Source organism: Chelativorans intermedius, assembly GCF_025398255.1.
GTDB lineage: Bacteria > Pseudomonadota > Alphaproteobacteria > Rhizobiales > Rhizobiaceae > Chelativorans > Chelativorans intermedius.
Window position 1 is genome coordinate 1 of sequence record NZ_JAODNW010000015.1, and the last position, 53,553, is coordinate 53,553.

Annotated in this window: 61 protein-coding genes, 1 tRNA gene and 1 pseudogene (1 of these 63 only partly in view); 23 read left to right on the forward strand and 40 right to left on the reverse strand. The window is 67.1% G+C overall.

The window, feature by feature from the left end; genetic code table 11:
* Positions 1 to 105: 105 nt before the first annotated feature.
* From NYR58_RS11770 to NYR58_RS11780, 3 genes and pseudogenes are all read left to right on the forward strand, one after another.
* Positions 106 to 1,179, forward strand: a pseudogene (locus NYR58_RS11770) (CpaF family protein); the annotation flags it as partial.
* The gene (locus tag NYR58_RS11775; protein ID WP_261520975.1) at positions 1,179 to 2,192 is read left to right on the forward strand and encodes a type II secretion system F family protein; all 1,014 of its coding nucleotides are present in this window, start codon (positions 1,179 to 1,181) and stop codon (positions 2,190 to 2,192) included. The pseudogene NYR58_RS11770 and the gene NYR58_RS11775, both read left to right, overlap by 1 nt.
* Positions 2,193 to 2,196: 4 nt before the next feature.
* The gene (locus NYR58_RS11780) at positions 2,197 to 3,192 is read left to right on the forward strand and encodes a type II secretion system F family protein (protein WP_261520976.1); all 996 of its coding nucleotides are present in this window, start codon (positions 2,197 to 2,199) and stop codon (positions 3,190 to 3,192) included.
* A 59-nt stretch (positions 3,193 to 3,251) separates the two neighbouring features.
* On the opposite strand, the gene znuA is transcribed toward NYR58_RS11780, so the two are convergent.
* The gene (znuA, locus tag NYR58_RS11785; RefSeq protein ID WP_261521182.1) at positions 3,252 to 4,277 is read right to left on the reverse strand and encodes a zinc ABC transporter substrate-binding protein ZnuA; all 1,026 of its coding nucleotides are present in this window, start codon (positions 4,275 to 4,277) and stop codon (positions 3,252 to 3,254) included.
* A 119-nt stretch (positions 4,278 to 4,396) separates the two neighbouring features.
* Between znuA and NYR58_RS11790 the strand changes: the two genes are divergently transcribed.
* The 4 genes from NYR58_RS11790 to NYR58_RS11805 are packed head-to-tail and all read left to right on the forward strand — an operon-like array spanning position 4,397 to position 7,876.
* Positions 4,397 to 5,224, forward strand: coding sequence for an ATP-binding cassette domain-containing protein (locus tag NYR58_RS11790; RefSeq protein ID WP_261520977.1), 828 nt, complete (start codon positions 4,397 to 4,399; stop codon positions 5,222 to 5,224).
* On the forward strand, positions 5,214 to 6,032 hold the full coding sequence (gene znuB, locus NYR58_RS11795) for a zinc ABC transporter permease subunit ZnuB (protein ID WP_261520978.1): 819 nt from the start codon (positions 5,214 to 5,216) through the stop codon (positions 6,030 to 6,032). The genes NYR58_RS11790 and znuB overlap by 11 nt, the downstream gene beginning before the upstream one ends.
* On the forward strand, positions 6,029 to 6,436 hold the full coding sequence (locus NYR58_RS11800; RefSeq protein WP_261520981.1) for a Fur family transcriptional regulator: 408 nt from the start codon (positions 6,029 to 6,031) through the stop codon (positions 6,434 to 6,436). The genes znuB and NYR58_RS11800 overlap by 4 nt, the downstream gene beginning before the upstream one ends.
* Before the next feature lie 48 nt (positions 6,437 to 6,484).
* Positions 6,485 to 7,876: a cytochrome P450 gene (locus NYR58_RS11805; protein ID WP_261520982.1), complete on the forward strand. Its 1,392-nt coding sequence runs from the start codon at positions 6,485 to 6,487 to the stop codon at positions 7,874 to 7,876.
* A gap of 73 nt (positions 7,877 to 7,949) precedes the next feature.
* Here the strand turns inward: NYR58_RS11805 and nth are convergent, their stop codons facing one another.
* Positions 7,950 to 8,681, reverse strand: coding sequence for an endonuclease III (nth, locus tag NYR58_RS11810; RefSeq protein WP_261520983.1), 732 nt, complete (start codon positions 8,679 to 8,681; stop codon positions 7,950 to 7,952).
* 21 nt (positions 8,682 to 8,702) lie between these two features.
* Here nth and NYR58_RS11815 point away from each other — a divergent pair, with 21 nt between their 5' ends.
* From NYR58_RS11815 to NYR58_RS11825, 3 genes are all read left to right on the forward strand, one after another.
* Positions 8,703 to 9,188 carry a DUF2244 domain-containing protein gene (locus NYR58_RS11815; RefSeq protein ID WP_261520984.1) on the forward strand — a complete coding sequence of 162 codons (486 nt, stop codon included), beginning with the start codon at positions 8,703 to 8,705 and terminating at the stop codon, positions 9,186 to 9,188.
* Between the two features lie 64 nt (positions 9,189 to 9,252).
* Entirely contained in the window at positions 9,253 to 10,155 is a 903-nt protein-coding gene (locus NYR58_RS11820) for a methylated-DNA--[protein]-cysteine S-methyltransferase (RefSeq protein ID WP_261520985.1), read from the forward strand.
* 48 nt (positions 10,156 to 10,203) lie between these two features.
* A complete protein-coding gene (locus NYR58_RS11825) occupies positions 10,204 to 11,112 on the forward strand; it encodes a ribokinase (protein WP_261520986.1) in 909 nt (302 codons plus the stop codon).
* A gap of 247 nt (positions 11,113 to 11,359) precedes the next feature.
* On the opposite strand, the gene NYR58_RS11830 is transcribed toward NYR58_RS11825, so the two are convergent.
* The gene (locus tag NYR58_RS11830) at positions 11,360 to 12,301 is read right to left on the reverse strand and encodes a nucleoside hydrolase (RefSeq protein ID WP_261520987.1); all 942 of its coding nucleotides are present in this window, start codon (positions 12,299 to 12,301) and stop codon (positions 11,360 to 11,362) included.
* Positions 12,302 to 12,414: 113 nt separating this feature from the next.
* Between NYR58_RS11830 and NYR58_RS11835 the strand changes: the two genes are divergently transcribed.
* Both NYR58_RS11835 and NYR58_RS11840 read left to right on the forward strand, forming a co-directional pair.
* Complete coding sequence (locus NYR58_RS11835) at positions 12,415 to 12,840, forward strand: Hsp20 family protein (RefSeq protein WP_261520988.1); 426 nt, start codon at positions 12,415 to 12,417, stop codon at positions 12,838 to 12,840.
* Positions 12,841 to 12,926: 86 nt separating this feature from the next.
* Positions 12,927 to 13,184, forward strand: coding sequence for a BQ00720 family protein (locus tag NYR58_RS11840; RefSeq protein ID WP_261520989.1), 258 nt, complete (start codon positions 12,927 to 12,929; stop codon positions 13,182 to 13,184).
* A gap of 54 nt (positions 13,185 to 13,238) precedes the next feature.
* Here the strand turns inward: NYR58_RS11840 and hemW are convergent, their stop codons facing one another.
* The 4 genes from hemW to rph are packed head-to-tail and all read right to left on the reverse strand — an operon-like array spanning position 13,239 to position 16,172.
* Positions 13,239 to 14,390, reverse strand: a complete 1,152-nt coding sequence (hemW, locus tag NYR58_RS11845) for a radical SAM family heme chaperone HemW (protein WP_261520990.1) — start codon at positions 14,388 to 14,390, stop codon at positions 13,239 to 13,241.
* Positions 14,387 to 15,034 carry a non-canonical purine NTP pyrophosphatase gene (locus NYR58_RS11850; protein WP_261520991.1) on the reverse strand — a complete coding sequence of 216 codons (648 nt, stop codon included), beginning with the start codon at positions 15,032 to 15,034 and terminating at the stop codon, positions 14,387 to 14,389. The genes hemW and NYR58_RS11850 overlap by 4 nt, the downstream gene beginning before the upstream one ends.
* Positions 15,031 to 15,444: a VOC family protein gene (locus NYR58_RS11855; protein ID WP_261520992.1), complete on the reverse strand. Its 414-nt coding sequence runs from the start codon at positions 15,442 to 15,444 to the stop codon at positions 15,031 to 15,033. Before NYR58_RS11855 ends, NYR58_RS11850 begins: the two co-directional genes overlap by 4 nt.
* A gap of 11 nt (positions 15,445 to 15,455) precedes the next feature.
* The gene (gene rph, locus NYR58_RS11860; protein WP_261520993.1) at positions 15,456 to 16,172 is read right to left on the reverse strand and encodes a ribonuclease PH; all 717 of its coding nucleotides are present in this window, start codon (positions 16,170 to 16,172) and stop codon (positions 15,456 to 15,458) included.
* A 154-nt stretch (positions 16,173 to 16,326) separates the two neighbouring features.
* On the opposite strand from rph, the gene hrcA reads away from it, so the two are divergent.
* Positions 16,327 to 17,397: a heat-inducible transcriptional repressor HrcA gene (hrcA, locus tag NYR58_RS11865; protein ID WP_261520995.1), complete on the forward strand. Its 1,071-nt coding sequence runs from the start codon at positions 16,327 to 16,329 to the stop codon at positions 17,395 to 17,397.
* Positions 17,398 to 17,513: 116 nt separating this feature from the next.
* Positions 17,514 to 18,206: a nucleotide exchange factor GrpE gene (gene grpE, locus NYR58_RS11870; protein WP_261520996.1), complete on the forward strand. Its 693-nt coding sequence runs from the start codon at positions 17,514 to 17,516 to the stop codon at positions 18,204 to 18,206.
* Between the two features lie 18 nt (positions 18,207 to 18,224).
* On the opposite strand, the gene NYR58_RS11875 is transcribed toward grpE, so the two are convergent.
* Complete coding sequence (locus NYR58_RS11875) at positions 18,225 to 19,220, reverse strand: adenosine kinase (protein WP_261520998.1); 996 nt, start codon at positions 19,218 to 19,220, stop codon at positions 18,225 to 18,227.
* A 145-nt stretch (positions 19,221 to 19,365) separates the two neighbouring features.
* Between NYR58_RS11875 and NYR58_RS11880 the strand changes: the two genes are divergently transcribed.
* Positions 19,366 to 20,094 (forward strand): sulfate transporter family protein, encoded by a 729-nt coding sequence (locus NYR58_RS11880; protein WP_261521000.1) that lies wholly within the window; start codon positions 19,366 to 19,368, stop codon positions 20,092 to 20,094.
* On the opposite strand, the gene NYR58_RS11885 is transcribed toward NYR58_RS11880, so the two are convergent.
* From NYR58_RS11885 to lptC, 8 genes are all read right to left on the reverse strand, one after another.
* Positions 20,081 to 20,455 (reverse strand): YraN family protein, encoded by a 375-nt coding sequence (locus NYR58_RS11885; protein ID WP_261521002.1) that lies wholly within the window; start codon positions 20,453 to 20,455, stop codon positions 20,081 to 20,083. The genes NYR58_RS11880 and NYR58_RS11885 overlap by 14 nt on opposite strands.
* Positions 20,445 to 21,341 (reverse strand): 16S rRNA (cytidine(1402)-2'-O)-methyltransferase, encoded by an 897-nt coding sequence (gene rsmI, locus NYR58_RS11890; protein ID WP_261521004.1) that lies wholly within the window; start codon positions 21,339 to 21,341, stop codon positions 20,445 to 20,447. The genes NYR58_RS11885 and rsmI overlap by 11 nt, the downstream gene beginning before the upstream one ends.
* Before the next feature lie 89 nt (positions 21,342 to 21,430).
* Complete coding sequence (gene ptsN, locus NYR58_RS11895; protein WP_261521007.1) at positions 21,431 to 21,895, reverse strand: PTS IIA-like nitrogen regulatory protein PtsN; 465 nt, start codon at positions 21,893 to 21,895, stop codon at positions 21,431 to 21,433.
* A 53-nt stretch (positions 21,896 to 21,948) separates the two neighbouring features.
* Entirely contained in the window at positions 21,949 to 22,527 is a 579-nt protein-coding gene (gene hpf, locus NYR58_RS11900; protein WP_261521012.1) for a ribosome hibernation-promoting factor, HPF/YfiA family, read from the reverse strand.
* Between the two features lie 239 nt (positions 22,528 to 22,766).
* Complete coding sequence (gene rpoN, locus NYR58_RS11905) at positions 22,767 to 24,236, reverse strand: RNA polymerase factor sigma-54 (protein WP_261521013.1); 1,470 nt, start codon at positions 24,234 to 24,236, stop codon at positions 22,767 to 22,769.
* 103 nt (positions 24,237 to 24,339) lie between these two features.
* The gene (lptB, locus tag NYR58_RS11910) at positions 24,340 to 25,125 is read right to left on the reverse strand and encodes an LPS export ABC transporter ATP-binding protein (RefSeq protein WP_261521014.1); all 786 of its coding nucleotides are present in this window, start codon (positions 25,123 to 25,125) and stop codon (positions 24,340 to 24,342) included.
* A gap of 8 nt (positions 25,126 to 25,133) precedes the next feature.
* Positions 25,134 to 25,682 carry an LptA/OstA family protein gene (locus NYR58_RS11915; RefSeq protein WP_261521015.1) on the reverse strand — a complete coding sequence of 183 codons (549 nt, stop codon included), beginning with the start codon at positions 25,680 to 25,682 and terminating at the stop codon, positions 25,134 to 25,136.
* A complete protein-coding gene (lptC, locus tag NYR58_RS11920; protein WP_261521016.1) occupies positions 25,675 to 26,391 on the reverse strand; it encodes an LPS export ABC transporter periplasmic protein LptC in 717 nt (238 codons plus the stop codon). The genes NYR58_RS11915 and lptC overlap by 8 nt, the downstream gene beginning before the upstream one ends.
* Positions 26,392 to 26,627: 236 nt before the next feature.
* Here lptC and sppA point away from each other — a divergent pair, with 236 nt between their 5' ends.
* The 4 genes from sppA to NYR58_RS11940 are packed head-to-tail and all read left to right on the forward strand — an operon-like array spanning position 26,628 to position 29,270.
* Positions 26,628 to 27,602, forward strand: coding sequence for a signal peptide peptidase SppA (gene sppA / locus NYR58_RS11925; protein WP_261521018.1), 975 nt, complete (start codon positions 26,628 to 26,630; stop codon positions 27,600 to 27,602).
* Positions 27,603 to 27,657: 55 nt separating this feature from the next.
* On the forward strand, positions 27,658 to 27,942 hold the full coding sequence (locus NYR58_RS11930) for an integration host factor subunit beta (RefSeq protein ID WP_261521019.1): 285 nt from the start codon (positions 27,658 to 27,660) through the stop codon (positions 27,940 to 27,942).
* Positions 27,943 to 27,984: 42 nt separating this feature from the next.
* Positions 27,985 to 28,302, forward strand: coding sequence for a lipopolysaccharide assembly protein LapA domain-containing protein (locus NYR58_RS11935; RefSeq protein WP_261521020.1), 318 nt, complete (start codon positions 27,985 to 27,987; stop codon positions 28,300 to 28,302).
* An 8-nt stretch (positions 28,303 to 28,310) separates the two neighbouring features.
* Positions 28,311 to 29,270 carry an ornithine cyclodeaminase family protein gene (locus NYR58_RS11940; protein ID WP_261521021.1) on the forward strand — a complete coding sequence of 320 codons (960 nt, stop codon included), beginning with the start codon at positions 28,311 to 28,313 and terminating at the stop codon, positions 29,268 to 29,270.
* A 15-nt stretch (positions 29,271 to 29,285) separates the two neighbouring features.
* Here NYR58_RS11940 and NYR58_RS11945 read toward each other — a convergent pair whose 3' ends face one another.
* The gene (locus NYR58_RS11945) at positions 29,286 to 30,035 is read right to left on the reverse strand and encodes an SDR family NAD(P)-dependent oxidoreductase (protein WP_261521025.1); all 750 of its coding nucleotides are present in this window, start codon (positions 30,033 to 30,035) and stop codon (positions 29,286 to 29,288) included.
* 65 nt (positions 30,036 to 30,100) lie between these two features.
* A complete protein-coding gene (locus tag NYR58_RS11950) occupies positions 30,101 to 32,158 on the reverse strand; it encodes a transglycosylase domain-containing protein (RefSeq protein WP_261521026.1) in 2,058 nt (685 codons plus the stop codon).
* A gap of 170 nt (positions 32,159 to 32,328) precedes the next feature.
* Between NYR58_RS11950 and NYR58_RS11955 the strand changes: the two genes are divergently transcribed.
* On the forward strand, positions 32,329 to 33,441 hold the full coding sequence (locus NYR58_RS11955) for an acyltransferase family protein (RefSeq protein WP_261521027.1): 1,113 nt from the start codon (positions 32,329 to 32,331) through the stop codon (positions 33,439 to 33,441).
* 11 nt (positions 33,442 to 33,452) lie between these two features.
* Here the strand turns inward: NYR58_RS11955 and NYR58_RS11960 are convergent, their stop codons facing one another.
* The 5 genes from NYR58_RS11960 to NYR58_RS11980 form a co-directional block, all read right to left on the reverse strand.
* Positions 33,453 to 34,073, reverse strand: a complete 621-nt coding sequence (locus NYR58_RS11960; protein WP_261521029.1) for a ribonuclease D — start codon at positions 34,071 to 34,073, stop codon at positions 33,453 to 33,455.
* Entirely contained in the window at positions 34,070 to 35,461 is a 1,392-nt protein-coding gene (locus NYR58_RS11965) for a M20/M25/M40 family metallo-hydrolase (protein ID WP_261521030.1), read from the reverse strand. The genes NYR58_RS11960 and NYR58_RS11965 overlap by 4 nt, the downstream gene beginning before the upstream one ends.
* A gap of 118 nt (positions 35,462 to 35,579) precedes the next feature.
* A complete protein-coding gene (locus NYR58_RS11970; RefSeq protein ID WP_261521031.1) occupies positions 35,580 to 36,578 on the reverse strand; it encodes a BMP family lipoprotein in 999 nt (332 codons plus the stop codon).
* A 156-nt stretch (positions 36,579 to 36,734) separates the two neighbouring features.
* Complete coding sequence (gene msrA, locus NYR58_RS11975; RefSeq protein ID WP_261521033.1) at positions 36,735 to 37,403, reverse strand: peptide-methionine (S)-S-oxide reductase MsrA; 669 nt, start codon at positions 37,401 to 37,403, stop codon at positions 36,735 to 36,737.
* A gap of 18 nt (positions 37,404 to 37,421) precedes the next feature.
* Entirely contained in the window at positions 37,422 to 37,739 is a 318-nt protein-coding gene (locus tag NYR58_RS11980) for a hypothetical protein (protein WP_261521035.1), read from the reverse strand.
* 204 nt (positions 37,740 to 37,943) lie between these two features.
* Between NYR58_RS11980 and NYR58_RS11985 the strand changes: the two genes are divergently transcribed.
* A tRNA-Ser gene (locus NYR58_RS11985) sits at positions 37,944 to 38,033 on the forward strand.
* A gap of 7 nt (positions 38,034 to 38,040) precedes the next feature.
* Here NYR58_RS11985 and NYR58_RS11990 read toward each other — a convergent pair.
* The 16 genes from NYR58_RS11990 to NYR58_RS12060 all read right to left on the reverse strand — a co-directional run bounded on the left by NYR58_RS11990 (position 38,041) and on the right by NYR58_RS12060 (position 50,743).
* Positions 38,041 to 39,153: a tyrosine-type recombinase/integrase gene (locus tag NYR58_RS11990; protein ID WP_261521036.1), complete on the reverse strand. Its 1,113-nt coding sequence runs from the start codon at positions 39,151 to 39,153 to the stop codon at positions 38,041 to 38,043.
* Complete coding sequence (locus NYR58_RS11995; protein WP_261521038.1) at positions 39,150 to 39,344, reverse strand: hypothetical protein; 195 nt, start codon at positions 39,342 to 39,344, stop codon at positions 39,150 to 39,152. The genes NYR58_RS11990 and NYR58_RS11995 overlap by 4 nt, the downstream gene beginning before the upstream one ends.
* A gap of 3 nt (positions 39,345 to 39,347) precedes the next feature.
* Positions 39,348 to 39,899: a hypothetical protein gene (locus NYR58_RS12000; RefSeq protein WP_261521039.1), complete on the reverse strand. Its 552-nt coding sequence runs from the start codon at positions 39,897 to 39,899 to the stop codon at positions 39,348 to 39,350.
* Positions 39,900 to 40,110: 211 nt separating this feature from the next.
* Positions 40,111 to 41,160, reverse strand: a complete 1,050-nt coding sequence (locus NYR58_RS12005; RefSeq protein ID WP_261521042.1) for a phage portal protein — start codon at positions 41,158 to 41,160, stop codon at positions 40,111 to 40,113.
* Entirely contained in the window at positions 41,160 to 41,696 is a 537-nt protein-coding gene (locus NYR58_RS12010; protein ID WP_261521043.1) for a hypothetical protein, read from the reverse strand. The genes NYR58_RS12005 and NYR58_RS12010 overlap by 1 nt, the downstream gene beginning before the upstream one ends.
* Positions 41,696 to 42,340 carry an HK97 family phage prohead protease gene (locus NYR58_RS12015; RefSeq protein WP_261521046.1) on the reverse strand — a complete coding sequence of 215 codons (645 nt, stop codon included), beginning with the start codon at positions 42,338 to 42,340 and terminating at the stop codon, positions 41,696 to 41,698. Before NYR58_RS12015 ends, NYR58_RS12010 begins: the two co-directional genes overlap by 1 nt.
* Positions 42,340 to 43,605, reverse strand: coding sequence for a phage major capsid protein (locus NYR58_RS12020; RefSeq protein ID WP_261521052.1), 1,266 nt, complete (start codon positions 43,603 to 43,605; stop codon positions 42,340 to 42,342). The genes NYR58_RS12015 and NYR58_RS12020 overlap by 1 nt, the downstream gene beginning before the upstream one ends.
* Positions 43,598 to 43,939: an HNH endonuclease gene (locus NYR58_RS12025; RefSeq protein ID WP_261521054.1), complete on the reverse strand. Its 342-nt coding sequence runs from the start codon at positions 43,937 to 43,939 to the stop codon at positions 43,598 to 43,600. The genes NYR58_RS12020 and NYR58_RS12025 overlap by 8 nt, the downstream gene beginning before the upstream one ends.
* On the reverse strand, positions 43,930 to 45,441 hold the full coding sequence (locus NYR58_RS12030; RefSeq protein ID WP_261521055.1) for a terminase large subunit domain-containing protein: 1,512 nt from the start codon (positions 45,439 to 45,441) through the stop codon (positions 43,930 to 43,932). Before NYR58_RS12030 ends, NYR58_RS12025 begins: the two co-directional genes overlap by 10 nt.
* Before the next feature lie 133 nt (positions 45,442 to 45,574).
* Positions 45,575 to 45,928, reverse strand: a complete 354-nt coding sequence (locus NYR58_RS12035; protein ID WP_261521056.1) for a hypothetical protein — start codon at positions 45,926 to 45,928, stop codon at positions 45,575 to 45,577.
* Positions 45,929 to 46,004: 76 nt separating this feature from the next.
* Entirely contained in the window at positions 46,005 to 47,237 is a 1,233-nt protein-coding gene (locus NYR58_RS12040) for an AAA family ATPase (RefSeq protein WP_261521057.1), read from the reverse strand.
* Positions 47,234 to 47,755, reverse strand: coding sequence for a hypothetical protein (locus NYR58_RS12045; protein WP_261521058.1), 522 nt, complete (start codon positions 47,753 to 47,755; stop codon positions 47,234 to 47,236). Before NYR58_RS12045 ends, NYR58_RS12040 begins: the two co-directional genes overlap by 4 nt.
* A gap of 726 nt (positions 47,756 to 48,481) precedes the next feature.
* Positions 48,482 to 48,595 carry a glutathione binding-like protein gene (locus tag NYR58_RS20575; protein ID WP_378074681.1) on the reverse strand — a complete coding sequence of 38 codons (114 nt, stop codon included), beginning with the start codon at positions 48,593 to 48,595 and terminating at the stop codon, positions 48,482 to 48,484.
* Positions 48,596 to 48,714: 119 nt separating this feature from the next.
* Positions 48,715 to 49,257: a carboxymuconolactone decarboxylase family protein gene (locus NYR58_RS12050; protein WP_261521059.1), complete on the reverse strand. Its 543-nt coding sequence runs from the start codon at positions 49,255 to 49,257 to the stop codon at positions 48,715 to 48,717.
* Between the two features lie 30 nt (positions 49,258 to 49,287).
* Positions 49,288 to 49,650: a hypothetical protein gene (locus NYR58_RS12055; RefSeq protein WP_261521060.1), complete on the reverse strand. Its 363-nt coding sequence runs from the start codon at positions 49,648 to 49,650 to the stop codon at positions 49,288 to 49,290.
* A gap of 136 nt (positions 49,651 to 49,786) precedes the next feature.
* A complete protein-coding gene (locus NYR58_RS12060) occupies positions 49,787 to 50,743 on the reverse strand; it encodes an AraC family transcriptional regulator (protein ID WP_261521062.1) in 957 nt (318 codons plus the stop codon).
* Positions 50,744 to 50,957: 214 nt separating this feature from the next.
* Here NYR58_RS12060 and NYR58_RS12065 point away from each other — a divergent pair, with 214 nt between their 5' ends.
* On the forward strand, positions 50,958 to 51,440 hold the full coding sequence (locus NYR58_RS12065; protein ID WP_261521063.1) for a YHS domain-containing (seleno)protein: 483 nt from the start codon (positions 50,958 to 50,960) through the stop codon (positions 51,438 to 51,440).
* A gap of 546 nt (positions 51,441 to 51,986) precedes the next feature.
* Here NYR58_RS12065 and NYR58_RS12070 read toward each other — a convergent pair.
* A complete protein-coding gene (locus NYR58_RS12070; RefSeq protein ID WP_261521064.1) occupies positions 51,987 to 52,727 on the reverse strand; it encodes a GntR family transcriptional regulator in 741 nt (246 codons plus the stop codon).
* A 181-nt stretch (positions 52,728 to 52,908) separates the two neighbouring features.
* Between NYR58_RS12070 and NYR58_RS12075 the strand changes: the two genes are divergently transcribed.
* Positions 52,909 to 53,553: the 5' portion of an ABC transporter substrate-binding protein gene (locus NYR58_RS12075; protein WP_261521065.1), read on the forward strand. 558 nt of this gene lie beyond the right edge of the window; 645 of the gene's 1,203 nt are visible here — the first part of the coding sequence; the start codon lies at positions 52,909 to 52,911; the stop codon falls past the right edge of the window.

Genomic DNA, 53,553 nt, shown 5'->3' on the forward strand with positions numbered 1-53,553 from the left:
CCGACAATCTGTTCTTCGGTGAAACGTGATTTGCGCATCGTCTGTTCTCCTTGTTGCTTCGAACATTAAGAGAACAAACTCTCCTTTTGAATGGCCCAGTTTCTTGGGGGCAGGTCACCGCTTCTGGCGCGCGACGACATCGCCGACATCATGGTGAACGGCGCGAAGAACGTCTATATCGAGGTCAACGGCAAGGTCGAACAGACCAACATCCGCTTCCGCGACAACCAGCAGCTTCTCAACATCTGCCAGCGCATCGTCAGCCAGGTGGGCCGGCGTGTCGACGAATCGAGCCCCATCTGCGACGCCCGCCTTCCCGACGGCTCGCGCGTCAACGTGATCGCCCCGCCGCTCGCCATCGACGGAGCGTCGCTGACCATCCGCAAGTTCAAGAAGGACAAGCTGACGCTCGACCAGCTCGTGCGCTATGGCTCCATATCGCCGGAAGGCGCAGAGGTGCTGAAGATCATCGGCCGCGTGCGCTGCAACGTCGTCATCTCCGGCGGCACGGGCTCGGGCAAGACGACGCTGCTCAACTGCCTGACCCACTATATCGACCGCGACGAGCGCATCATCACCTGCGAGGATTCGGCCGAGCTGCAACTGCAGCAGCCGCATGTCGTGCGGCTGGAAACGCGCCCGCCCAACCTCGAAGGCGAGGGCGAGGTGACGATGCGCGACCTGGTGAAGAACTGCCTGCGCATGCGGCCCGAACGCATCATCGTCGGCGAGGTGCGCGGCCCGGAGGTGTTCGATCTTCTGCAGGCCATGAACACCGGCCACGACGGTTCCATGGGCACCATCCACGCCAACAGCCCGCGCGAGTGCCTGAACCGCATAGAGTCCATGGTCGCCATGGGCGGCTTCTCCCTGCCGCAGAGGACGGTGCGCGAGATCATCGTCGGCTCCGTGGACGTCATCGTGCAGGCGGCGCGCCTGCGCGACGGCTCTCGCCGCATCACCCACATCACCGAGGTGGTGGGCATGGAAGGCGATGTCATCATCACGCAGGATCTGGTGCGCTACGATATTCAGGGGGAGGATGCGTCCGGGCGCATCGTGGGGCGTCACGTGGCCACCGGCATCGCTCGGCCCGCCTTCTGGGAGCGCGCCCGCTACTATGGCGAGGAGGCGCGCCTGGCCGCTGCCCTCGAGGCCATGGAAAAGGCGACGAGCTGATGTTCGGGCTGGACGCCACCATGCTGGCCTTCATGCTGCTGGCGGGTGGCAGCGCTGCCGCGCTCGCCTATGCTTTCATGTTCAACACCATCGCCAACGAGAAGAAGGCGGGTCGCCGGCTGGAGTCGGTGAAGAAGGCGGAAACCGACCGCAGCGCCGCCAAGGCATCGCGCGACCGCCTGGCAGAAGCCGCCAAGCGGCGCAAGTCGGTGCAGGAGTCGCTGAAGGAGCTGGAAGAGAAGCAGAAGGACCGCGACCGCTACACCACGCGCCCGCCGCTGAAGCTGCGCCTGCGCCAGGCCGGGCTGGAAATGAGCGTTAAGCGCTTCTACCTGCTCTCAGGGCTGAGCGGCGTTGTGCTCACGCTTGGGGCCTTTCTGCTGGGGGCGCCGCTGCTGGCTCTGCCGGGTGCTCTCCTGGCGGGTGTCTTCGGCCTGCCCCGGTGGATCGTCGCCTATCTGCGCAAGCGCCGCGTCAAGGCCTTTCTCAACGAGTTTCCCAACGCGCTCGATGTCATCGTGCGCGCCGTCAAGTCGGGCCTGCCGCTCAACGACGCGGTGCGCATGATCGCGGCGGAGGCCCAGGAGCCGGTGCGCACCGAGTTCCGCCGCATCGTGGAATCGCAGCAGCTCGGCCTGCCCATGGCCGAAGCGGCCATGCGCATGAGCGAAACCATGCCCTGCCCGGAGGCGAGTTTCTTCGGCATCGTCATCCAGATCCAGTCCCAGGCGGGCGGCAACCTTTCGGAGGCGCTGGGCAATCTGTCGCGCGTGCTGCGCAACCGCAGAAAGATGAAGGCAAAGGTGCAGGCGCTGTCCATGGAGGCGAAAGCCTCCGCCGTGATCATCGGCGCGCTGCCCATCATCGTCGCCTTCCTCGTCTATCTGACGAGCCCCAGCTACATCATGCCGCTGTTCACCACCAGCGTCGGCAATCTCATCCTGGGTGTCTCGGCCCTCTGGATGAGCATCGGCATCTTCGTGATGCGCCAGATGATGAATTTCGAGGTATAGGGCGATGGCGGACACACTCGTCGGCACGCTGACCGACCCGGGCTTCGTCCTGGCGCTGCTGGTCTCCATCGCCGTCTTCGCCACGGTCTTCACGCTCCTGCCGGTGACGGGCGGCGACAATCTGCGCGCGCGCATGAAGTCGGTGGCGCTGGAGCGCGAGGAATTGCGCGCCCGCCAGCGCGCCCGGCTGGCGGCGGAAGCAGAGGCGAGACGCCGCGGCAGCCTGCGCCAGAACGATTCCTCTCCCATGCGCAGCATCGTCGAGCGGCTCGACCTGCGCCGCGCGCTTGCCGACGAGGCGACGCTCGCCAAGCTCCGGGCAGCCGGCTATCGCGGCCAGGGACCGCTGACGAAGTTCCTGTTCTTCCGCCTCGTGCTGCCGTTCGCCGGCATGGCGCTTGCCGGTTTCTACATCTTCGTGCTGGGTGCCCTTGCCGGCCAGCCGCTGTTCATCCGGGCCTTCGTGTGCATCCTGGCCGGCTATGCCGGCTTCTATGCGCCGGTGCTCTACGTTTCCAACAAGGCCACCAAGCGCAGGCAGTCCATCCAGATGGCCTGGCCCGACGCGCTCGACCTTCTCCTGATCTGCGTTGAGTCCGGCATGTCGGTGGAAGCCGCCTTCCACCGGGTTTCCCAGGAGATCGGCGGCCAGTCGGTGGCGCTGGCAGAGGAGTTCGTGCTCACCAATGCCGAGCTGTCCTTCCTGCAGGAGCGCAAGCAGGCCTATGAGAATCTGGCCGCGCGAACGGGGCTCGAATCGGTGAAAAGCGTCGCCCAGGCGCTCATCCAGGCCGAACGCTACGGCACGCCCGTGGCCCAGGCCCTGCGCGTGCTGGCGGAGGAAAGCCGCGAGGCGCGCATGACCGCGGCGGAGAAGAAAGCCGCCGCCCTGCCGCCGAAGCTGACGGTGCCGATGATCCTGTTCTTCCTGCCGGTCCTGTTCGCCATCATTCTCGGCCCCGCCGGCATCCAGCTCTCCCAGAACGGGCTCGTCAACTAGCCATGCTCGCTGTCGGGGCGGGGCCCGTCAGGGGGTCGAACGAGCCCCGCGCCCTCGCCTCACGCCCCGGACAGGCAGTCGGAAAGCGCGTCCGCCATGTTGCCGACAAGCGTGAAGTAGAGCTCCGGCCCGTCCTCGATGCCGGCGCCAAGCGGATCGAGCACGCCGGCGCGGGCATCGGTGCCTTCCGTCACCACCTGGACGACCTTCGGCTCGAACTGGGGCTCGCTGAACACGCAGACCGCCCCCAGCTCGACGATCTTGTCGCGGATCTCGCCAAGCCGGCGCGCGCCGGGCTGGGTGTCCGGGTTGACGGTGATGGAACCGGCGGCTGGAATATCGAAGCGGCGCTCGAAATAGTGATAGGCATCGTGGAAGACCACAAAGGGCTTGCCGCTGACGGCCGCCAGCTTCTTCTTCGTCTCGGCGATCAGCGCGTCGAAACGGCGGTCGAGCGCGGCGGCGTTCTGCGCATAGGCCACGGCGTTCTGCGGGTCTGCCTCGGCCAGCGCCTCGGCGATCCGGGCCGTCATGCGCCGCGCATTTTCAGGATCGAGCCACAGATGCATGTCGGCCTCGCCATGGGCGTGATCCTCGTGCCCGTCGTGAGGGGCGCCCTCATGCCCGGTCTCGTGCTCGTGCTCATGGTCATGGTCGTGGTGATCGTGCCCCTCATCCACGCCAGCGTGATGCTCTTCCTCTCCATGGGCGTGTGCCTCGAAGGCGCCGCCCTCGCGCGGGGCGAGCAGGGTGAGGCCGGGCGTTTGCGCAAGCTCCACCACCGTGGCGTCGCCGGCCAGCGATTGCAGCGGCTTCTCGAGGAAGACCTCCAGGCCGGGGCCCACCCAGAAGACGAGCCTTGCCTCCTCCAGCATGCGCGCCTCGGAAGGGCGCATCGAATAGACATGCGGCGAATCGGCGCCCTTCACCAGAAGCTGCGGCTCGCCCACCCCCTGCATCACCGCCGCCACCAGGGAATGGATGGGCTTGATCGAGGCGACGACCCCCTCCTTCGCCGTGGCCGGGGCAGCAAGGGAGATCACGGCCAGCGCCGAGGCGGAAAGGAACAAGCGGAGTTTCTTCATCATGCGGTCTGCCCTCACGGTTCGGTCAACGGAATGCGTCTGAATGTTATGACATTACATGTCGATTGCGTAACGCTATAACGTGTGCCATATGCAATGGCAAGAAGGTGCGAGAGACGATGTTGCAGGCGACGGAAAGAAGCGGCGAGACGCTGGTCGAGATGAGGAATGCCGGTGTGCGCCGCGCCGGGCGCTGGCTGGTGCGCGGGGTGGACCTTGCCGTGCGGCGCGGCGAGATCGTCACGCTCATCGGCCCCAACGGCTCCGGCAAGAGCACCACGGTGAAGACGGCCATCGGCGTGATCGCACCCGACGAGGGCGAGGTGCGGCGGGCACCCGGGCTGAAGGTCGGCTATGTGCCGCAGAAGGTGACGGTGGACTGGACGCTGCCGCTCAGCGTGGAACGGCTGATGCGGCTCACCGGCCCGCTGCCCCGCGCGGAAGTCGCGGCGGCGCTGGAGGCGGTGGGCATTCCGCATCTGGCCGCGGCGGAGGTGCAGACACTTTCGGGCGGCGAGTTCCAGCGCGCCCTGCTTGCCCGCGCCCTGGTGCGAAAGCCGGATCTTCTGGTGCTCGACGAGCCGGTGCAGGGGGTGGACTTTTCCGGCGAGATCGCGCTCTACCAGCTCATCCGCGACATCCGCGAGCGCACGGGCTGCGGCATCCTCCTGATCTCGCACGACCTGCATGTCGTCATGGCCGAGACCGACACGGTGATCTGCCTCAACGGCCATGTTTGCTGCCGCGGCACGCCGGAAAGCGTGCTCAGGAGCCCCGAATATGCGCAGCTCTTCGGCGCGCGGGCGGGCGAGACCCTGGCCATCTACAACCACCATCACGACCACACGCACCTGGCGGACGGGCGGGTGCGGCTGGCCGACGGCACGATCGCCGAGCGCTGCGGGCACGATCACGACCACGCGGGAGAACGCCACGATGCTCGATGATTTCTTCACCCGCGCCATGGTCGCCGGCATCGGCCTGGCGCTGACGGCCGGACCGCTCGGCTGCTTCGTGGTGTGGCGGCGCATGGCCTATTTCGGCGACACCATGGCCCATTCGGCGCTGCTCGGCGTCGCCCTTGCCTTCCTGTTCCAGATCAACCTGATGGCCGGTGTCTTCATCGTCGCCACGCTGGCCTCCCTGGCGCTTCTGTTCCTGCAGAGCCGTGGCTCGCTGTCGACGGATGCGCTGCTCGGAATCCTCTCCCACTCCACATTGGCGCTGGGGCTGGTTATGGTCGCCTTCATGAGCTGGATCAGAATCGACCTCATGGGCTTTCTCTTCGGCGACATCCTTGCCGTGTCGCGCCTCGACATCGCCATGATCTATGGCGGCGGGGCGCTGGTGCTCGCGGTGCTTGCCTGGCTGTGGCGGCCATTGCTGGCGGCCACCGTCAATACCGAGATTGCCGAGGCGGAGGGCCTGCGCCCCGAGCGCGCACGCTTTGTCTTCATGCTTCTGATGGCGGCCGTCATCGCCATCGCGATGAAGATCGTCGGAATCCTCCTCATCACCTCGCTGCTCATCATTCCGGCGGCGGCTGGCCGCCGCTTCGCCGCCACGCCGGAGGGCATGGCCGTGGCCGCCGCGCTGGCCGGCGTGCTGGCGGTGGCAGGCGGACTTTCCGCCTCGCTCAATTTCGACACGCCGTCGGGCCCCTCCATCGTGGTTGTGGCCCTCATCCTGTTTCTCCTGAGCCTCCTGCGCCTTCCCGCACGGCAGGCCGGCCGCGAGGCGGGCAGGACGCCATGACCGCCCATCCCGAACTCACCCGGAACCAGACCCTGGTTCTCAAGGCGCTCGACAGGGCCGAGGGGCCCTTGAGCGCCTATGGCATCCTCGACCGGCTGCGCGACGACGGCTTCCGCGCACCGCTGCAGGTCTATCGCGCGCTGGAGAAGCTCCAGCAGTTCGGCCTCGTCCACCGGCTGGAGAGCATCAACGCCTTCGTCGCCTGCTGCCAGCCGCATGGCCACCGGCACGAAACCATCGCCTTCGCCATCTGCAGCCATTGCGGCCGCGTCGACGAGTTTTCCGATGCGGCGGTCGAGGAGCGGCTCAACGAATGGGTGCGCGCGCACCGCTTCAAGCCGGCCAAGACGACCATCGAGATCAGCGGCGAGTGCGCCGACTGCACGGCCAGGGGCGCCGGCTGAGGCGCGGTGATTGCGCAGCCGCGCAGCAGGGCGTAGCTTTGACAGCCGATGGACACGCCGAGCGACACCGCCACCTCCCCTGCCTCCTTCCGCCCGCCGGCGCCGAGCCCGCGGCAGAAGCCACCCTCGACGCTTGCCATGATGCGCATCGTCTACCGCAATCCGCTGGAACTGTGGGGCGAGCCCTCCTACAACGAACCCTGGATCTCGATCACCGGCGGCATCGGCGGCCCGCTTCTCATCGCCAACGATCCGGGCCTCATCCGGCATGTGCTGGTGGACAATGCGAAGAACTACAAGATGGCACGGGTGCGCCAGAAGATCCTGCGCCCCATCCTGCGCGACGGGTTGCTGACGGCCGAGGGCGAGGTGTGGCGCCGCTCCCGCAAAGCCATGGCGCCGGTCTTCACGCCGCGCCACATTGCCGGCTTCGCCGGGCCGATGCTGCGCCAGGCCAAAGCCTTCGCCGCGCGCTACGAAGACAGGATCGGCGGCGTGACCGACGTGTCGCGCGACATGACGATGCTGACCTTCGACATCCTCGCCGAGACGCTGTTCTCGGGCGAGATCGCCGGCGATCCGGACAGCTTCGCCCATCAGGTGGACCGCCTGTTCGAGACCATGGGCCGCGTCGACCCGCTCGACCTTCTGGGCGCGCCCGACTGGCTGCCGCGCATCACCCGAATCCTGGGCCGCAACTCGCTCGCCTTCTTCCGCGACATCGTCGCGCGCACCATGGAGATGCGCAAGGAGAAGCTGGCACGGGAGGCCGCAGCGCCGGAGGACTTCCTCACCCTGCTTCTCAGGGCCGAGGGGGCGGAGGGACTTTCCCGCCAGGAGATCGAAGACAACATCATCACCTTCATCGGCGCCGGCCACGAGACGACGGCCCGGGCGCTCGGCTGGACCTTCTATTGCCTTGCCAACCTGCCGCAGGAGCGCGCGGAGATCGAGGCGGAGATCGACGCCGTGCTGGCCGGCGAGCCCGACCCGGTGAAATGGCTCGATCTCATGCCGCGCGCCCGCGCCGCCTTCGAGGAGGCGATGCGGCTCTATCCGCCTGCCCCCTCCATCAACCGCGAGGCGATGGCGGACGATTCCTTCGCGGATCTCGAAATTCCGCGCGGCACCCAGGTGCTGGTGATGCCCTGGACGGTGCACCGCCACCGCAAGCTGTGGGACGACCCGGAGGCCTACCGCCCTTCCCGCTTCCACCCGGAAAACCGCGAGAAGATCGGCCGCTTCCAGTACCTGCCCTTTGGCGCCGGTCCGCGCGTGTGCATCGGCGCCAGCTTCGCCATGCAGGAGGCGATGATCGCCATGGCCGTTCTCATGTCGCGCTATCGCTTCGAGCTTCTGCCCGAGACCAGGCCCTGGCCGGTTCAGAAACTGACCACCCAGCCACAGGGCGGGCTGCCCATGCGGGTGGAACGGCGCTGAAGACGGCTCGCGCGTCGAGCGGCGCGCACAGAGGCGCCGCGGCGCCTCTGCCGCATTGCGGGCCCGTCCGTTCTCACGCCTCGACCGGCACCGGCGGGGCGGGCACGTTTGTGGTCTTCTCCGGCGCCTTGCAGATGTCGGCGATCACGCAGGCGGCGCAATCGGGCTTGCGTGCCTTGCACACATAGCGCCCGTGCAGGATGAGCCAATGATGGGCGTGGCGCAGGAACTGCGGCGGGATGACGGCGAGGAGCGCCTTTTCCACCGCCTCCGGCGTCCTGCCGGGGGCAAGCCCCGTGCGGTTGGCGATGCGGAAGATGTGGGTGTCGACCGCCATGGTGGGCTGTCCGAAGGCCATGTTCAGCACCACATTGGCCGTCTTGCGCCCCACGCCGGGCAGCTTCGTCAGCGCCTCGCGGTCGCCCGGAACCTGGCCGCCATGATCGCGGATGAGCGCCTCGCAAAGGGCGATCACGTTCTTCGCCTTGTTGCGCCACAGCCCGATGGTGCGGATATATTGCCCGAGCTTCTCCTCCCCAAGCGCCAGCATCTTCTGTGGCGTGTCCGCGACCTTGAAGAGCGGGCGCGTGGCCCTGTTCACCCCGGCATCCGTGGCCTGTGCGGACAACACCACCGCGACCAGCAGCGTGAAGGGGTTGACGTGTTCGAGCTCTCCCTTCGGCTGCGGCCGCTGGAGGCGGAAACGGCGAAAGATCTCGCCGATTTCCTCCGGGCTGTAGGCGGTCAGGGGTGCGTCCGCTACGGACTTGCGGGCTGCGGCATTTTCGGTCTTGGGCTTTTGCATGCCTTCTCTATAATTCGGGCGATGCAGGAAAAAAATGCCGCCGACCAGCCTTTCTTCAAGGCGCTCCTCGTTCCCCACCGTTCAATGGGGCAGCGGGGCTTTGCCATCCTCATGGCGGCGCTGCTGCTCGTCTGGCTCACCTTCGGCGCCATGTTCCTCAGCATCGGGGCGTGGCCCGTCTTCGGCTTCTTCGGCCTCGACGTGGTGGCCATCTACATCGCCTTCCGCATCAACTACCGCGCGGCGCGGGCCCGCGAGGAAGTGTCGCTGTCGCGGCTCAGCCTCGACATCCGCAAGGTGCCGCCGTCCGGCCGTGCCGAGGAATACAGCTTCAACCCTTTCTGGACTCGCTTTCGCGTCGACCGGCACACCGAGATCGGCATCACCGGCATGATGGTGGAGATGCGCGAGAGGCGCGTCAGCCTCGGCAGCTTCCTCAGCCCCGAGGAGCGGGAAAGCTTTGCCCGGGCCTTCGGTCAGGCGCTTGCCACGGCCAAGGGACGGTGAACGCAAGAATCGGGTGGAGCGGAAGACGCCTTCGCCGCATACAGGCGTTCAAGGAGACAATGCCATGAACGCAGAACCCGCCATCCTTCAACGTGACATCACACCCACCGGATGCGATTACGACATCGTGCGCCGCGTGATCGAGAAGATCAGCCTCGACTACCGCGAGCAGCCCTCGCTGGAGACGCTGGCGGAGGAGGTGGGCGAAACGCCCACCGGGCTGCAGAAGCTGTTCACCCGGTGGGCCGGGCTGTCGCCCAAGACCTTCCTGCAGGCGGTAACGCTCGACCATGCCCGCAGGCTGCTCGATTCCGGCATGCCGCTTCTCGAAACGGCGCTGGAGCTCGGCATGTCCGGCCCTGGCCGGCTGCACGATCTCTTCGTCACCCACGAGGCGATCTCGCCCGGCGAATACAAGGCGCGCGGCGCGGGGCTGACCATCCGCTACGGCTATCACCTCTCTCCCTTCGGCATTGCGCTGGTCATGGTGACGGAGCGGGGACTGGCGGGCCTGGCCTTTGCAGATCCGGGCGAGGAGCAGGCAGCCTTTGCCGACATGCGCTCGCGCTGGCCGAACGCCCTCTATGTGGAGGATGTCTCCGCCACCCAGCCCTATGCGGCGCGCATCTTCGAGCCGGCGCGCTGGCGCGCCGAGGAGCCGCTGCGCATCGTCCTCATCGGCACCGACTTCCAGGTGCGCGTGTGGGAGGCGCTGCTGAAGATCCCCATGGGGCGGGCGCGCGCCTATTGCGACATCGCCGCAGCGATCGGCCGGCCGGAGGCGGCCCGCGCCGTGGGTGCCGCCATCGGCGCCAACCCGCTTTCCTTCGTGGTGCCCTGCCACCGCGCCCTCGGCAAGTCCGGCGCGCTGACGGGTTATCACTGGGGGCTGACGCGCAAGCGCGCCATTCTCGGCTGGGAGGCAGGCCAGCTTCAGGCCCGCGCCCGAGCGGCGATTGACCTTTGAGCCAAAGCGGGTAGCTTCCAGCGCGCAGTCGCCGGAGGCCAGACCCGCATGATCACCATTCTCGGTTCCATCAATCTCGATCTCATCGCGCGCGTGGAGAGGCTGCCGCAACCGGGCGAGACCGTGCCGGGGGACGCCTTCTCCACGGCGCCGGGCGGCAAGGGAGCCAACCAGGCGCTGGCGGCCGCGCGGGCCGGCGGCTGCGTGCGCATGGTGGGCGCGGTGGGCCGCGACGCCTTCGCGCAAGAGGCGCTCGCGCTGCTGCGCGAAGGCGGGGTGAACCTCTCCGCGGTGAAGACCTGCGACACGGCCACCGGCACGGCGATGATTCTGGTCGATGGCAAGGGCGAGAACGTGATCGCCGTCATCCCCGGCGCCAACGGGCAGGTGACGCCGCAGGACGCCGCGCAGGCCGCCTTCAGGGCCGGCGAGTTCGTTCTTCTGCAGCACGAGGTGCCGCTTGCCGCGGTGAAGACCGCGCTTGAGGCGGCGCGTGCGGCGGGGGCCATCTCGCTGCTCAACACGGCGCCCTTTCACCGCGAGGCAGCGACGTTTCTGTCGCTTGCCGACTATGTGATCGCCAACGAGACGGAGTTCGACCGTTATGCCGAAGCGCTGGCGCTCGGCGGGACCGATCGCGAGGCGCGCATGCGCGCCTTTGCCCAGGCAACGGGCCGCACCATCGTCGTGACGCTGGGCGCACGGGGGGTCGTGGCCGCCACGCAGGAACGCTTTCTGCGTGTGCCCTCGCTGGCCATCACCCCGGTTGACACGGTGGGCGCCGGCGACACGTTCTGCGGCTATCTGGCAGCCGGACTTGCCGAGGGGCGGACCCTCGAAGAGGCTTGCGCCATGGCGGCCGCGGCGGGCGCACTTGCCTGCCTGAAGCCCGGTGCCCAGCCGGCCATCCCCGAGCGCGCCGCGGTGGATGCCGCGCTGGCAAAGGCCGCTCCCTGACACCTGCCCGCCTTTCGGCAGGCAGCCCGGGCTCCCGCCTGCCGCAGGCTCACACCTGCCTTCGAGAACCGACCCGAAGGGGGTGGCGGTGCGGGCGGGGAGGAAGATCCTAGACCGGTTCATCTATTTGTTTTTGCCGCATTTGTGCGACGCCAGATGATTCCATCTGGCAGCAAAATGCGCTATGGGCGCCGAATCTGTCCCCGCGCGGTTCCGCCGGTGTTGCGCCAGCCGCGAGGAAGGCGGGTCAGAGCCGGCCCAGCCGCGCGGTCAGCAATGCAAAGAAGCCGTCATCGTCGATGTCGCGCATGACGAGGGCGTTCTTCGGCCGCTCGGTGACGCCCCACCAGTCGACAACCGTCATGCCCATGGTCAGCTCCGAGGCCGTCTCGACGCTCACATTGCAGCGCCGCCCGCCAAAAAGGCCGGGCTCGATGAGATAGGCGATCACGCACGGGTCGTGCAGGGGGCCGCCGTCGGATCCGTATTTCTGCTCGTCGAAACGCTCGAAGAACTCCAGCATCTGCGCCGTGGCAACGGCCACCGGCGTGCCCAGCTTGCGGATGGCGGCCACGCGGACCGCCGTCGTCAGCGCCTTGTGCGTGACGTCGAGCGGCATCACCACGATGGGAATGCCCGAGCGGAAGACGACATCGGCGGCGTGCGGATCGACATAGATGTTGAACTCGGCGGCGGGCGTGACGTTGCCGCCCTCGAAGAAGCCGCCGCCCATCATGACGATCTCCCTGACGCGCGGCGCAATTTCCGGCTCGCGCAGCAGGGCGAGCGCGATGTTGGTGAGCGGACCCAGCGTACACAGGGTGATTTCGCCCGGGGCATGGGCCATCAGCGTCTCGACCAGGAAATCCACCGCGTGACGCCCGTCCAGAGCCATGCGCGGCTCCGGCAGCTCCGGCCCGTCGAGCCCGGTCTTGCCGTGCACATGCTCGGCGGTGACCAGATCGCGCACCAGCGGCCGCTTCGCGCCGGCAAATACCCGAACATCCGGCCGGCAGGCCAGCTCGCATACCTTGCGCGCATTCTTCTCCGTCAGCGCCAGCGGCACATTGCCGGCCACTGCCGTGATGCCCAGCACCTCAAGCTCCGGGCTTGCCAGCGCCAGAAGAATGGCCACCGCATCGTCCTGGCCGGGATCGGTGTCGATGATGATCTTTCGCGCCTGTGCCACGGAGCCTCCGCTGCTTCTTGATTCTTCCATTACGATCAACCATATCAGGGGCATCGGCAAAAACGCCATTCGGGTTTTTGCTTGTCCACGTCGCTCTTTGAGGACAGGAACAGATGACGCGCATGACGCCCTTTTCGAGCCCGCTTCTCCTGGGGTTCGACAGCATGGAAAAGACGCTCGAGCGGATCGCCAAGTCGAGCGACAGCTATCCACCCTACAACATCGAGCGTATTCGCAATGCTGAGGGGCGCAGCGAGCGTCTGCGCATCACGCTGGCCGTGGCCGGCTTTGCAGAGCAGGACCTCGAAGTGACCACCGAGGAAAACCAGCTCGTGGTGCGCGGCCGCCAGAACGACGAGGCGGAGCGCGAGTATCTGCATCGCGGCATTGCTGCCAGGCAGTTCCAGCGCGTTTTCGTGCTGGCCGACGGCATGCGGGTGCTGGGTGCCGAGCTCAAGAACGGGCTTCTGTCCATCGACCTGGACAGGCCCGAGCCGGAGCGGCTGGTGCAGAAAATCAACATCACGGTGAAGGACTGAGGCCTTGAGGAATGGCCGGCTTTCACCGGAATAAAGGCTCTTGGGCGTGGTCGGCCGCAGGGCGGCCCGCCGGATAGGAGGCTGACATGACTGCAAACGACAACAAGATCACCATTACCCCGCAGCAGCTGGCCCATATCGGACAGGGTGCCGTTGCCTATATGCGCGAGATGGACGCCGCCGAGCTGAAGGCGAAGTTTCCCGGCGTGCCCGAGATGGCGCCTGGCCTGAGGCTTTGGGCGCTGTTTGCCGCCAATGGCCAGCCCATCCTGCTGGCCGAGGGGCGCGACGCGGCGCTGGCCGGGGCCTTCCAGAACGACCTTCAGACGGTCAGCCTGCACTGAAGGCGCAGAGCCGGCAGCGCCCGGCGTTTCCCGGACAGCGGGAGGAACGCCGCATCAGCGCGCCAGGTCGGCCACCAGCGCATCGAGCACCACCATGCCGGCCGGCGTGGCGCGCAGGCGGGTTTCGCCAACCGGGGCGACCAGCCCCTCCTCCCTCAGGATCCGCACCCTTTCGGGCGCCAGCGGGCGCCCGGAAAGGCGCGCATAACGCTCAAGATCGATCCCCTCGACCAGCCGCAGGCCCATGAGCAGAAACTCGTCGGCCTCCTCGGCGCGCGTCAGCGTCTCGCCGCCGACGATGCCACTGCCGCTCTCCTCCACCATCTCCAGCCACCGCTCGGGCAGCCGCTCGGTGAAGGTGACGACGCGCCGGCCATCCTCCACGAAACGGCCATGGGCGCCGGGGCCGACACCGACATATTCGCCGTAGCGCCAGTAGATGAGGTTGTGGCGGCTTTCCGCGCCCGGTACGGCGTGGTTTGAAATCTCGTAGGCCGGCAGGCCGTGCGCCGCCGTCACCTCCTGGGTGGCCTCGTAAAGGTCTGCGGCCTCCTCCGCATCGGGCACGGCGATCTTGCCGGCGCGATGGAGCGCGAAAAAGGGCGTGCCCTCCTCGATGGTGAGCTGATAGAGCGACAGATGATCGGCGGCGTGGGCGATGGCGGCCTCAAGCTCTGCCCGCCAGGCCGCAACCGTTTGCCCCGGGCGGGCATAGATCAGGTCGAAGGAGAGGCGCGGAAAGATCTCGCGCGCCAGGCGGATGGCAGCCAGCGCCTCCTCCACCGTATGCAGCCGGCCGAGAAAGCGCAGGTCCTTCTCATCGAGCGCCTGAACGCCGAGCGAGACACGGTTGACGCCGGCGGCCCGGTAGCCGCGGAAGCGCTCCGCCTCCACCGAGGAGGGGTTGGCCTCCAGCGTGATCTCGACATCGGAGGGGACGGTCCATTCCGCCGCCACCGCCTCCAGCACCGCGCCCACGGTGGCCGGGTCCATCAGCGACGGCGTGCCGCCGCCCAGAAAGATGCTGGAGACGGTGCGCGGGCCGGTGCGCGCGCGCATGGCGGCCATCTCCCGCCGGAAGGCGGCGGCGAAACGCGACTGGTCCACACCGCCATGGCGCACATGGCTGTTGAAGTCGCAATAGGGGCACTTGGCCGCGCAGAAAGGCCAGTGCACATAGACCCCGAAGCCCGGATCGCCGCTCATGCTGCCACCAGGCGCGCCTCTGCGAAGCTCTTGAAGGCGCGCGCCCTGTGGGAGAGCGCATGGGCATCGCCCGGCTTCCAGCCGTGCTTCTGCTGCGCCGTCATCTCGCCGAAGGTCGTCTCGAAACCGTCCGGCTGGAACACCGGGTCATAACCGAAGCCGAGCGTACCGCGTGGTGGCCAGACGAGCTGGCCTTCCACCTCTCCCCGATAGTATTCCGCCGCGCCGTCTGGGAAGCACAGGCACAGCACGGCAACGAAGCGGGCGCGGCGCGCCGACGCGCCGAAGGCACCCTTCTCGCGCAGGAGCCGCTCCACCTTCTCCATGGCGACGCGGAAATCGCGGCGCCCGTCGGGCAGTGTCGCCCAGTCGGCGGTGTAGACGCCGGGGGCGCCGGCAAGCGCATCGGCACACATGCCCGAATCGTCGGCAAGCGCCGGCAGGCCGGTGGCGCACGCCGCCGCATGGGCCTTGATATAGGCGTTCTCCTCGAAGGTGGTGCCGGTTTCTTCCGGCTCGGGCAGGCCAAGCTCGGCGGCCGAGCGCACGCGATAGCCGAACGGCGCCAGAAGATCGGCGAACTCCCTGAGCTTTCCCGCGTTGTGACTGGCAAGGACGAACTGCCTGTTTTCGATCTCTCTCACGAAAACCCCCAGATGCGCGGTTCGGCGAACTCCATCGAGTTGCCGAAGGGATCACGGAAATAGATGGACCGGCCGCCCTGCGGCCACTCGAAGTCCGCCTCGATGGCAACGCCTGCCGCTTCCAGGTGCTGCTTCCAGGCGGCGATCTCATCGGCGCCTGCGGCAAAGCACAAATGGCCGGCGCCGCGCGCCCCGTGCGGGGGAACGGGCAGAGCGGCATCCGGCGGCGGGGGCGCCTGCGTGGCATCGGGATCGAACAAAAGAAGCACCGCGCGCCCGCAGCGGAAGAAGACGTGACGGCCCTCTACCCGGGCGATGCGCTCAAGGCCCAGCACCCCGCCATAGAAACGCTCCGCCTCGGCGAGATCGTCCACATAGAGCGCGGCTTCGAGGATGGCCGCAGGCTGCATGGCCGGCTCCCTCAGGCGACCGCCATCTTCTGCAGCTCGACCAGCCGGGAGATGCCCCGGCGGGCGAGCGCCAGAAGGGCGTTGAACTGTTCCTCGGAGAAGGGCGCGCCCTCCGCCGTTCCCTGGATCTCGACGATGCCGCCGCTGCCCGTCATGACGAAATTGGCATCGGTCTCGGCGGCCGAATCCTCGGCATAGTCGAGATCGAGCACCGGGGTGCCCTCGTAGATGCCGCAGGAGATGGCGGCCACGTGATCCTTCAGCACCCGCTCGATGGCGATCATGTGGCGCGCCTGCATCCAGGCCAGGCAGTCGTGGAGCGCCACGAAGCCGCCGGTAATCGCCGCCGTACGCGTGCCGCCATCGGCCTGCAGAACGTCGCAATCCACGGTGATCTGCACCTCGCCCAGCGCCTTGAGGTCGATCACGGCGCGCAGGCTGCGGCCGATCAGGCGCTGGATCTCCAAGGTGCGTCCGCCCTGCCGGCCGGAAGACGCCTCGCGGCGCATGCGCTCGCCCGTGGCGCGCGGCAGCATGCCATATTCGGCGGTCACCCAGCCCTTGCCGGAATTGCGCAGCCATGTCGGCACCTTTTCCTCCAGGCTGGCCGTGCACAGCACCTGGGTATCGCCGAAGCGCACGAGACAGGAGCCCTCGGCATGTTTCGAGATGCCGCGCTCGAAGCTGACGGCGCGCATTTCGTCCGGTTGCCGTTTCGATGGTCGCATGGGGTTGCTTCTCCGGCTTCTGGCTGCTGCAAATCGTGCGCGCTTGTAGCTTTTGAGACGGCGCGAGGCAAAGGAAAACCGCCATGGCGGCATCCCGAAGGCCGTTGTGTTCCGCCGCCGCACCCTTATATTTCCGGCAGGAGGCACACGACGCATGACCAAGCCTATCGTGGACCAGACATTGCAGGTGCTCGACCAGCGCTCGCGCGACATCTTTCGTCTCATCGTCGAATCCTACCTGCGCGACGGCGAACCGCTCGGCTCGCGCAACCTGTCGCGCCTTCTGCCCACCCAGCTTTCGCCGGCCACGGTGCGCAACGTGATGAGCGACCTGGAGAGCCTCGGCCTCATCTATTCGCCGCATGTCTCCGCCGGCCGGCTGCCCACGCAGCAGGGGCTGCGCTTCTTCGTGGACGCCTTCATGGAGATCGGCGACCTTTCGGAAGATGAGCGCCAGGTGATCGAGGCGCAGGTGAAGGCGGCGGGGCGAAGCCAGTCGCTGGAGCACCTGCTGACCGAGGCGAGCCAGATGCTTTCCGGCCTGTCGCGCGGGGCGGGCCTTGTGGTGGCGGCCAAGACCGAGGCGCCCCTGAAGCACATCGAGTTCATCCAGCTCGAACCGCAGAAGGCGCTTGCCGTGCTCGTCTCGCAGAACGGCGACGTGGAAAACCGCGTCATCGACCTTCCGGCGGGCGTGACCGCCTCGCAGCTCATCGAGGCATCCAACTATCTCAACGCGCATATCCGCGGCCGCACACTGGCCGAGGCGCGCGCCGAGATGGAACGGCTGAAGGAGGAGACGCGCGCCGCGCTCGACACGCTCTCCCAGTCGCTGGTCGAACAGGGGCTGGCCGTCTGGGCCGGGCAGGACAGCGACGTGCCGGCGCGCCTCATCGTGCGTGGGCGCGCCAACCTGCTCGAAAATGTGCGGGCGCAGGCCGACATCGAGATGCTGCGCCACCTGTTCCAGGATCTGGAGACCAAGGAGGCGCTCATCCAGCTTCTGGCGCTGGCCGAGGAAGGGCCGGGCGTGCGTATCTTCATCGGCTCGGAGAACAAGCTGTTCTCGCTGTCCGGCTCCTCGCTGGTGGTGGCGCCCTATCACGACCAGGAGTCGCGCATCATCGGCGCGCTGGGCATCATCGGCCCGACACGGCTCAACTATGCCCGCATCGTGCCGATGGTGGACTATACGGCGCAGCTCATCGGGCGGCTGCTGCGCTGAGGCGCGGGAGAGGCCGACAAGACCGGCCCGCGGCGGGCAAAAGCCGCCCACCCCTTGATTTTGCTCTCTCGAACCTCGATATCCGGCCCGACTTACGAAACCAAGACGGACAGGCAATGAGCACGCAACCCAAGGACGAGAACACACCGGAAAACGTCGAGCCCATGGCGCAGGCAGCGGAGGCCGGGACGGCCGCGCCGGCTGGCGAAAACGGGGAAAACGAAGCCGGCGTGACCGAGGCGGACGTTCTCCAGCGCCTGAACGAGGAGAACGAAATGCTCAAGGAGCGTGCACTCCGGCTCGCCGCCGAGATGGAGAACCTGCGCAAGCGCACCCAGCGCGACGTGGCCGAGGCGCGCAGCTTCGGCATCGCCAACTTCGCCCGCGACATGCTGACCGTGTCCGACAACCTGCAGCGGGCGCTGGAGGCCGTGCCGGCCGAAGCGCGCGAGAAGGCCGAGCCGGGCCTGAAGGCGCTCATCGAGGGCGTGGAGATGACGGAACGCGCCATGCTGTCGGCGCTGGAGCGCCACGGCGTCAAGCGCCTCGACCCCAAGGGCGAGAAGTTCGACCCCCACTACCACCAGGCCATGTTCGAGGTGGAGAATGCCGAGGTGCCGGCCAACACCGTCGTCCAGGTGGTGCAGACGGGCTATGTGATCGGCGAGCGCGTGCTGCGCCCGGCCATGGTGGGTGTGGCCAAGGGCGGATCGAAGGCAGAGGCCGCCCCCTCCAGGGCGCCGGAAGGGGAAAGGACCCCGCAGGAAGACAGCACGGCCGAAGCCGGCCCGCGGGATGCGGCCTCCTGAGCCGGTCGGCGCGCGAAATCAGCCGATGAGCCCGGCCTGACGGGCCTTGTCCTCGAGGCTGGTCTGAAGGCGCGGGCCGATCTGGCGGATCACCTGGGCGGCGGCCAGCGAGCCGAGCCTGGCGCAGTCGCCGAGGCTGCGCCCATGGGTGTAGCCGTAAAGAAAGCCGGCGGCATAGAGATCGCCGGCGCCGGTGGTGTCCACCACCTCGTCAACCGGCTCGGCCGCCACCGCCACCTGCTCCCCGCCGCGCATGGCGATGGAACCGTGCTCGGAGCGCGTGACGACGGCCAGCCGGCAATCGCCGCGGAGCGCGGCGATTGCCGTCTCCAGCGAAGCGGTCTGATAGAGCGACATGGCCTCGTGCTCGTTGGCGAAGACGATGTTGACCGTGCCCGAGCGCATCAGCTCCAGGAACTCGTCGCGATAGCGGTCGACGCAGAAGGGATCGGACAGTGACATGGCCACCTCGCGGCCCGCCGCATGGGCAATCTCCGCCGTCCTGCGGATCGCCTCCTTGGCGCGCGGCGGGTCCCACAGATAGCCCTCGAAGTAGGTGACCTTCGCACCGCGCGCCTTGTCCTCCTCCACATCCTCGGGCCCAAGCTCCAGGCAGGCACCGAGATAGGTGTTCATGGAGCGCTCGCCATCCGGGGTGACGAAGATCATCGATCGGGCAGTGGGCGGATGGCCGGAAAGCGGCCGCGTGTCGAACGCCACGCCCTGGGCGCGGATGTCATGGGTGTAGATCTCGCCGAGCTGGTCGCTCGACACCTTGCCGAAGAAGGCCGCCCGGCCGCCCAGCCCCGCCACGCCAGCCGCCGTGTTGCCGGCGCTGCCGCCCGAGGTCTCGATCGCCGGCCCCATACGCTCATAGAGCAGGGCCGAGCGGTCCACGTCGATCAGGTTCATCGCGCCCTTGATGATGCCATTGTCGACCAGGAAGCGCTCGTCGCACCGGGCAATGATGTCCACGATGGCATTGCCGATGCACAAAACGTCGAATTCGCTCATGAAGATCTCCGAAAGGGCGTGGTCCAGGCGGGTTTACCGCCTCGGGACGGATTTGCAAGACCGCCCGCCCTGCCGCCCGCTTGCGGGAGGGGCCGCGGCTGCCTATCTGGCGGGATGACCCTGACGCAGCGATGAAGGCCGTTTCATGATTCTCGACGCCGCGCGCGCCGCCGCAAGCCAACTCTTCACCCCGCCCTTCCGCCGCGCCTTCTTCAAATCGCTGGGGTTGACGCTTCTCCTGCTCGCCGCCCTCTGGCTGGCGCTGCGGCAGCTGTTCGAGACCTTCGCCATGCCGTGGCTGGATGCGCTGCTGCCGGGCCTTCCCTCCTGGGCGGGGTGGCTGGGCGCGCTGGCGGCGGTGGCGGCCGGCCTCGGCCTGGCGCTGGCGCTGGCGCTTCTGATCGCGCCGATTGCGGCGATCGTCGCCGGCGTCTTCCTCGACGACGTGGCCGAGGCGGTGGAACGGGAGAGCTACCCCGCCGACCCGCCCGGACAGGCGGTGCCGCTGCTGCCGGGAATCTGGCTTTCCCTGAAATTCTTCGGCGTGGTGGTTCTGGCCAATCTGGTGGCGCTGGCGCTGCTTCTGGTGCCGGGGGTGAACCTTGCCATCTTCTTCATCGTCAACGCCTATCTGCTGGGTCGCGAGTTCTTCGAGTTTGCCGCCATGCGCTTTCGCAGCGAGCCAGAGGCCAAGGAGCTTCGCCGGCGCCACGCCGGCACGGTGTTCCTGGCGGGGTTCGTGATCGCCGCCTTCCTGGCGGTGCCGTTGCTCAACCTCCTCACCCCGCTGTTTGCCGCGGCGATGATGGTGCATCTGCACAAGATGATCTCCGCCCGGGAAGAGACCGCGCCGGCGCGCGCTAGCGCGGGCTGAAGACGTTCTCCACATGCACCGGCCAGCGCCGGGGCAGAACGGCGACGAGATCGTAGCGCACGCTGAGACGGGCGTGATCGGGCCGCCGCGCGAGCCACAGGGAGGCGGCTGCGTCGATGCGCCGCTGGGCGTCGTGGCCCACGGCCTCCATCGCCTCGCGCAGCGTGGGGCGCACCTTCACCTCGACAATGGCGACGAGATCGCCGCGCCGCGCGATGAGGTCCACCTCGCCGAGCGGCGTGCGGAAACGGCGTGCCAGAATGCGATAGCCCTTGAGCGTGAGGGCGAGAGCGGCCAGCCACTCGCCGCGATGGCCCCGGCGATAGGCGCGCCGGCGCCCGGCCCGCCCGTCAGCGGCCATCGCCACCCTCCTTGAGGTCGAGAAGCCGGCGGTAGAGATCGGACTTCCTGCCGCCTGTCATGCGGGCGGCCTCGCCGGCGGCTCTGGCGGCAGGCATCTCCGCGGCAAGCGCCAGAAGCAGCCTGTCCACCGCGCCCTCATCCTCGGCGACCGCCGCGCCCGGCGGCGCGACGCAGACCACCACCTCGCCCTTCGGCGCCCCGGCCGCGGCATAGTGGGCGGCGAGCGCGTCGAGGGGGGCGGCGCGCACCTCCTCGAATGCCTTGGTAAGCTCACGGGCGACCACCGCATCGCGCGCGCCCAGCACCTCGGCCATCGCCTGCAGGCTGGCGGCAAGACGGCGCGGCGACTCGAAGAAGACGAGCGTGGCCGGCACGCCGGCCAGCGCCTGAAGCCGGCTGCGGCGCGCGCCCGCCCGGGCCGGCAGGAAGCCGGCGAAAAGGAAGGAGTCCGTGGCAAGCCCGGAGGCCGTCAACGCCGCCAGAACCGCCGACGGGCCGGGCACCGGCACGACGCGCACGCCCGCCTGGCGCGCAGCGCGCACGAGGCGGAAACCCGGATCGGAGACCAGCGGCGTGCCGGCATCGCTTGCCAGCGCCACGCTGTTGCCGGCCTGAAGGGCCGCCACCAGGCGCGGGGCTGCCTCGGTCTCGTTGTGCTCGTGATAGGCCACCATGCGCCGACGGATGCCGTAGCGCTCCAGAAGCACGCGCGTGACGCGGGTGTCCTCGCACGCCAGAACATCGGCGCCAGCCAGCACCTGAAGCGCCCGGATCGTGATGTCGGACAGGTTGCCGATGGGGGTGGCGACGAGATAGAGCGCCGGCTCGAGCCGCGGGGCGGGAACCTGCGCCCCGCCGATGATGAAATGCGCCGCGCCTTCCATGCCCTTCAAAGCATCCCCCGGCCCCTGCGCCCCGCGCCGGCGGCGCGCGGCGTTTTCCTCATCCTGCCCGCAGCGCGCTTTCCGCGGCCTCAGGCCGCGTTCGACGCCGGCGCCTCGGCCAGGAAGGTGTGAATGGCGGCGGCATCCTTGGTGCCGCGGATCTTCGCCGTGGTCTCGGGGTCGCGCAGCACGCGGGCGATGCGCGACAGCGCCTTGAGGTGATCCGCCCCCGCCCCCTCCGGCGCCAGAAGCAGGAACACCAGGTCGACCGGCAAATCGTCCAGCGCGTCGAAATCCACCGGCGTTTCCAGCCGCGCGAAGACGCCCGTGATCTGCTTGATGCCCGGCAGCTTGCCGTGCGGGATGGCAATGCCGTTGCCAACACCCGTCGAGCCCAGCCGCTCGCGCTGCAGGATGGTGTCGAAGATCTCGCGCTCGGCAAGGCCGGTCTTCTTTGCCGCCTTCTCGGCCAGAAGCTGCAAGACCTGCTTCTTTGAGTTCGCCTTCAGGGCGGGTATGACCGCCGAAACCTCGATCAGATCGCTGAGATCCATCTTTCGCTTCCTCTGCTTCGGCCGCGCTGCGGCAGGCAGGCCCGCGCCCGGGACTAGTTGTCCGAGATCGCCGAGGGGTCGATCCAGCCGATATTGCCGTCCGCCCGGCGGTAGACGATGTTGACCTCGTTGCTGCCGGCATTGCGGAAGACGAAGACGGGGCTGTCCTTCATGTCGAGCTCCATGACCGCGGAGGCAACGCTCATGGACCTGAGCGGCAGGCGCGACTCCGCCACCACGGTGGGGGCGTAGTCCTCGGGCACCTCGTCCTCTTCGTCGCCCACCGCCGCCACGATGCGATATGCCATGTCGGCCAGCCCGTTGCCGCTCTGGGCGGTGCTGTGGGACTTGAGCTTGCGCTTGTAGCGGCGCAGCCGCTTCTCGATGCGCTCGGCGGCGGCATCGAAGGCAAGCTGCGGATCCTGCGCCTGGCCCGTGGCCTGCAGCACCGCTCCGGTGTCGAGGTGGATGGTGCAGTCGGCCGAGAAGCGCGAACCCGACTTCTCCATCGTCACGCGGCCGGAGAAGCCGCCATCGAAATATTTGTCGACGGCTTCGCCGATGCGTCCCTCGATGCGGGTGCGGAAAGCGTCGCCGATGTCCATATGTTTGCCGGAAATGCGAAGGCTCATGAGAGAAATGACCTTTCCTGGTCGGGATTCCAACGCTTGAGAGTTTATACCTCTGGCCCGCGCATACAAGGTTTGCGGCCGCAAAGTGAAGCCGGTTCGGGCAGCAATCCCACCATTCTTTCAGCCGCGTGCGGCAGGCGCGAAGAGCCGCCGCCCGCCCCGTCTCATGCCGGCGGGCTTCTAGAGGCTTCCCCGTGGGTTGTCAATCGGCGCCCGGGCCGCCAGGCCATGTCCGCCGCTCAGGCGCCGAGCCCGGCGAGCGCCTTCTTCTCGCGCCGCCGCTGCACGGAGGAAGGGATGTTCATCGCCTCGCGATACTTGGCCACGGTGCGGCGCGCCACCTCGATGCCGTCCTCGCGCAGGGCGGCGACAAGGGCATCGTCCGAGAGCACGTTGCCGGCATCCTCGGCCTCGATCAGCCGGCGGATGCGCTCGCGCACGGCCTCGGCCGAATGGGCCTCTCCGCCGTCGGCGGCAGCAAGGGCGGCGGTGAAGAAATAGCGCAGCTCGAACAGGCCGCGCGGCGTCATCATGTACTTGTTGGCGGCGACGCGGCTTACGGTGGATTCGTGCATGCCGATGGCTTCCGCCACATCGCGCAGCTTGAGCGGGCGCAGATGGCGCACCCCGTGCAGCAGGAAGGCATCCTGCCGGCGCACGATCTCGCCGGCCACCTTGAGGATGGTCCTTGCGCGCTGGTCGAGGCTGCGCACCAGCCAGTTGGCGCTTTGCAGGCACTCGGAGAGGAAAGCCTTCTCCGCCTGATCGGCGCGCGCCGAGACGGTGGCATAGTAGGCCTGGTTGACGAGCACGCGCGGCAGCGCCTCCTGATTGAGCTCGACCACCCAGCCGCCCTCGGCCGCCCGGCGCACGAAGACATCCGGCACCACCGGGTCCGCCGGCGCGCGGGTGAAGGCGGTGCCAGGCTTGGGATCGAGGGCGCGGATCTCGGCCAGCATCTCCACGAGGTCCTCCTCGTCCACCCCGCACAGCCGTTTCAGGCCCGCGAAGTCCCGCCGGGCAAGCAGGTCGAGATGGGAGAGCAACGCCTGCATCGCCGGGTCCAGCCGGTCGCGCGCCTTGAGCTGCAGGGCCAGGCATTCGGCCAGGCTGCGGGCGAAAAGGCCCGGTGGATCGAAGGTCTGGCAGGTGGCGAGCACCCGGTCGAGAAGCGGCCTGTCGGCACCCGTGCGCTCGGCAATCTCCGCCAGGTCCACCGAGAGATAGCCCGCCTCGTCCAGGCCATCGGCCAGCTCCTGCGCCAGAAGCCGCTCCTGCGGCGACTGGAAGGCGAAGGCGATCTGCTCCTGCACATGGGCGCCAAGCGTGATCGGCGCGGCAGCCACCGCCTCCAGATCCCACGCCTCGCCGGTGGCAAGCCCGTTGCCGCCGGCCGAGCGCCACTGGGCCGAAAGGTCGGGGCCGATGGCTTCGCGCCGGCCGGGATCGTCGGGGAACAGGTTTTCGAGCGAGCTGTCGAGCCGCTCGGCCATCGCCTCGGCGCCGCCGCGCGGCGCCGGCTCGCCGGCGGCGGCCGGCTCCTCGCCGCCCGCCTCGTGCTCAAGCAGCGGGTTGCGCTCGATCTCGCCGGCGATGAACTGTTCGAGCTCGCCGCGCGTCAGCTGCAACAGCCTGATCGACTGCAGCAGTTGCGGCGTCATGACCAGAGACTGGCTCTGGCGCAGATGCAGGCTCGGTGAAAGGCCCATCGCGTAACTCTACCCCGCCCCGGCCCGCGGCATTCGCGGGCGGCTTTCGTGCGGGGATAAAACTGGCCCGGGATTTGCTTGTCAAGGACGGAAGGGCGCAGACCTAGAAAGTGAAGCCTTCGCCGAGATAGAGCCGGCGCACGTCGGGATTGCCCACGATGTCCTGCGGGCGGCCATGGGTGAGCACCTGGCCGGCGTGGATGATGTAGGCGCGGTCGATCAGGCCCAGCGTCTCGCGCACGTTGTGATCGGTGATCAGCACGCCGATGCCGCGCCGAGTCAGATGGCGCACCAACTCCTGGATGTCGGTGACGGCAATGGGGTCGATGCCGGCGAAGGGCTCGTCGAGCAGCATGAAGTTGGGCCTGCTGGCGAGGGCGCGGGCGATCTCCAGCCGCCGCCGCTCGCCGCCCGAAAGGGACACGGACGGCGCCTTGCGCAGATGGCCGATGCGGAACTCCTCGAGCAGCGCGTCGAGCGTCTTCTCGCGCTCCTTGCGGCTTTTCTCCACCATCTCGAGGATGGCCAGAATGTTCTTCTCCACCGTCAGCCCGCGGAAGATGGACGCCTCCTGCGGCAGATAGCCGATGCCCAGCCGCGCCCGCCGATACATGGGCATGGAGGTGACGTCGTAGCCGTCGATGTGAATGGTGCCCTGATCGACGGGCACCAGTCCCGTGACCATGTAGAAACAGGTGGTCTTGCCGGCGCCGTTCGGCCCCAGAAGGCCCACCGCCTCGCCGGCGCGCACGCCCAGCGACACGCCGCTGACCACCTGGCGGTTCTTGTAGGACTTGGTAAGCCCGCGGGCAATCAGCGTGCCCTTGAGGCGCTCCTGCCCGCCGTTGCGGGCGTGGCGGGGTGCGGCGGAGGACGAGGCGGCAGTCACGGCATCCCCTATTGCCGGTTCTCGGAGCCGGGGGTGAGCAGCATGCGCACGCGGCCGCCGGAACCCTCCCCCTTGCAGCTCTCCAGCTTTGCCTGGCCGGTTGCCATCTGCACCGTGAGCCGGCAGCCGACCACCACGTTCTCGCCTTCCGTCAGCACCACTTCCTTGCCGGAAAGGGTGAGCACCTCGGTCTGCATGTCGAAGGTGCCGCGCTCGCCGGTGGCCACCTGGCTCTCGGACCTCACATAGACGCCGCCCTCCACCTCAAGGCGCTGGATGGCGGCGCTGCCGGTGGTGGCGGAACCCGCATCGCGGTCGTAATGCACCGTCATGCGGGCGGACTTCAGCAGGGTGGGGCCCTGGACGACGGAGACATTGCCCGTGAAGATGCCGACGCCCCGGGTCTCGTCCACCTCGAAGCGGTCGCTCTCGATCTGGATGGGCTGGTCGCCCGAGAGCTTGAGCCCCGTCAGCCGGCCCTCGCCATCCTGGGCGGCCGCGGCCACAGGGGCAAGTGCCAGGCCGGCGGCCAAGAGCCAGCTTGCAATCCTATCCATCACCGCCGCCTTCCTTCTTCTGTGTGCCGGCCGGGCGCACCTTGCCGGGCTCAAGCTCCACGCGAACACGGTTCTCGAATATCAGGCGCTTGCCGCCTTCGGAAGCCCGCAATGCATCGGCGCTGATGCGCATTCCCTCCATCTCGATCTCCACCGGCTCCTCGGTGACGAGGGCGTTGGAGGAAATGTCGATGCGGGCCGAACGCAGCCGCGCCACCAGACCGGAGGTGGTGCTGAAGGTGATGTCGCTGTCAAGGGTGAGGTGGTTGTTCTCGCGGTCGAAGGTGCCGTTGGCGGCACGCACCGTGGCCCGCTCCTGCTCGTCGATGGGCAGCGTGGCCCGGATTCCCTCCAGCGCGATGGTCTGGTCCTTCGAGCCCATCGCCTGCAGCGCCCGTTCGGCCCTGACCGAATAGGGCAGATCGTCCCTCGTGAACCCGTCGAGTGCCGGATCCTCGATCACCAGATTGCCGTTGCTGATGGAGGCTGCGCCAATGCCGGCGACGCTGCCTCCGAGGGTGGGCAGAAGCGTGTAGCCCAGAAAGACGGCGGAGGCCAGAACGGCCGTGGCGGGCAGCACCACCTTGAGCACCCGCACGCGGCGCGAATGGCGCTGGGCGCGCGCGAAAACCTCCGACCCGCGCTCCGCGCGGCGGATGGCCTGTGCCTGCCTTTCCTCGCCCGCCCCCTTCATGACCGAATCGTCCATCGCGCTCTCCCGCCGCCAAAACGGCGCGTCTGCCGCACCCTGCGCGCCCGCCCTGCCAGCCCTTGCGGCTGTTGCACCGCAATATGGCCATTTTTGGTTGACGCCGGAACATTATGCAACCTTAGGCCGGCGCGGGGGATGCCCTTGGCCGCAGGCGACGAAACAAGGTAGCTCATATGGGTTGCTTCGTCTAAAAGGCAAGCCGGCGTTTCTCTTCAATGCCCTGCGAGGTCACCATGTCCATCAGAACCGACGACCTGATCGACCGCCGCCGCCTGCGGCGCAAACTCACATTCTGGCGGGTGATAGCCTTCCTCATCATCGCGCTGGCGCTGGCGGGCTCCGTGCGCTGGCTGGCCGGCGACCGCCTGGGCGGGCTGCGCCCGCACGTCGCACAGGTGCGCATCGAAGGCACCATCGTCGAGGACGAGGAACTGCTGGAGCGGCTGGAGCGCATCCGCCGCACCGACGCCGTCAAGGGCGTGGTGCTGACCATCGACTCGCCGGGCGGCACGACGGCGGGCGGCGAGGCCATCTTCGAGCAGGTGCGCCGCCTGGCGGAGGAAAAGCCCGTGGTCGCCCAGGTGGGCACGCTGGCCACATCCGCCGGCTACATGATCGCCAGCGCGGCCGACCATATCGTCGCCCGGCAATCCTCGATCGTCGGCTCGATCGGCGTCATCGTGCAGATTCCCAACATCAGCAGACTGATGGAGACCATCGGCGTGAGCGTGGTGGAGGTGAAGTCCTCGCCCCTGAAGGCCGAGCCCTCGCCCTTCACCCCGACGACGGAGGAGGGACGCGCCATGCTGCGCGCCATGGTGCTCGACAGCTACGACTGGTTCATCGGTCTCGTTGCCGAACGCCGTCCGCTGTCGCGCGCGGAGGTCACGACTCTGGCCGACGGCTCGGTCTTCACCGGCCGGCAGGCGCTGGAGCGCAAGCTGGTAGACGCGCTGGGCGGAATGCGCGAGGCGAGGGCGTGGCTCGCCGAAGAAAAGGGCGTGGAGGAGAGCCTGGAGGTCATCGAATGGGAACCGGAAGGGACGGCCAGCGCCTGGCTGCTCCCCGGATCGGCGGCCCGGTGGGCGGCGGCGCTGGTGGGCCTTTCCGAGCGCGCGGGGCTGCTCGGGCGGCTGGGCGGCGAATCCGTCTTCCTTGACGGTCTGCTGTCGGTCTGGCAACCTGAAGCCACCCGGGCGACGGATTGATATTGCAAGAAGAATCGCCTCACTTCCCTGGCAACAACGCGGCGGAACCGAAGCCATGATAAAGTCTGAGCTGGTGCAGACAATCGCCAACCGCAATCCGCATCTCTTTTTGCGCGACGTGGAGAAGATCGTGAACGCGATCTTCGACGAGATCACCGAAGCGCTGGCCGAAGGCAACCGCGTGGAGCTGCGCGGCTTCGGCGCCTTCTCGGTGAAGAACCGCCCGGCGCGCGTGGGCCGCAACCCGCGCACCGGGGAGACGGTCTATGTCGAGGAGAAATGGGTGCCCTTCTTCAAGACCGGCAAGGAACTGCGCGAGCGGCTGAACGCGGAAAACTGACTTTCCGGCACTGCGCATCTCCATGAAAGGACGGAAGGCCGTATGCTCAACCGCATCGTGATCGTGCTTGTCTTCGTGCCGCTGGCCATCGTGCTCATCGCGCTGGCGGTGGCCAATCGCGCCGCGACCCCCTTCACGCTCGACCCCTTTCACCCCGGGAATCCGGGGCTGACGGTGGAGATGCCGCTTTTCGTCTATCTCTTTGCGGCGCTCGTCATTGGCCTGTTCGTGGGCAGTTTCGTCACCTGGTTCCGCCAGAGGCGCTATCGCCGCATCGCCCGCGAGCGCAGCCAGGAGATGGAGCGGCTGCGCGCGGCGGAGCGGCAGAAGGGCTCGGCTTTGGCGCCGACGGACGGATGAGCCGGTCGATGCTGACCATCTCCGCCGAACAGATCGATCACTGTCTGACCCATGAGGGCCTTGTCGAGACCCTTCGGGCGGCCTTCCGCGCCGGGGCCGTGCAGCCCGTGCGCCATCACCACACGATCGAACGGGCGAAGGGCAGCGTCAGCACCCTGCTCCTGATGCCCGCCTGGAGCGACTTCAGCGCCGAGGAGGGCGACGGCCATATCGGCGTGAAGGTCGTGACCGTTTCGCCGGACAACAACGCCATCGGCAAGCCCGCGGTGATGGGGATCTATCTGCTCATGGACGGCAAGACCGGCGAGCCGCAGGCGCTGATCGACGGCCAGCGGCTGACGCTGTGGCGCACGGCCTGCGCCTCGGCCCTTGCCGCCTCCTATCTCGCCCGCGAGGACGCAAGCCGCCTGCTCGTCATCGGCGCGGGGGCGCTGGCGCCGCATCTGGTGCGCGCCCACAGGAGCCAGCGGCCGATCCGCGCGGTCAAGATATGGAACCGCACGCCCGACAATGCCCGCCGGGTGGCCGAGACGCTGCGCGGCGAGGGGCTGGAGGCGGAAGTGACGCAGGATCTCGACGCGGCCGTCTCCTGGGCGCACATCGTCACCAGCGCCACGCTGTCCACCGAGCCGCTGGTGCGCGGGGCCGCGCTTTCGCCGGGCACCCATGTGGACCTGGTGGGTGCCTTCACACCCGATATGCGCGAGAGCGACGACGCGGCGCTTTCGCGCGCCTCCGTCTTCGTCGACACCCTGGCCGGGGCCACAAAGGAGGCCGGCGACATCGTGCAGGGCCTGCGGTCGGGGGCGCTGACGCAGGCCGACATCAAGGCCGACCTCTATGCGCTGACGCGGGGCGAGAAGCCCGGCCGGCAGAGCGGCGAGGAAATCACGCTGTTCAAATCCGTCGGCGCGGCAATCGAAGATCTGGCCGCGGGCATTGCCGTCTACCGGGCGCTGGCGGGGTGAGCGGGCCTTTCCCGCTCACACGTGCTGGCCGCCATTGATGTGGATCTCGGCGCCCGTGACGTAGGACGCGCTCTGCGAGCACAGGAAGAAGATCGTATCGGCCACTTCCGCCGTCTGGCCGAGGCGGCGCAGCGGAATCGATTCCACCAGCTTGTCGGTGCCGGGCGAGAGGATGGATGTCTCGATCTCGCCGGGGGCAATGGCATTGACGCGAATGCCGTAAGGCCCGAAATCCGCCGCCATCTCGCGCGTCAGCGCGGCGAGCGCGGCCTTGGAGGTGGCATAGGCGGTGCCGGCGAAGGGGTGGACGCGGCTGCCGACGATGGAGGTGACGTTGACGATGGAGCCGCGGGCTGTGGAGAGCTCCTTGAACAGCCCGCGCGCCAGCATGATGGGGGCGAAGAAGTTCACCTGAAAGACGTCGCGCCAGACATGCATGGGCGTGTCGATGGAATTCATGCGCCCGCCGCCTTCCATCTTCGGCGAGATGGCGGCGTTGTTGACCAGCGCATCGAGCCGCCCGCCATTGGCCGCCAGCCGGTGGCGGATCTCGCCGATGGCGATGCCCACGCCTTCCTGGTCGGAAAGGTCGAGCTGGATGTGGTCGTCGGGCCCGGCCGGCCAGGGACAATCCTCCGAGAAGGGTTGCCTGGAGCAGGTGATCACGCGCCAGCCCTCGCGCGAGAAACGCTTCACCGTTGCATGGCCGATGCCCCGGCTTGCGCCCGTCAGCACCAGCGTCTTTCTGTCGTCGATGTCGCTCACCGCGGCTCTCCCATGAAGGTGCTGCCTATGTAATGGCAGAACGGGCGGAATGCGAGGGCCCTTGCTCAATTGCCCAGAATGATGTCGACGATGGACAGCGACCGGCGCTCGCGCGCAGCCCCCACCTCGACCGGCGGCACGGGGCGGGCCGCCACGGCCCCCTGCGGCGCCGGCGCACCGGCCGGACGGGGGCTGCCCGGCAGGGCGGCCACCGGCACGCCCTCATGGGCGGCGACCATGAAGGCGCGCCAGGCGAGGGCCGGCAGCGAGCCGCCCGTGGCGTCGGTGGGGCTGGCATCGTCATTGCCGAACCACACCCCGGTGACGAGATCGGCGGTGTAGCCGACGAACCAGGCATCGCGCGAGCCCTGGGTGGTGCCGGTCTTGCCGGCGGCTGGGCGGCCGAAGGCGGCGGCGCGGCCGCTGCCATAGTCGAGGGTGCCGGAGAGCATGGCATTCATCATGCCCACCACCTCCGGGCTTGCCACGCGCGGCGGGGTGGCGGCCTTGTGCTCGTAGAGCAGCCGGCCGGAGGCGGTGGTGATGCGGCGGATGAAATGAACCTCCGGCCGCAGGCCGCCATTGGCGAAGGGCACATAGGCCGCCGTCAGCTCCAGCGGCGTGACTTCCGACGTGCCGAGCGCGATGGAGGCATTGGCCCTGAGGTCCGATTCGATGCCCATGCGGTGGGCGACCTCGACCACCGCCCCGGGCCCCACCTCCTGGACCAGCTGGGCAGCCACGGAGTTGAGCGAGCGGGCCAGCGCCTCGCCAAGCGTGACGCTGCCATGGTATTTTCCCTTGTAGTTTTCCGGTGCCCACTTGCCGATCCTTACCGGCGCGTCGTTGCGCACGCTTTGCGGGGTGCGGCCCTGCTCCAGCGCCGCCATGTAGACAAAGGGCTTGAAGGCCGAGCCGGGCTGGCGGCGCGCCTCGGAGGCCCTGTCGAACTGGCTGTTGGCGTAGTCGTAGCCGCCCACCATGGCGCGCACCGCGCCCGAGGCGTCGATGGAGACGAGCGCGCCCTGGGTGACGTGCAGCGCCCTGCCCTTCTCGTCGATGAGCGATCGGATCGTCTTTTCCGCCACCTTCTGCAGGCGGAGATCCACCGTGGTATGGACGACGATGTCCTCCTCGATGGCGCCGACCAGGGAAGGCAGCTCCTCCATCACGCGGTCGGCCACATAATGCTGCGATCCCGTCCAGTAGGTTGCGGCGCGGGTGGCGGGGGTGCTGAGGGCGGCGGCAAACTGGCTGTCGCCGATCATGCCCTGCTCGCGCATCGCGGCGAGCACGACCTGGGCGCGCTCCTCCGCGGCGCGGGGATCGCGCGCCGGGGAAAGCCGCGACGGCGCCTTGAGAAGCCCGGCCAGGAGGGCCGCCTCGGCGAGCGTCACCTCGTGGGCGGGCTTGTTGAAGTAGCGTCGGGCCGCGGCCTCCACGCCGTAGGCGCCGGAGCCGAAATAGACGCGGTTCAGATACATCTCCAGAATCTGGTTCTTGGAGTATTTCTGCTCCATCCACAGCGCAAGCAGCACCTCCTGCACCTTGCGCTCGATCGTGCGGTCGGGCTCCAGGAACAGGTTCTTGGCCAGCTGCTGGGTGATGGTGGAACCGCCCTGGGCGATGCGGCCCTTCATCAGATTCTCCACCATGGCGCGGGCAAGGCCGATGGGATCCACCCCCCAGTGGGAATAGAAGCGCCGGTCCTCGATGGCGATGACGGCCTGCGGGATGTAGGGCGACATCTCGTGCAGGCCCACGGCCTCGCCGCCGGTCAATCCGCGATTGCCGATGAGCCGCCCCTCGGCGGAGACGATCTTCACGTTGGGCGGCCGGTCGGGGATGGCCCAGGTGGTGGCGCTCGGCATCTGGGCGCCGTAGAAGGCGGCGACGGCGACGCCGGCAATGCCCGCCCACAGGGCCAGGACCAGCGACCAGTAGAGGACGCCGCGCAGAAAGCCGAAAAAGCCGCGCCGCCGGCCACCGCGGCGCGCCCGGGCGCGCCCGGCCGGCCCGGCGCGACGGGGGCGCGCGGACGCGGCGGCCCGCTTCGGCGCCGACGCGCCGAAGGTGGGCTCGACACGGGTCTGACCGCGCCTTGTCTGCCTGCGCCTGGCCATGCGCGCAACCACCTCCGATCCGCCGCCGGCAGGGCGGCCCCCTGTTGCGACGCACGCTAACGGGGGCTGTTTAAGGGGCCGTTAAGCCTCGCCGCACGCCGTGCATGCATCTTAACCGTTGCATGGGACGGCCGCGCTATGCTGCTGCGCGAAACGGCAAGGGGGCAGCCATGCAGGAACCGATGAACGCCACCGCGCAGGCGCGTGTCGACTGGGTCGATGCCGCGAAGGGCCTGTGCATCATCATGGTCGTCATGATGCATTCCACGCTGGGCGTGGAGCTCGCCACCGGGCAGGAGGGCTTCATGCACGCGCTGGTGGCCTTTGCGCGGCCGTTCCGCATGCCGGACTTCTTCCTGATCTCCGGGCTTTTCCTGGGGCTTGTGATCGACAGGCCGTGGCGGCGCTTTCTCGACCGCCGGGTGGTGCATTTCGCCTATTTCTATGTCCTGTGGCTGACCATCCAGTTCGTCTTCAAGGCGCCGGCCATCGCCATGGAAGAGGGCTGGCGCGCCGCACTCCATGCCTATCTCCTCGCCTATGTGGAGCCATTCGGCACACTTTGGTTCATCTATCTGCTGCCGGTGTTCTTCGTCTTCACGCGGCTCATCAGGGGGCTTCCCGTCTGGCTGGTCTTCGCCGGGGCGGCGGTCCTGGAGGCGCTGCCCATCCACACCGGATCGGTGCTCATCGACGAGTTCTGCGCCCGCTACGTCTATCTCTTCGCGGGATATGCCTTCGCGCGCCACGTCTTTGCCTTTGCGGCCTGGGTGCGGTCGCGGCCCGGCGTCTTCGCGGGGCTCGCGCTCGTTTGGGCGCTCGTCCACGGAACGCTGGTCTTCACCCCCGCGCCGGCCGGCCTTGCGGCCTGGCTGCAGCCCGATCCCGGCCATTCCGGCGCCACCGGCGGGCTGTCGGAGCTGCCGCTCGTCTCGCTCCTGCTGGGGCTGGCGGGCGCGGCCTTCATCGTCGGCGCGGCCGCGCTGCTGTCGCTTGCCAGGCCGATGCGCTGGCTCACGTGGCTCGGGGCGCATTCCATCGTCGTCTATCTCGCCTTCTTCCTGCCGATGGCGGCGACGCGCGTGCTTCTTCTGAAGAGCGGGCTCATAGGCGATGTCGGGGCGATGTCGCTCATCGTCACGCTGGCCGGGGTGACGGGGCCCGTCGTGCTCTACGGCCTGGTGCAATGGACGGGCAAGGGCCGCTTCCTGTTCGAGCGGCCGGCATGGGCGCGCATCGAGCGGCCGGCCACCGCACGGCCGGCGGCCGCGGCGGCGCAATAGCCGCGCCCGCCTCAGCTGTGGGCGAAGATGTCCACGTCCTCCCAGCCCATCAGGTCGAGCCTGGCGCGGGTGGGCAGGAAGCGGAAGCACGCCTCCGCCTCGCCGGTGCGCCTTTCCCGCTCAAGGCGCGCTGTCAGCGCATCGCGCAGGCGGTGGAGATGGAGCACGTCGGAGGCGGCGTATTCGAGCTGCTCCTGCGACAGCTCTTCCGCCGCCCAGTCGGAGGATTGCTGCACCTTGGAAAGGCTGACGCCCAGAAGCTCCGCGCAGACGTCCTTCAGCCCGTGGCGGTCCGTATAGGTGCGGGTGAGCCGCGAGGCGATCTTGGTGCAGAAGACGGGCTGCGGCATGACGCCGAAGGCGTGATAGAGAACCGCAAGGTCGAAACGCGCATAGTGGAACAGCTTGGTGATGCGCCGGTTGCGCAGGAGCGCCGCCAGGTTGGGCGCCCGCTTCTGCCCGGCGGCGATCTGCACCACGTCGGCCGTCCCGTCGCCGGGCGACAGCTGCACCACGCAGAGCCGGTCGCGATGCGGCTTGAGCCCCAGGGTCTCCGTGTCGACGGCCACTGCATCGACACCCTCGTAGCGGGCGAGGTCCGGCAGGTCGTGCCGATGGAAGCGGATGGTCATTGCCGCCCTCCCCTTGCCAGCGCGGCAAGAATGCGCGCCCAGGAGCGCTGGCCCTTGTGGAAGGAGGACAGCTCATACTTTTCATTGGGCGAGTGAATGCGGTCGTCGGGCAGGCCGAAGCCAACGAGCAGCGACTCCATGCCGAGAAGGCGCTGGAAATCGCCGACGATGGGAATGGAGCCGCCCATGGCGATGGACACGGCGGGGCGGCCCCACTCCTGCGTCAGCGCCGCCTCGGCCGTCTTGACCATCGGCGAATCGTAGGAAAGCTGGATGGCCGGCGAACCGCCATGGGGCGCAAACGACACCGAGCAGTCGGCGGGGATGCGCGCGCGCACGAAATCGCGGAAGGCGGCGCGGATCTTCTCCGGATCCTGGCGGTGCACCAGGCGGAAGGAGACCTTGGCCGAAGCCTGGGCGGGAATCACGGTCTTGAAGCCCTCGCCCGTGTAGCCGCCGACGATGCCGTTGAACTCGGCCGTCGGGCGCGCCCAGATCAGCTCGAGCGGAGAGCGCCCCGTCTCGCCGGCAGGCACGGACAGGCCGATGGGTCCGAGCAGGCTTTCGGGCGTGCGGCCCAGCGCTTCCCAGCTTTTCAGGATGTCGGGCGGCGTCTCCTCCACCCCGTCATAGAAGCCGGGGATGGTGACACGGCCATTCCCGTCGTGCATGTCGGCGAGCACGCGGGCGAGAATGCGGATGGGGTTGGCCGCAAGACCGCCGAAGAAGCCCGAATGCAGGTCTCGGTCGGCGGCCCTCACCGTCACCTCCTCGCCGACGAGGCCGCGCAGGCCGACGCAGATGGCCGGCGTCTCGCGGTCCCACATGCCGGTGTCGCAGACGAGCGCGAAATCGGCTTTCAGCTCTCCGGCATGTTTCTCGAGGAAGGGGCGGAGGGAGGGCGAGCCCGACTCCTCCTCGCCCTCGAAGAGGATGGAGACGCGGCAGGGAAGCCTGCCATGCACCGCTTTGTAGGCCCGGCATGCCTCCACGAAGGTCATAAGCTGGCCCTTGTCGTCGGAGGCGCCGCGCCCGGTGATGACCTTGCGCCCCGGCTCCACTTCCTTCAGCGCAGGGGCGAAGGGATCGTCCTCCCACAGCTCCAGCGGGTCCACCGGCTGCACGTCGTAATGGCCGTAGAAGAGCACATGCGGCCCCTCGCCCTCATGATGGGCGACCACCATCGGGTGGCCGGCCGTCTCGCGCACATCCGCGGCGAAGCCGATGGAGCGCAGATCCGCCGCCAGCCACTCGGCCGCCCTGCGGCACTCCGGCGCGAAGGCGGGATCGGTGGAGATGGAACGGATGGCCAGGAGGGCGAACAGGCGCTCCAGGCTCTCGTCGAGCGAGGCGTCGAGGCGGTCGAGCACGGGCGCGACATCGGACATGACAGAAGGGCTCCTTGCTTTTTTCCGTCGACGGGCGGGTTTCCGGACCTGCCGCCGACCATCATGCGGGCATGAAAAAGGGCCGCGGACGGCCCTTTCCGGCTATCCTGGCTCTGCCTTACCAGTAGGGGCAGGAATTGTCTTCCAGGTAGTTGTGGACCTCGATCTCGCCGGCGATGATCTTTGCCTTGGCCTCCTCGACGGCGGCCTTCATCTCGTCGGTGATGAGCTCTGCATTGTGTTCGTCGAGGGCATAGCCCACGCCGTTTTCGGCCAGCCCCAGATCCTGGAGGCCATAGGTGAACTCGCCGTTCATGGCGTCCATGAAGGCGTTGTAGACGGCCACGTCGACGCCCTTGACCATGGAGGTGAGCACGTGGCCGGGGTGGAGGTAGTTCTGGTTGGCGTCCACGCCGATGCCCAGCTTGCCGGCATCCGCCGCGGCCTGCAGCACGCCGACGCCCGTGCCGCCGGCGGCATGATAGATCACGTCGGCGCCCTGGTCGATCTGGGTGCGGGCGATCTCGCCGCCCTTGGTCGGGTCGTTCCATGCCGCCGGCGTATCGCCCGTGTAGTTGCGGATGACGCGGGCATCGGGATCGGCCGCCTTCACGCCGCCCACATAGCCGCACTCGAACTTGCCGATGAGCGGCACCTGCATGCCGCCTACGAAGCCGACGGTGCCGGTTTCCGACGCCATGGCCGCCAGCATGCCGACGAGCCAGGAGCCCTCATGCTCCTTGAACGTGACGGAGCGCACATTGGGCTGGTCCACCTTGTCGTCGATGATGGTGAAGTCGACATCGGGATAGTCCGGCGCCACGCGGTTGAGATATTCCACCCAGGTGAAGCCGGCCATGACGATGGGGTTGTGGCCGCGCTCCGCGAAACGGCGCAGCGCCTGCTCGCGCTGGGCGTCGTTGGAGATCTCGAACTCGGCATATTCGATGCCGGTCTCCTCCTTGAAACGCTCCGCGCCCGTATAGGCGAGCTCGTTGAAGGACTTGTCGAACTTGCCGCCCAGATCGTAGAGGACGGCGGGGGAGAAATCCTCCTGAGCCACGGCCGTGGCGGTCATGGCGGTTGCGGCCAGAAGGCCGAGAACGATACGCTTCATGTGATCCACACCCTGTCGGTTTCTCTGACACCGGGCAGCCGCGGCGCGGAGCCGCCGCGCGCCTGCCCGCCCGCAGGATTTGCTCCTGCTCGGACGTAATCTGGCATGGGGCGCGTCAAATTTCACGCGGAAATTTTACCGGGTGGAAAAACCGCCTCACGCCCCCGCGCCATCCCCCGCCGGCGCGGCGGGACAGGCGACGCCCGTACCCTGCAGCCCGCAATAGCCGTCCGGATTCCTGGCCAGATACTGCTGGTGTTCGGCCTCGGCAAAATAGAAGGGCGGAGCTGGCGCGATCTCCGTCGTCACGGGGCCGCGGCCGGCCGCCTGAAGCGCTGCGGCATAGGCCGCGCGCGAGGCGCGCGCCTCGGCAAGCTGGGCATCGGTGGGGGCGTAGATCACCGAGCGGTAGGTGGTGCCGACATCGTTGCCCTGGCGCATGCCCTGGGTGGGGTCGTGGCCCTCCCAGAACAGCTTCAGCAGCCGGGAGAAGGGCACGGCCCGCGGATCGTAGACCACCAGGACCACCTCGGCATGGCCGGTCAGCCCGGTCGTCGTCTCGCGGTAGGTGGGGTTCGGCGTCAGCCCGCCGGCAAAGCCTACGGCCGTCACCCACACGCCCTCAACCGGCCAGAACAGGCGCTCGGCGCCCCAGAAGCAGCCCATGCCGAACAGCACGCTCTGCGTGCTTTCCGGGTAGGGGCCCTTGAGCGGGCGGCCATTGACGAAATGGGTGCGGGCGGTGGCTATCGGCTCGGCCCGGCCGGGCAGCGCCTCCTGCGGCGTCGGCATCCTGAGCTTCGTTTCGGCGATGTGAAAGATCATGGAACCGTCTCCCGGTGCTCACCATCTGGCGGTGGAAAAAGCCTCTGCCCGCTCCCGCCGATGCCCGCCCATATAGAGCAGGAGCGCCAGGAGCGCGAAGACCAGCCATCCCGGCAGGGCGAGAAGGGCGAGCACCACGGGATCCCACACCAGGGGCAGGTGCTGCAGCGCCTCCGCCGCCGCCGCATAGGCGGCGGGCCAGGCGGCGCGCCAGCTGGCGCCGAGCGGCGTGAACGCCCATTCGGCCGCCGCGATGGAGCGCGTGGCATCGACCACCGCCATGACCACGGCCACCGCGAGGGCAAACAGCGAAAGCAGACGAAGCAAGAAGCGCATGGCACCTCCTGTAAATGGCGCTGGCTCACCCTGAGATAGGCACATGGACGGCCCTTGGCAAATGGCAGGACATGGCCCTGCGCCGCAATTCGCTTGGAAATGGCTGTCGGGAGGCTTGGCATTCGCCCACAATTCGACTAGATGAGCCGCGGACATCGACACGATGCCCCAGCGCGGCACCGCCGGATGCGGACGCCGGCGCGCGGAGAGGTGGCCGAGTGGTTGAAGGCGCACGCCTGGAACGCGTGTATACGGGAAACCGTATCGAGGGTTCGAATCCCTCTCTCTCCGCCATGTCCATTTATCCTTCCTTTCGTTTCAATGGCTTAGCTGCCGTTTTGTCTAACCCTTTCTCGCGGTTAGACAGTTTTTGTTCGCGCTCCATTCCGTAGGCGGTCGCCATCGCCTCGGTTGCAAGGCGGCTTTGATCGGCCGCAGCGGTGTAGCGGGAAACCTCTTTGTCGGTCTTGTGACCGGTGATTGCCTTGATCTGTTGATTGGTGCATCCGGCCTCAGCGAGTCGCCTTGCCGCCGCCTTGCGTAGCCCATGGGCCGAGCAATGCGGCAGGCCCGCCTCGTCGCAGCGGTCGCGGAACCAATTGCCGAAGCCGGCAGGGGTGAAGGGCTTGCCGAAAGCCGTGGTCAGGAACGTCATATTCTCAACGGGCGTGGCTTTAATAATCTCGCGCAGTTGAGGGTGCAGCGGAATACGGAGCTTGGCGCGTGTCTTTTGCTGGGAAACTTTGATCGTGTCTCCGTCGAGGTGCTGTCGCCCCATAACAACGACATCGGAGCGGCGCTGTCCGGTATAGAGCATGAGCGCCAAGGCGAGGCGCGGCTTAGTGCCGGGCGGGTGCCGGCGCTCGAATTGCGCGATCTCATCTTCCGTCCAGGTGTGGAAGCCGTCGCCCTTGGTCGAGTAGCCCCGGAGCCGAATGGTCGGATCGTCCTTCCTCATGCCGATGTCGACCGCGAGTGCCATGAGGGCTTTCAGGCGGTCCAGGAGATTGTTGGCCGCTGCTGGCCGGTCGGCCATGGCGCCGATAATCGCCTTGATATGCTTCCGCTCAAGGGCAGCAACGCGCTTATCGCCGTGCTTGGCGCGGAAGCGCTCCAGAATGCCGCGATATGTTGCTTTGGTGCTGTCTGCTAGCCCGTTGAACTCGGGCGAGCCATAATAGGCGACGATCAGCGCGGAGATGGTGCCTGGTCTCGTCCGTGCAGCCCCAGGTGCCACGGCCGGAGCGGCCTTGCCGTCGAGACAGGCCCGGTATTCCTGCATAAACTCGTCAGTCCAGGGCAGCGCCTTGAAGTAGTAATCCGCCTGCCCCTTGCGCCGGAAGCGCACGCGCATCTTGCCGTGTCGGTCGGAAAATTCGGAGACGTATTTGGGCAGGCGGCGGCGGTTCATCATTCTACCTCAAGCACCTCGTCCCACTCGTTAGGGGAATTCTGACCCGTCCTTTCGCCGCCGAAAAGCAGCACCGCGCCTTCGCGAGTCAGCTTCACGCCGGCAATCCGGTTCTCGCGAATACCAGCCGCCAGCGCCGCCTTGATAAGGCGGGTGATATCAGCCTGAGTGCAGGGCGCGGATCGGCGCGGCACGCGTCAAATGTCCTCGCTGAGCGCCTTAACGTTGGCGAGCATCTCGTTGACAATCTCGTCGTGGCCGCTGCGAGCGTATAAACTGCCGGCGAGACGCGTCACCATATAGCCCAGCGGGAGCGTCATCGCGGCGTCGGGCCAGTCGTCTGCCTTTCCATCTTCAAAAAGCATGTGGGTTACCCTGTCATCTACCTCCTTCACGAACCTGACAGTAGACTCGTCGCGGTGTGGCGGGGATAGAATAAAATCATGTGCCCACGTGGCGTAGATGTGGGGCAGACCACCTTCTTCCACGTCGATCTGCTCAGCCCCCAGGCCATAGCGAAACAGGCGATCTGCAATAAGATTGTAGATTAAATGATAGCCGGTGAATGAAAGCGCCGAGCGCACCGGCCCCGCGGGCTCTCTCATAACAAGAGCTTGGCCGCGATTAAGTCGCGTCTTCAATGTATTAGAGTTGATATTCAAGAGGTGACTAGCGTCGGCTGTCCCGGCAATACTTACGTGCCAGTGGCGCTTGAGGTGCGCCAGCGCCTTTGCTCGAAAGTCATTCATGATTGGGACTCCAGTTTCTTTGAAACCAAAGATAGTTTCAACGAATTGTGGAGTCAAGGCCAAATGGGCCGAGAATTTTATCCCCGGCCCATGGGCGCCGCGCGGATCAGGAGGCACCGCCGCGCCCTGTCGGTGTTGTTCGAGGCTGACATTCGGGACACCGCCGACTGGTCCCAGCCGTTCGCGCTCTGCGCAACGCGGGTGGCCAACCCTATCCCCAGTCCACCAGCTTCAGTGCCGCGCCCGGATCGACGCCCGCTTCCTTGGCCTGCGCCAGCGCCTGCACGATTGTCGCCAGCGCCCTTGCCCTGCCGCCGGCGTCGAAGGCTTGCAAGGGTCTCATCGTGTCAATCTCGACGGTTGCGCCCAGCTTTTCGCTGGCTTCCTCGGCCAGAAGCACCGCAATCGGTTGCAGTGTCCACTGGGCGAGGTGGCGCTGGGCTTCCCTCACAAGCGGGCCCTGCGCGTTGCTCGCGAAAAGCGCGGGCAGGACGCCGAACGCCCCGCAGATCGCGTTTCGCGCCGCCTCCAGCGTCTCCCGCGTCATCGCCTTTTCGAGGTCGGGAGAAAGGCTTGAGGGCCGCCAGTCCTGCGCCGGAGCCGGGCCACCGGCTGCCGTGACGTTGACCGATTCGCGAAGCACCACGCGGCCACGCTGCCCCCGGAACGAGCGGGCAATGGTTTCGTTATCCACCTCCGGCTGCTCGGGCATCGGCACCACCTGGGAGCCGAGAGGCGCGTTCTCGAAGACTTCGGCAAGCGCGCTCTCGACGGCATTCAACATGCCCGCCGTGAGCCTTGCCCGCCGCAATGGCGCGGTGCCGGACCACGGCGCAGCCGGATCAGCACCAATACGAAGATGCAGCACCTCGCCGGCAAGCAGCGTCTCGGACGTGCCGCCTCCCGCCTCGGAGATGGACACGCGATAGGCGACGGGCTTCCCGCCCCTCGTGCGCAGATCCCAGTCGGAGCACGGCACAAGCCCGGCATCGGTGATCTTGAACACCGCCTCGCCCCTGAGCGCCACGGCGCGGCCAATGATCGCCAGCGAACGGCGGTCGAGAAGGCTTGTGCCCTCCACGTCCGCCATGGCAAGCCCGTTTTCCCATAGGCTCACGCAGGATTGCGCCGTGGCGGTGAGCTCGGCAATGCCGGTCCTGCCGGCAATATAGGATTCCCGCGCGGCCATCAGCTCGGCGGTGAAGCCCGACATGGCGCTGCGCTTTTCGATCTTGTCGCGTTTGAATAGCCAACCGAGCATCACGCCCTCCGGTAGCTGCGGAGCAGGTCGCCTGCGCCGCTGTTGGACATGGCTTGCGCCGCCGCTGAGGGCGACGAGCGCCGGCTGATGGAGACGGAGCCGGCCCGAACGCTTTCTGACATCACACCGGCCTTTGCGGCGGTGCGCGCGGCCATATATTCAGCCAGGCGCCGGAACGCCTCGTTCACCACCTCGGGGACCGTGCCGCCGCCTACGGTTCCAGTGAAGCGATAGGTGCCGCCCGGCAGGCAATACCCGCCCATAGGCGAGGGCGAGAGCGTCACGGCCTCCCAGGCGTCGGCCTTCCACACTTCCACCGTGGCGATGCTGGCGGGCGTGAGCGGCGGGTGCCATTCGCCGCAGCCCTCGACGATCCATTCGACGCTCCGCTCGGTGAAGCGCCAGGCAATCCAGGCTTCAATGCGCTGCCAGATGGCATCGGCATCAAGCGCCTGGGCGGCTGTCGAGAGGCCGGAAGGCGTGGGAGGATAAGAGGCAGGCGCGCCCTCAACCTGTCTGATGGTGGTTGCGGTCATTACAGCCTCCAGCGCCTGAGAGCCTGCGACTTCGGCACCACCAGCCCGGAGGGCGTGGGCGTCCAGTCGCGGGCCTCGACCTCGGCCTCGGAGTAGGCCGCTGCCGTGACCAGCGAGAGTTCCCAAAGCAGCGCCGCGAGGATCGTGCGGATGATCGCCCCGTGTTGCGGCTGGCCATCTTCATCAGGCGAGCCGTCGTCCGGTTCTTCCGTGATTTCCTCGGCCTTCGGCACGGCCCGCTCGGGCGGGATCGTGAAGCCGGGTGAAAGCCCCACGATCAGGCCGGCGGCGAGGCCGGCGAGGGCATCGCGCGCCCAGGACGTTTCCTGCACTTCGGGCGTGATGATGGCGACGAAGGTCAGCGCCTCGTCACCGTCTTGCAGTTCGAGTGTGCCGGTCTTGCGGCTGGCCAGCGGAGCACCCCAGTTGTGCCCCACCAGCAGCCGGATATCGACCTCCGGCTTCTCGACGTTATAGGCGAAAGCCCGAGGAGCGAATTGCTCCTTCCTCGGGCGGCCACGGCGACCGCCCGAAGAAAGCACGGTTTTCCTGTTGTAGGGAAACCGGCCCCGCAGCCGGCGATTGCCGGAGCGGGCAGCCCGTTCCTCCAGGACAAATTCACCGGGTGCGAAGCCGGTCAGCATTACTGGATTCCCGTCAGAACGCGGAGCTGGGCAGGCCGGGCAACCGTCACGTCCATGGTGGCCAGCGCGGTCAGCGTGAGCGCGCCTGACGCGGCCTTGGAGTAGGGGTCTCGGATCAGATCGACCGCGCCCCACGTGCCCACGAAGATCGGCGCAACGCCGCCCGTGGCGGTGGTCAGAAGCGCCGAGCTCTCCGCCGGAGGACCGCCAGCCGGCGCGTCGAGGGCATTGCTGGACATTGCAACGTTGCCGGCGGGAATGTGCTTCACCAGGCGGTCCCACTCGGTAATGCCGCTGCCGGCGTCGAATACCGTGTCGTCGAGGGCGTCCCAGACCTCCGGGCGGATGAGAAGCCGCACCGCCGAAGGCGAGGAAGCCGCGTTCGCGACCATGAAGGCCGTCACCTCAGCCCGGAAGGCCGCCCAGGACGCCGCCGCGCCCACGGCGGTCGAGGCGATGCCGTAGGTTGCGGCGCCGGCAATGACGCCCAGCGGCTCGCCGGAGGCGCCGGAGCCCAGGAACACCGCCCGGTCCATCGCCGCGCCGATTGCTGCGTTCATGTCGCGGCGCACGGCCTGTTCCAGCGCCGCACCGGACTGTTTCAGCGCCTTCCTGGTGAGCACCATCTGAACGCCCAGGGTATGATCGGGCTTGAGGGGCCGGTCGGCGGTCTGGAACGCCTGCGGCGCCGCAACGTCGCCGGTTTCGGTGGCCTGCCAGCCCACCGTCGCGCCCTGCGTCGTGACGGGCCACTCCACCGAGCCGCTGTCGATGCTCACCATCTGCGCACCCATGCGGCCCGCCACCGATTGCGGGAAAAGCCGGTCGATGATGGGTCGGGTCTGCACCGGGTCCGGCGTGGCCGTGGAGACCGTCTCACCGGCGCGCACCTCAAGGGCCTGCCACGGCACCGGCACGCCGCGATAGCCGCCCTGCGAGCGGAGCTCCTGGACTACTTCCGCAGTCGGGCCGTCGAGCGGGCGGCCTTCATCGAGGGCAAGGGCCACCTGGCGCAGCTCGAAGCGGTCGATCAGCTCGGAGTACTCCCGCTCCGAGCGGGTCTCCAGATCCTCGCCGGCCTCGCGGCGTTCGGCATCCTCGGCGATGAGCGCGGCGCGATAGCGGGTCTCATTCGAGCGATATTCCCGGTCGAGCGTTTCCATCGAACGGGTTTCGTCTTCGGTCAGCTCGGACTTGCCGACCAGTTCGGCCAACGCCTGCCGGATTTCCGACTGCCGGCGCTGAATCTTCACACTTTCAAGCATTTACAGACTTCCTTTCGTCTTGGGAGAGTTCGGCCACCAGGCGCTTCCACGCCCGGCGCGAGGGGGGAACCGGCGTCGTCATGCCGGTTTCGAGCCGCGTCTTGCGGCTGTGACAGGGCACACACAAAGTTTGCAGATTGCCCATTTCGTAGGCGAGTTCGGGAGCCTCGCGGATGGGCTTTTTGTGATCCACCTCCAGCCGCACACCGGACGCGCCGCACGCAACGCATCGCCAGCCGTCGCGCTTCTTCACCAGAAAGCGCACACGCTTCCAGCGCGGCGAGCGGTAGATGGCGGCCCCATGGCGGTCATACTTGGGTCGAGCTATGCCCATATGAGCCTCCCGCCCTTCTTCTCGGGCCGGGCCAGGCGGCGGGCACCTTCCGCGATGGCAAGGACGGCGGCGCAGGCTGCATCAATCCGCCCCAGCGACCGGGCCTTGGCCAGCTTCAGGTTATTGGCGGGGTCGCGCAGGCACACCGTCTCCGCGAAGGCGGAGCGCAGCAGCAGGCTCGGAGAAGCCTTGACGCGCCCGTCATAACAGGCCCGCCGGAAGCGGTCGCAGTCCTCGCCGCCGTCGCGGAAGCCCATGCCGCGCCAGACAAGAGGCGCACGAATGCCTGCCGCGTCGATGGCCTCGCCAAGCTCGGCCTGCTTGAAGCGGTCCATCACCAACGCGGCGACCTGCTCGCCCTCAACATGGCGCATAACCTGGGAAAGCCAGGGCGCAACCGGAACAGTCGCATTGCCGAGCGTCGAAAGCTCGCCGCGCTTGTGCATCTGCACGTAGCGGTCGCCCACGCCGTCGCGCTGCCCGCGTTCGGCAAGGCCGGGCTTTGAGGGGAACCAGCCCAGCGCCTCCAGCCGGCCCGTCTCGGGCCAATAGAAGGCGGCAGCGCTCATCGAGGCGGAGCCGCCAAGGTCGATCCCGACCACCAGCGGCCCCTCGCGCGGCGGCAGCTCGTCCGTCTCGCAGGCCAGCCACTCGTCAACAGTTAGCAAAACGTCGCGGTTTTCGTCGGCAACTCGCTGGTTCAGGTTATAAAGCCGCCACGCGGTGAGCGCGGAACCGCCCCTGTCTATCGCCCTGCGGGCCTGCGCCTGGAGCCATTCGAGACTGGCGCCGACGCCGTACTCGGCGCCGGGATTGGCCTTCCTGATCTGCTCCAGATCATCGGGAGCGCAGCCCTCATCGGCCTTGTGCTCCTGCCGGTAGACGCCCGGCTGATCCTCGTCGAGCCACTTTGAGAACGGATGCGCGTCGTCGGAAGCCGAGGTCGAGATAAGCAGCATCCGGCCATTGCGCTTGCCCAAACCGGACAGCAGCGCCTCCTCCAGCGCATTGCCCTTGTCGAGCGGCCAATGGCCTCTTTCATCGCAGATGACCAGCGTCGGGCTTGTGCCGAGCGTGTTTTTTCCGTCTGCCGCAATCACGCGGATGAGATGCGGTCCGGTCTCGTCCTCGTACTCGATTTCCAGCCGGGGGGCGCGACGGAAGATCAAGCGCTTCTGCATGTCCTCGGGAAGGGACCGGGCAAGGCCGGCCACGTAGTCCCACACGATACGGCCCTGATCCCGCGTCCGAGCGCCAATGAGGCACTCTCTGCGCGGCTGCGGGTCCACCTCCCCGACAAGGTGAGCAAGCGCCACGCCGGCAGTCAGCGCCGACTTGCCGCCGCCACGGGCCACGCTGAGAACGCCAATGGAAATGCCCTTCGCAAGAGCGCCCTTGAGGAATTGCCTCTGATACGGCGCAAGCCTCAACGGTTTGCCCGCCAGCGCGCCGGTCGGAACCTCCAGGCTTTGAATGAAGCGGATCGCCTTCGCAGCCGTCATCTCAGCCCCTCCCGGCCCCGAGAGCGCGAAAGAAGAGGCCCGCTCCGCTCGCACGCGGCCCCTCTCCCAAAGTCGAGCATTGGGACCAGATTATGCCCCCATTCGGCCAGAAACGGCTCAAGGATTGGAAACATCATCGCCTTGCCTGAACCTCCCAAAGCGCCCCAGCGGGGTCTCGCTTCACGCTGACGATTGAGTGGCTCACGCCGGCGAGGCTAATCGTATCGGCGGTGGTCGGCTCGATGGCGAGCGACGAGGCGATGATGAACACGCGCACGTCATCCTGCTGGATGAGCGTCCCGTCGCGCTCGTCCAGGGAGTAGTCGTCGCGCCATCCTCGGCAGTCATACGGAACATCGACAATGATCGGATCCCAGGGGTCGCCGCCCGTCTCCTGCCGAACGAGGGTCAGCGCGTAGGGCACGCGCTCCGCTTCGAGCGCTGCCACGATCTCCGCTGCAATCTCGCCTTGAAGAATCGAGGCCAAGGCGCTTCTCCTAGGATTTGAGTCCTAGGACTATATACTGCGTAACGGTATAACGTTCAAGTGGTGGGGTTGATGTTCACACCGGGCTCCTGATGAAGTCGGGGATGCCATCATCGTCTAGAACATCGCTAACATCGCTAACGTTCTGCGAATTTACTCGCGTTTTCATATGCTTAGGAATGTTAGCGGTTGAGACATGGGCGCTAACATCGCTAACGTTCGCCGGTTTGTTAGCGGTGGCGTTCAAAGCGCTAACATCCGCAACAAATTGATTTTCAACGCTTTTCAGCGCTTTGTTAGCGTTGTTAGCGTTGTTAGCGGTGTTTGTATCATCGCCGCTAACATTAGCCGGGTGGACGTATTTCCCCCGGCCGTGACGCTTCACCTCGTCGGCCTTCACCATCTTGAAAAGCAGGAAGCGAACGCTGCCCGCAGACATGCCTGCTGCGGCTGCAATGTCCGAAGGCGACATTGCCTCGTCGGCCTCGGCGAGCACGTCGAGAATGGCGCGGCGCTCGTCTGTTGTCCGCACCTTGTTGGCATCCCCGAGGATATTCCACAGGCCGTCCGTGAAGCTCAGAGCGGTTTCCTTTTCATCCACGTCACGCCCTCGAACGTAGAGCGTTGTCCCGTTGCCGTCGCGGTCGAGGACGATGGTAGTATCAGCGCACGCGGAAAGGCCGTTGGAGCCGGAGAGCGCTTCCAGCGGATCGTCTGCGCCTCCCTTCTTCGTGTGGTGGAGACCTAAGACGGCTATTCCGTGCTGGGTCGCCCACTTCTGGAGAGGTGCCCAGATTGAATAGTCGTTTTCATACGAATTTCGGCTTGCCTTCCCGGCAGGCTTGATGCGCTGAAGCACGTCGATAACGACAAGTCGGGGATTGGCGACGGATTGCCGCCAGTCCTCCAAGGCCTCGATAAGGCCCCCATCGACCATCGGGGCCTCCGTCGCCCATTCAAGCCGTGAGAGGTCGGGCAGATTTCCGGGGAATAGTGTGGCGATACGCCGCTGGATGCGGCGCTCACCGTTTTCGAGGTCTAGATAGAGAACGTCGCCGGGCTCGACCTCAATACTGCCCATCGCGCAGCCGCCGGTGGCAACGGCCAGTGCCCAGTCGATGGCCAGCCAGGTCTTGCCAAGCTTCTGGCGACCGGCAAGCACGCTGAAACCTTCTGGGAGGTAGCCGGGCACGATCCAGCGTATCGGCTCGAAGTCCTTCTTCATCAGGACGTTGGTGTTGACGCGCCTGAGACGCGGCCTCTTGCCCTGTCGGCGCTCGTATTCTTCAAGGGGGATGATCTCATTCATGCTGCGGCCCTTTCGGGATTCGAGATGACAGCCACCTTCGGCATACGCGGCGGCTTCATGGCTCGTCTGAATTGGAGGAGGATGGATTCGGCGACGGCGAGGCGCGGCGCGTATCGGAGCCGGTCAAAGGCGCGGCTCCAGTCGAGTATCACGCAGCCGTCGCGGCCCGCCCGCAGCCAGTCGAGCGGGTCAGCGTAGATGTTGAGCCAGGCGTCAAAAGCGTACGTGGTCGCGTCGTCTATTGCCGCCTCACCTAGAGCGAAGGAGCGCCCGTTCCAGGTGGAAAGCTCGCCGGTACGCGGCTGCCAAAAGATGATGTCTTCAGGTTCGGGGAATACCAGCCAGGGCAGGCCGGCACCGTCATCCTCGAAGCGGCCATCATCCGCTTTGCGCCCATGGGCAACGAGAATCGCGTCGGGTCGTACCATCGCCTCGATTGTCACGCCCGCCCTTAGAAGCCAGTCGATTTGCGATTGAGACAAGCCGCGATAGGTGGTGAGGTCGGGATAGGGGATCATGGGCGATCCCCCATGGTAAAGCCGGGCAGGCCCATGTCGGTCAGGAGCTGCCGCGCCCGGTTCGCCTCACCCTTACTCTCAAAAAACTCGACGTGTTCATGCCCGCTGCGGCGAACGATCAGCCGCCAGCGATTGCGTGCCGGCTCGATGACATAGTGACTGGTCGCCGCGATCTTCGGATGCAGCCGGGCGATTGCCTTTCGGGTGAGCCCGATGTAAAACCCTTCCCTGAAGACCTTGTCCGGGTTTTCGTGACTGCTTTTGCCGCCGCTTCCTGGGCCAACAGGAGCGGCGGTTTTGCGTTCGGGCGGTGGTTCAACGCGGTTAGACAGTCCGCGAAAAAACCCTTTCGCTTCAACAGTTCGAATAGAGCCGGTTAGACACTGTACATCCTTGAAAGAAGCCGCTTTCCGCAGACCCTCTCTCTCCGCCAGTTCTACTCGGTCCGTACCGGAGACATAGGTAACAGATCGTACCTAAGACACGAGAGCTTCATGCTGGCCTCGATCAGGGATTTCGCGTCATGCATCGGGATGCTCCCTTCTGGGCAAGAGGCGAAGCAACCGGCCGGACGCTCCGCCTGCAATCGCAGGCGGCGAGGCCCTCGCGTTTCAGCGTTTCGAAGACCTTGGGCCGGGCACGGACGCGTTCGATGCAGGCCCGCACATGCGGATGACCCGAGAGATCGAACCCGATCAGACCGGCCCAGGAGGCGACGAGGAAGGTTTAGCTGTCGGCCACGGTGAACCGGTCGCCCATGACATAGGCGCGGCCATCCGAGAGCTTGGCCTCGAACGCGTCGAAGCGTTTGGCAAGCTTGGCCAGAGCCTCTTCCTTCAGCGCGCCCTCGGGTTTGACCGGTGCGAACGCCCCGGCTCAAGCATTTCCGTGCGGCGCGCAGCGCCGAGACCGCGGAGCAGCGGCCTGGCCCGGCGGACGGGACCGCCGGGCCGATGACGTCAGGCCGCGCGGGCCTTGCGGGCGGGGAAGTCGATGTCTGTGGCCGCGACGTGGTTGAGGTAATTGGTGAAGATGTTCGCCACCACCTGCGCCACGGTCTCGACGATGTCGCTCTCGGTCAGCCCGGCGTCGCGGGCCGCGACGAGATCGGCATCGGCCACCATGCCCCGCGCCTGCACGATGGCCGAGGCCAGCTTCAAGATCGCGGCAGTGCGCGGGTCGTCCGACCGGCCGGCGAGATGCGCGTCGATCGTTTCGGGCGCGACCTTCAGACCGGCCGAGATCGCGGCGTGGGCCGAGGCGCAGTAGTCGCAGGCGTTCGCCCCGGCGACGGTCAGCGCGATCGCCTCGCGGGTGCGGGCATCGAAGCCGCCGCCCGCCAGCGTCTCGTTCAGGCCAAGCATGGCGGCCAGGACTTTTGGCTGGTTCGCGGCGACACGGTAGAGGTTCGGCACCATGCCGATCTTGGCCTTGATCGCGGTGAAGAGCGCGGCTGCCTCGGGCGCGGCGGCGGTGTCGGAAACCTGGGTGATGCGTGCCATTGATTTACATCCTTTCGACAGGGTTAGAGCTCAGGCCGAGACCATTTCGGACTCGGGTTTGGAAAGGCCGATGACGGCCATGACCGCAGCGCCGTTCAGCCAGTAGTAGGCGGCATCCAGACCGGAGAACCCGAGCGCGACGGGCAGGATCAGGAACAAGACGCCGACCGCCAGATCGACGGCGAGGTGCAGCTTGTAGGGCAGCACGCGGATCAGCCCGAGGTGGTGATCGGTGAACACGGTGAGCAGGAAGGCCGCCACGCCCACGACCGGCGAGATCGCCAGGGCGAGAGGGTTGGAAGTGCCGAGACCGAGAAGGAACGGCAGGGCGATGAGGGCCAGCGCGACGGGGTAATCGAGCCGGGCATGGATGGTCTTGGTGACAAAGCGCATGCGCAGGGTCCTTTCGGTTGGGGATCGAACGACGGGCTGTGCCGTCGCAATCTCCAACCTAAGGGCATCCATGTGGACGATGAATTTCAGACAGTCCGCATTGTATTGCAGATCGTCCGAGAGTCTGGACGGAGTGCTAGGCCGCCTCGTGGCGCGCCGAACCGGACTGTCGGAAGGCGGCGGGCGACACGCCGATCTCTTTCTTGAAGACCCGGCTGAAGGCGGACTCCGAGGCATAGCCCGAGACTTCGGCCGCCTCGGCGACGGACAGGCCGCGCACCGCCAGCGCCTCACGCGCGATCTGCATCCGCCAGGAGGTGACATAGGCCATCGGCGTGACGCCCATCCGGTCCGAGAACCGCTCGGCAAAGCCCGTCCGCGACAGCCCTGCTTCGCGGGCGAGGCTCGCGACCGTCCAGTCGGCGGTCGGCGCGCGGTGGAAGGCGGTCAGCGCCCGCGCGAGATGGGGATCGGCAAAGCCCGCCACGCCGCAATCGCCGTCGCGGGACTGCTCGATGTAGGCGCGAATCGCCTGGGCGAAGATCGCCTCGGACATCTTCAGGGCGATCAGATCTCCGCCAAGTCGCGCACCACCGGCCTCGGCCCCGACGACCTTGAGCGTGGCTTCTAGCCAGGGGCCGGCCTCCTCGCCATAGCCGCGCAGGTGGATGAACGGAGGCAGGCGGTCGAACAGGAGGTGCCGCGACCCTTCGGCCAGCGCGAAATGCCCACATATAAGCTGTGTATCGCGCGGCCCCTCGTCGCCGCCCCAGACCAGCGTTCCGTGCCCCGGAAACCCGGAGCGCGACAGCACGTCGTCCAGCGGCAAGGCCTCGTCCGGTCCGGTGTGGCGGCAGCTGAGGACATGCGCCGCGCCGTGGGGAATCACGATCAGGTCGCCCTGCGCCAGATGCACGGGGACCGGCACCCCCGCTATACGCACCAATGCCTCGCCGCGATGGGCAAAGTGGAACCGCGCCACGTCGCGGAAGGCGGGCACGCGGACGCCCCAGGGCTCGGTGAAGCTCGTACGGAAATAGAGCGTTCCCTGGAGCGAGAGGCGGGTGAGAATGTCGCTGAGCAGGTCCAACATGACCAGCATCTTGCCCCAGGACTCTGCCGATCGTCCAGTAGTCTGGACGATAGAGCATGAAACGTGAACTTTCCGGCATTAACGGGACGGCGGATTCGGAGTTTCTGGCACGGGCAGTCGAATCTGCGGCGCTGCTGACCCCGGTCCGGGGCCGTGGGCGACGGCACAACCGGCCATGCCGGGCATCCACAACCCTGTCGAAAGGAAACGACCTATGTTCCGCAAGATCACCTTTGCCGCTGCCGCCATGGCGGCGCTTCTGGCCGCCGGCCCTGTGATGGCGGCCGACGAAGTCAACGTCGTCCCCGGCCTCACCGCGGCCGGCGCGCCGCTCGGCCTACACGGCGCCGACCCGGTCGCACTGCTCGATGAAGGCAGGAACGTCGAAGGCGTCGCCACGCAGACCGCTGTCTATGACGGCGTGGCCTACTACTTCGCCTCGGAAGAGAACCGCAAGACCTTCGAGGCGAACCCGGCTCGCTATCAGGTTCAGAACGGCGGCTTCTGCACCTTCGGCGTCTCGGTGAACAAGAAGTTCGACGGCGACCCCAACTTCGCTGCCGTCGTCGACGACAAGCTCTATGTCTTCCTGTCCGAGGAGATCTACCAGGCCTTCCTCAAGGACAAGGCCGGCACCATCGCCAAGGCGGCCGAGAACTGGAAGGTCATCGAGCACACCGCCGCGAAGGATCTCTGACCTTCGGCCAATGGATCCGGCCCGCGCTGCCTTCCGCGGGCCGGTCTCCGCATCTTTCTCGGAAGCTCCCGATGACCCGGCCTTTCACGCCTATCAGCCGTGCCGCTTCCCGGCGATGGAAGCCCAGCTTGGCTCCGGCCCGTGGTTCACCGGGGAAGCTTCAGCCTGGTCGATGCGCTCTTCGCGCCGGTGTTCCGCTACTTCGACACCTTCGACCGGATCGGCGATTTCGACGCCTTCGACGGATTGACCTGGATGCTGGCCTGGCGCCGCGGGCTTACCTACAGGCCGTCGGTGCGGAACGCGGCCGCGCCTGACCATCCCGACAGGCTTGCCGCTCAAAGATCTTGTAGCCGGTCTTGCGCGAGATGCCGAACTCGCGGCACACATCGCCCCTCCCCTCCCCGGCCAAAAGCCGAAAGTGCTGCTCAAGCCGTCAGGGCCCGACGGTGTTCCGGGATTGCGGAAAACTTCATGAACACGCAAGGGACACGCGCGAACGCGGCCGGACCGCACCGACATGGTCAGCCGGGGTCTGTGCCCGGCCTACGAATGGTTTCCTGTCATGTCCGGGGCCTGTCGGTCATCGATCAGTTCGAGCGGCATCAGTCCAAGGTGTTCCTCGACGGCCTGCAGCGCGCGGGGCACGTCGCGTGACAGGACGGCCTCCATGAGCCTTGTGTGCTCGGCAATGTTCATCCGGCGCTCGAGTTCGCGGATCTTGCGTCCGGCCTCTTCGTCGTTGATCTCCTGACTGGCGACGGCCGGTTTCAGCAACAGCGCCATCTGATGCCTGCGGATGTGCTCGAAGGCGCGGCGGTAATCCTCGACCAAACGCTTTGCCCCCGAGCCGGCCACGAGCGACATGTGAAACGCCACGTGACGATCCTGCCATTGGTCGATGCGTGCGTCCAACTGCCTGAGATCGACAGTGGCTTTGGCCAGAAGGTGGTGGGCCGTGATGACTGACGCCTCCCACACATCGTCGCCGCGTTCGATGGCGCGCACGATCAGGGCGCGTTCCAGCGTGATGCGGGTGTAGATCAGATCCTCGAAATCCTCAGCAGAGATGCGGGTTGCGAAGAAACCCCGCTTCGGCTTCTGTTCCACGAGCCCTTCAGGTTCGAGCCGCGCAAGGGCTTCACGGATCGGCGTGGCGCCCAGCCCATAGGCCTTGTCCAGCTGGTCGATCCTGAGCGGCTGCCCCTGCGCGATGCGCCCGGCCAGCAACGAATCCTTGAGAAGGCCATAGGCGATTTCGACCTTTGACAGCGGCTTCGAGGGCATGGACTTGGTCCGGATTGAGTAAAAAACGAAGCACTCTCTACCATATCGCGCCACTCAGACGAAACAACACAAATCAGATCGGATCTTGCTTTTCATATCTTGACGGGCGATTTCCGATGCGACTAGGCTGATTGCACGGACGGCACCGTGTCCGCATGCAATCAACGGGAGGGGTACCGCAATGACGACCAGATATTTCAGGCTTAAAGGAATTTCCGGCGCGGGAATTCCGCGGGTCGCATTGGCGGCCGGATGTCTTTCCGTCGCCCTCGCCGCCCCGGCGATGGCCTTCGACTGCAGCGAGGGTGCGATCCGCATCGGCCTCGCACGGTCAATCACCGGAGGGTTTGCCGCGTTCGATACGCCTGGTGCAAACGGGCTGCAGATTGCGGTGGACGAGATCAACGCGGCCGGCGGTGTCGAGGGGTGCCCGATCGAGCTGATTTCGGGCGATTCCCAGTCGAACCCGGCCTTGGCTGGCCAGGTTGCCGAGGAACTCATCCGACAGGGCGCGCATATCATCGTTCCCGCCTCGGACATGGACATGGGGATGGGTGCGGCCATCGCAGCACAGGCCGCTGGATTGCTCTCCATCTCGCCCGAGTCCGGTTCGCCCGATTGGGTTGCCGCCGTAGGTCCGAACCATTTCATCGGCGGTGTCAGCGCGGCGGATCTGGCACGGTCGATCGCCCGGTTCATCAATGATCAAGGCTGGGAGAACGTCTATGTGGTGACGAACGAATCGTTCAACTGGTTCACGGCCAAGGACCAACCGCTTGCCGAGGCGCTCGATGGCTCGGTTGTCGGCCGCGATGGCACGAACAAC

Coding starts and splice junctions, on each gene's coding strand:
- NYR58_RS11775 (WP_261520975.1), top strand. CDS start 1,179: ATGTTCGGGCTGGACGCCACCATGCTGGCCTTCATGCTGCTGGCGGGT.
- NYR58_RS11780 (WP_261520976.1), top strand. CDS start 2,197: ATGGCGGACACACTCGTCGGCACGCTGACCGACCCGGGCTTCGTCCTG.
- znuA (WP_261521182.1), bottom strand. CDS start 4,277: ATGAAGAAACTCCGCTTGTTCCTTTCCGCCTCGGCGCTGGCCGTGATC.
- NYR58_RS11790 (WP_261520977.1), top strand. CDS start 4,397: ATGTTGCAGGCGACGGAAAGAAGCGGCGAGACGCTGGTCGAGATGAGG.
- znuB (WP_261520978.1), top strand. CDS start 5,214: ATGCTCGATGATTTCTTCACCCGCGCCATGGTCGCCGGCATCGGCCTG.
- NYR58_RS11800 (WP_261520981.1), top strand. CDS start 6,029: ATGACCGCCCATCCCGAACTCACCCGGAACCAGACCCTGGTTCTCAAG.
- NYR58_RS11805 (WP_261520982.1), top strand. CDS start 6,485: ATGGACACGCCGAGCGACACCGCCACCTCCCCTGCCTCCTTCCGCCCG.
- nth (WP_261520983.1), bottom strand. CDS start 8,681: ATGCAAAAGCCCAAGACCGAAAATGCCGCAGCCCGCAAGTCCGTAGCG.
- NYR58_RS11815 (WP_261520984.1), top strand. CDS start 8,703: ATGCAGGAAAAAAATGCCGCCGACCAGCCTTTCTTCAAGGCGCTCCTC.
- NYR58_RS11820 (WP_261520985.1), top strand. CDS start 9,253: ATGAACGCAGAACCCGCCATCCTTCAACGTGACATCACACCCACCGGA.
- NYR58_RS11825 (WP_261520986.1), top strand. CDS start 10,204: ATGATCACCATTCTCGGTTCCATCAATCTCGATCTCATCGCGCGCGTG.
- NYR58_RS11835 (WP_261520988.1), top strand. CDS start 12,415: ATGACGCGCATGACGCCCTTTTCGAGCCCGCTTCTCCTGGGGTTCGAC.
- NYR58_RS11840 (WP_261520989.1), top strand. CDS start 12,927: ATGACTGCAAACGACAACAAGATCACCATTACCCCGCAGCAGCTGGCC.
- hemW (WP_261520990.1), bottom strand. CDS start 14,390: ATGAGCGGCGATCCGGGCTTCGGGGTCTATGTGCACTGGCCTTTCTGC.
- NYR58_RS11855 (WP_261520992.1), bottom strand. CDS start 15,444: ATGCAGCCTGCGGCCATCCTCGAAGCCGCGCTCTATGTGGACGATCTC.
- rph (WP_261520993.1), bottom strand. CDS start 16,172: ATGCGACCATCGAAACGGCAACCGGACGAAATGCGCGCCGTCAGCTTC.
- hrcA (WP_261520995.1), top strand. CDS start 16,327: ATGACCAAGCCTATCGTGGACCAGACATTGCAGGTGCTCGACCAGCGC.
- grpE (WP_261520996.1), top strand. CDS start 17,514: ATGAGCACGCAACCCAAGGACGAGAACACACCGGAAAACGTCGAGCCC.
- NYR58_RS11875 (WP_261520998.1), bottom strand. CDS start 19,220: ATGAGCGAATTCGACGTTTTGTGCATCGGCAATGCCATCGTGGACATC.
- NYR58_RS11880 (WP_261521000.1), top strand. CDS start 19,366: ATGATTCTCGACGCCGCGCGCGCCGCCGCAAGCCAACTCTTCACCCCG.
- NYR58_RS11885 (WP_261521002.1), bottom strand. CDS start 20,455: ATGGCCGCTGACGGGCGGGCCGGGCGCCGGCGCGCCTATCGCCGGGGC.
- rsmI (WP_261521004.1), bottom strand. CDS start 21,341: ATGGAAGGCGCGGCGCATTTCATCATCGGCGGGGCGCAGGTTCCCGCC.
- ptsN (WP_261521007.1), bottom strand. CDS start 21,895: ATGGATCTCAGCGATCTGATCGAGGTTTCGGCGGTCATACCCGCCCTG.
- hpf (WP_261521012.1), bottom strand. CDS start 22,527: ATGAGCCTTCGCATTTCCGGCAAACATATGGACATCGGCGACGCTTTC.
- rpoN (WP_261521013.1), bottom strand. CDS start 24,236: ATGGGCCTTTCACCGAGCCTGCATCTGCGCCAGAGCCAGTCTCTGGTC.
- NYR58_RS11915 (WP_261521015.1), bottom strand. CDS start 25,682: ATGGATAGGATTGCAAGCTGGCTCTTGGCCGCCGGCCTGGCACTTGCC.
- lptC (WP_261521016.1), bottom strand. CDS start 26,391: ATGGACGATTCGGTCATGAAGGGGGCGGGCGAGGAAAGGCAGGCACAG.
- sppA (WP_261521018.1), top strand. CDS start 26,628: ATGTCCATCAGAACCGACGACCTGATCGACCGCCGCCGCCTGCGGCGC.
- NYR58_RS11930 (WP_261521019.1), top strand. CDS start 27,658: ATGATAAAGTCTGAGCTGGTGCAGACAATCGCCAACCGCAATCCGCAT.
- NYR58_RS11935 (WP_261521020.1), top strand. CDS start 27,985: ATGCTCAACCGCATCGTGATCGTGCTTGTCTTCGTGCCGCTGGCCATC.
- NYR58_RS11940 (WP_261521021.1), top strand. CDS start 28,311: ATGCTGACCATCTCCGCCGAACAGATCGATCACTGTCTGACCCATGAG.
- NYR58_RS11950 (WP_261521026.1), bottom strand. CDS start 32,158: ATGGCCAGGCGCAGGCAGACAAGGCGCGGTCAGACCCGTGTCGAGCCC.
- NYR58_RS11955 (WP_261521027.1), top strand. CDS start 32,329: ATGCAGGAACCGATGAACGCCACCGCGCAGGCGCGTGTCGACTGGGTC.
- NYR58_RS11960 (WP_261521029.1), bottom strand. CDS start 34,073: ATGACCATCCGCTTCCATCGGCACGACCTGCCGGACCTCGCCCGCTAC.
- NYR58_RS11965 (WP_261521030.1), bottom strand. CDS start 35,461: ATGTCCGATGTCGCGCCCGTGCTCGACCGCCTCGACGCCTCGCTCGAC.
- NYR58_RS11970 (WP_261521031.1), bottom strand. CDS start 36,578: ATGAAGCGTATCGTTCTCGGCCTTCTGGCCGCAACCGCCATGACCGCC.
- msrA (WP_261521033.1), bottom strand. CDS start 37,403: ATGATCTTTCACATCGCCGAAACGAAGCTCAGGATGCCGACGCCGCAG.
- NYR58_RS11980 (WP_261521035.1), bottom strand. CDS start 37,739: ATGCGCTTCTTGCTTCGTCTGCTTTCGCTGTTTGCCCTCGCGGTGGCC.
- NYR58_RS11990 (WP_261521036.1), bottom strand. CDS start 39,153: ATGATGAACCGCCGCCGCCTGCCCAAATACGTCTCCGAATTTTCCGAC.
- NYR58_RS12000 (WP_261521039.1), bottom strand. CDS start 39,899: ATGAATGACTTTCGAGCAAAGGCGCTGGCGCACCTCAAGCGCCACTGG.
- NYR58_RS12005 (WP_261521042.1), bottom strand. CDS start 41,160: ATGCTCGGTTGGCTATTCAAACGCGACAAGATCGAAAAGCGCAGCGCC.
- NYR58_RS12010 (WP_261521043.1), bottom strand. CDS start 41,696: ATGACCGCAACCACCATCAGACAGGTTGAGGGCGCGCCTGCCTCTTAT.
- NYR58_RS12015 (WP_261521046.1), bottom strand. CDS start 42,340: ATGCTGACCGGCTTCGCACCCGGTGAATTTGTCCTGGAGGAACGGGCT.
- NYR58_RS12020 (WP_261521052.1), bottom strand. CDS start 43,605: ATGCTTGAAAGTGTGAAGATTCAGCGCCGGCAGTCGGAAATCCGGCAG.
- NYR58_RS12025 (WP_261521054.1), bottom strand. CDS start 43,939: ATGGGCATAGCTCGACCCAAGTATGACCGCCATGGGGCCGCCATCTAC.
- NYR58_RS12030 (WP_261521055.1), bottom strand. CDS start 45,441: ATGACGGCTGCGAAGGCGATCCGCTTCATTCAAAGCCTGGAGGTTCCG.
- NYR58_RS12040 (WP_261521057.1), bottom strand. CDS start 47,237: ATGAATGAGATCATCCCCCTTGAAGAATACGAGCGCCGACAGGGCAAG.
- NYR58_RS12045 (WP_261521058.1), bottom strand. CDS start 47,755: ATGATCCCCTATCCCGACCTCACCACCTATCGCGGCTTGTCTCAATCG.
- NYR58_RS12050 (WP_261521059.1), bottom strand. CDS start 49,257: ATGGCACGCATCACCCAGGTTTCCGACACCGCCGCCGCGCCCGAGGCA.
- NYR58_RS12055 (WP_261521060.1), bottom strand. CDS start 49,650: ATGCGCTTTGTCACCAAGACCATCCATGCCCGGCTCGATTACCCCGTC.
- NYR58_RS12060 (WP_261521062.1), bottom strand. CDS start 50,743: ATGTTGGACCTGCTCAGCGACATTCTCACCCGCCTCTCGCTCCAGGGA.
- NYR58_RS12065 (WP_261521063.1), top strand. CDS start 50,958: ATGTTCCGCAAGATCACCTTTGCCGCTGCCGCCATGGCGGCGCTTCTG.
- NYR58_RS12070 (WP_261521064.1), bottom strand. CDS start 52,727: ATGCCCTCGAAGCCGCTGTCAAAGGTCGAAATCGCCTATGGCCTTCTC.